Consider the following 56,470-nt stretch of genomic DNA (forward strand, 5'->3'; position numbering starts at 1 on the left):
GCGGATCGTGGTGAGCGTGAGCGCCCCGCTGGCGACCTCGGCCGGGTCGCCGAAGCCGCGGAAGCTGATGCCGGGGCCCGGGGCGTCGGGGTCCGGGTACATGGGGCCCGGCACCCGCTCGACCACGGGCGCGTGCAGTGGCGAGACGACCAGCAGCGGCGCCGTGGGGTGCCCCTCGCGCACGGTGTCCAGGAAGCCGTGCAGCGCCGGGCCGAGCGTGCGCAGCCGGAAGGCGTCGAGGGCGACGATGTTGATGCCCACCTTCACGCTGATCAGGTCGGCCGGCGTGTCCCGGATGGCGCGGGCCGTGAACGGGTCGAGCAGCGCGTTGCCGCTCAGCCCCAGGTTGACCAGGTCCGCGCCGGCGAGCCGGGCCGCCACCGCCGGCCAGGCCCCAGTCGGGCCGGCGGCGCCGGCGCCCTGGCTGATGGAGCTGCCGTGGTGCACCCAGCGCGGCGGCGGGGCGCCGGCCGCGCGCGGCGGGCGCAGCGGCGCGTCCGCGCGCAGCGCGACCAGCTCCACGATCGCCGCGTGCGGCAGCCAGATCTCGACGTCCTGCTCGCGCCCGGAGAGCCCGTCGAACCGCACGGCGACCACCCCGTCGGCCCCGCCGATGGGGGCGGCGAGCCGGGCCGTCAGGCGCCCGTCCACCACGAGGTCGTACACGCCCGCGCAGGGGCCGGCCGGGCCGAAGGCACCGGCCGCCGGGTCGGCGCCGGCGGGGTCAGCGAGGGCGGAGGCGTCGGCGTCGCCGGCGGGCGCCCCGGGAAAGGGCACCACGTCCAGCTCCACGACGGTCGCCTCGGTACGGAAGGCGAGCCGCACCCCGGACGGCTGGGCCTCGGCCAGCGCGCAGAAGCCGTCGGAGACCTGGGCCCGCGCCGCGGCGGGCAGCCGGTGCGGGAGCACACCGCGCGCCGTGGCCTCCACCTCCAGGGCCCCGCGCAGGGCGACGGGCCCCTCGCCGGCCAGCGCCTCCGTCGTCCACGTACGCACCGCCGCTCCCACCCCTCCCGGGTCCACGCCACCGTCGGCCCCCAGCCAAACCGCACACCGGCGCGGGAAGCAAGGAAACCGCCCCGGCTCAACCCCCATGCACCGGCTCGTCTACCCCGCCTGACCCGTCTACCCCCTCCCTTCCGGTTACCTCATCGGCGCCGCCGCCCCCGCGCTCAGGCGGGGAGCGTGGTGTCCACCACGAAGCTGATCTCCACGACCTGGCCACGGAAGGTGAGTTCGGTGACGCCGACGACGGTGCTGGCCGGGCGGTGGTCGCCGAAGTAGGCGAGGTTGCCCGCCGCCACCGCCGGGGCGTTGCGCAGCAGGTCCACGACGTACAGCGTCTGCGTGATGATCTGACGGCGGGTGGCGCCGTAGTGGTCCAGGACCCGGTCGATGTTGGCCTGGGTCCGCTGGAGCTGGGCGGCGAAGTCGCCCGCGTGCCGGAACTCGCCCGCCGCGTCGAACGAGAGCTGCCCCGACACGTGGATCAGCTCGCCGGACCTGATCGCCTGCGCGTAGCCGAACTCGCGCTCGGCCGGTACGTCGTACGTGAGGACATCGTTGGTGGCCACAGTCTGGGTCCCTTGCTCGTGTGCGCATGGTCGGTCACCGCCGGGGACGCCGCGCGCCCCCGTACTCTCTTGCGGTTACTCGGGAACTGTAGGAAAGTGGCCGCTGAACTGGAAGTACGCACTTATTCGTGACTGGGGAACCCGATGGTGACCAAGCACTTCACGGGCTCGCCCGAGGATGCCGACCTGCGACGCGTGGACTCCCTGGCGCGGGAGATCTTCTCGGACGTCGCCAACAAGTGGGCCCTGCTCATCATCGAGGCCCTCGGTGACGGCACCCTGCGCTTCAGCGCCCTGCGCGACGAGGTCGAGGGCATCAGCCACAAGATGCTCACCCAGAACCTGCGCATGCTGGAGCGGTACGGCCTCGTCGACCGCACGGTGCACCCCACCGTGCCGCCGCGCGTCGAGTACGCCCTCACCGAGCCGGGCCGGGCCCTGCGCGCCACGGTCGACGGCATGTGCGGCTGGACCCACCGCTACCTCGGCCACATCGAGGCGTCCCGCAACCGCTTCGACGCCTGACGCCCCACCACTCACCCCGTCCGGCCGACTTCCGGCCGGCCCGCCACGCGCTCGTACGCCCCCGGCACCCCGCCGCCGGCCGGCGCGTACGCCAACGGTCGTACGCGCCCCCGTACGCCTCCCCTCGCGCGCCGACACCCGCGCCCCCGCACCCCAACGGGCGCGTGCCGCCTCGTACGCCACCACACGTACGTCAACTCCCGCGCGCCGCGCGGCCCGGCCGGGTCAGTCCAGCGCGCGCTCGAAGCACCAGGAGCCCGGCAGGCCGGCGTACGCGCCGAAGTTCGGTATCCGCGCGTACCCGTGGCGGGCGTAGAAGCGCACGGCGGCCGGCTGGCGGTCGCCGGTCTCCAGGCGGAGCGCGCGCCACCCCCGTCGCCGCGCCCACTCCTCCAGCGCGCCGAGCAGTTCCCCGGCGATACCCGTACCGCGCCAGGCCGGTTCGACGTACATCCGCTTCACCTCGCCCAGCCCGCCGCCGAGTTCGCGCAGCCCGCCACAGCCGACCGGGACGCCGCCGCCCGGATGCCCACCGGCCGCCCGGTCCGCACCGCGCGCGCCCGGCCCGGCGTACGCCACCACGAACACGGCGCAGTCCGCCGCCGACGGCGCGGGGCCGGGCTCGCTGTCCGGGGTGCCGTAGACCTCGGCGATCTCGGCCCGCTGCCGCGCGCGCAGCGCCTCCGCGTCGGGGTGGGCCCAGGGAACCTGTGCCAGCCAGGTGCGGCCGGCCGGCGGCGCGTGACGCGCGTCGTGGACGGGAGGGGCGGGCTTCGGGGGGTGCTCGATGCTCATGGGGCGGATTGTGCCGAGCGCCTGTTTCCTCCGCGTGACGCCGTGTTACGCGGTCGGCCGGGGCGGGCGTGCGGCCGCTCCGCGTGCGGGACGGGTGGGGCAGGTGGTGCGGATGGGGCGCTGCGGCCGGGGCCGGCGGGGTCCGGTGACCCCCATTCAGATAAATTCCGGTTCCCGCGTGAGGATCGGGGCACTGGGGGGTCCAAGTCACCGTAGCCACCCACCGGTCGGCCCGCCGGGTCGCCGGACCGGCACCCGAAGCCGACACCCGGCGACGGTCAGACGAACACGGCACGAACACGGCAGGACGACGGACCGAAGAAGCCCCGGCACGCGCCACGGGCGGCAGACAAAGGAAGCACGACCGCGGCGGCCAGCGGACCCGAACCCCGCGGCGCGCCACCACCGCTCGGTCACGCCGCGGCGGCACCCGAGACACCGAGGAGAGGACCCGACCCCATGACGACACCGAAGACGGCCACCCCCGCGATCAACGAGCCCCGCACCGGCGGCACCAAGCCCGCCGCCGGCTCCACCTCCGGCACCACCACGCTCAAGGACTCCTCCGGCGCCGACAGCCAGCCCGCCACCCGCGGCAAGACCTCCATCGCCGACGGCGTCGTCGAGAAGATCGCCGGCATGGCCGCCCGCGAGGTCTCCGGCGTCCACGCCCTCGGCGGCGGCCTCGCCCGCACCCTCGGCGCCGTCCGCGAGCGCGTCCCGGGCGGGCGCCCCAACGTCACCAGCGGCGTCAAGGTCGAGGTCGGCGAGCGCCAGACCGCCATCGACCTCGACATCGTCGTCGAGTACGGCGTCCCCATCACCGACGTCGCCGCCGACATCCGCGAGAACGTCATCGCCGCCGTCGAACGCATGACGGGCCTTGAGGTCGTCGAGGTCAACATCGCCGTCATCGACGTCCACCTCCCCTTCGACGAGGAGGACAACGACGACGAGGCCCGCGTCCAGTAGCCCCCGCCGCTGCTGCCCCGCACCACCGGCCCGGCCCCCGGGCAGCCCCCGGGGGCCGGGCCCGCCACCCCGTCCCGACGCCGCACAAGGAGTAGGACATGAGCACAGCGATCGTGGGCCTCGCGGTCGGCATGGCACTCGGATTCGCCGGCTACTTCGGCGGGTTCACCGCGTTCCTGCTCGTCGCCGCGCTCGGCGCCATCGGGTTCATCGTCGGCAAGCTCGCCGACGGCGACCTGCACTGGAGCCAGTTCGCCCGCCCCGGCCAGGCCCGCACGCCCCAGGACCGCACCACCCACCGGACCCGAACCACCCGCAGCAGGCTCAAGTGACCATTCCCGCAGCCCAGCGCGGCGCCACCACCATCGCCGACCGCGTCATCGCCCGTACCGCCACCGCAGCGGCCCGCGAGGCCCTGCACGACCTGGCCCACCCGACGGCCACCGCCCGCGCCACCGGCACCACCCGGCGCGGCACGGCCCGGCTCACCCTCGCGCTCGACCTGCCGTACCCCATCGACATACCCGCCACCACGGACGCCGTGCACCAACACGTCAGCCACCGCACCGCGGCCCTCATCGGCCTGCCCGTCGGCACCCTCCGCATCCGCGTGGATCGCCTCCACCTGCCCGAGGCCGCCACCACGGACGGCAGGCAGGTGCGGTAGTGAGCACAGCACCCGAACCCGAGTCGCCCGAGAACCCGGCACGCGTCCGGACCCCCCACCGCGCCTGGTCGGCCCGGCGCGGCCCGGCCGCCGTACTCGCCCTGCTCGGCTCCGCCGCCTGCGGCATGCTCCTGTACGACCAGGTGGCCATGGGCTACGGGCACCCCGCCGCGCCCTGGCGCACGCACACCAAGGACTGGCTGGCGGACACCCCCGGCACCAGCGGCTGGGTGATCGGCGCCGCCGTCATACTGGCCGTCCTCGGCGTGTACCTCATGGTCATCGCCCTCACCCCCGGTGGCCGCCGCCGGCTCCCGATGGCGCCCCCGGCACCGTCCGTACGCGCCGTGCTCGACCGGGCGAGCGCCGCGGCCCTGCTCCGCGAGGCGGCCCTGCGCACGCCCGGGGTCACCGCGGCCCGGGTGCGGGTACGCGGCCGGCGCCGGGCCCGCGTGCGGGCGACGGTGGCCTACGGCGACGTCACGGCGGTGCGCGCCGCGCTCCACGAGGAACTGCTCGCCGCCACGGACCGCCTCGGCCTGGCCCACCCACCCCGCATCCGCCTCCGCCTCACCGCCGCCCCCGCCCTCGCCCTGCACGGGAACGAGCCGGACGCACCCGGCGCACCGACGGAACCCGAAGCGCGGTAAGCACCGGCCGTACGAAACGAAGAGAAGGACGCGGAGAACGCGGGGAACGCGACGAACGCGGAGAACGCGAAGAAGAGGAAGAAGAAGGAGGAGGAGCCGATGGAGGTCAGTCGTGGACGCCACTGGCTGAACAGGACCCTGCTGGCCCTGCTCGGGATCGCCGGCCTGGCGGCCGGCTGCTGGGTGGCCGTGGCGGGGCTCGACGCCCGCGGCCAACTGCCGTTCGCGCTCCCGTCGTGGTGGCCGAGCGGGCACCCGCGCGCCGCGTTCACCGACCGGCTGGAGGCGACGGGGCTGCGCGACCACGGTTGGTGGCCAGCCGCCGTCCTCGGCTGCCTGACGCTCGGTCTGCTCCTCCTCGCGGGCTGGCTCCTCGCCCAGACCGGCCCGCGCGAGCCGCGCCGCCTCCATCTCCCCGCCCCCGGCGCCCCGGCACGCGCCAAGCCCACCCCGCACGCCCCGACGCTGCGCACCTCCGCGCTGTCCGGGGTGATGGCCGCGCAGGTGACCGACCTGCCCGGGGTACGGCGGGCCCGGGTACGCCTCACCGGCGGCCCACGCCGCCCGCGCGCCCGCATGACGGTGGTGCTCGACGCGGGCGCCGACCCCCGCGCGGTACTGACCGCCCTGTACACCGGCCCCCTCACCCACGCCCGCCACAGCGCCGGCCTCTGCCACCTCCGCTCGGGCCTACGCCTGCGCGTCGCGACGCCGGGGACGCGTCGGACTCGCTGAGGGTCGGCCGTACGCGGGGACTGACCGCGAGGCCCGTATCCACCTCCGGTCTGCCCCGTCGGCCGCATGCGTTGCCGCGCCGCGCCGCCCGTTCGTTCGTTCGTCCGGGCGTCCGGACGCTCGGGCGCCCCCAGGAAACCCGCCCCGTGGGCCGCTTGTCAGTGGTCGCTGCGAGACTGCGGCGCCATGACCACCGACTTCCCGGCGGACCTCCCGGCTGCTGGTGGCCCTGGACGACGGGCGGCCCGCCGGATCGCCCGCGACGAGATGGGCCTGGAACAACTGCGTCTGGCCGTGCGCGGCGGAGCCGGCCTGGAGACCTTCTACGGACGGCTCGGCTGGCGGGAGGTCGGCCGCTGGCCCGCCGCCCTGCGGCTGTCCCCCACGGACGACCGCGACGAGGTCCTCATGCTGCTCAACCCCCTGTGACGGCCCGCCCCCGCGACCCCGCGCTGGCCGCGCTGGCCGCGCGGAAGACGCGAAAAACCCCGGCCAAGGATTACTTGACCGGGGTTCCGGGCGATCCGGCTGGTGGGCCATCAGGGGCTCGAACCCTGAACCAATGGATTAAAAGTCCACTGCTCTGCCAATTGAGCTAATGGCCCGCACCACGCAGCATAGCCCGGCCGTCTGCCGAGCCCCGAGCGCATAAGGAGTTCGGCGCCGCACGAGGCCGCGCGGGGTGCGTACGCGTACCGCCGCCGCGCCCGCGGCGCGAGCGACGGGGCCCGTACAGCACACCACCGTGCCATACGGGCCCCGTCACTCACTCACCGGTCAGCCGTTGCGCTTCCAGCGCGGCTTGTCGTCGCGGCGGCCGAAGGTGCCGGTGCCGGTGCCAGTGCCGGTGCCGCCACGGTGGTCGTCGCGGCGGCCGTGCGGGCGGTCGCCGTTGGCCGGGCGGTGGCCGCCGGCGGGGCGCTCGTCGCGGCGGTCACGGTTGTACGGGCGATCCGAGCGGAAGCCGCCGGAGGGACGCTCGTCGCGCCGGAAGCCACCCTGCGGGCGGTCGTCGCGGCGCTCGAAGGAACGGCCGCCACGGTCATCACGCCGGTCGTCACGCCGGAAACCGCCGGAGGGACGGTCGTCGCGGCGGAAGCCACCGGAGGGACGGTCGTCGCGACGGAAACCACCCTGCGGACGCTCATCCCGACGCTCGAAGGAACGACCACCACGGTCATCACGCCGGTCATCCCGACGGTCGTCACGCCGGAAACCACCCGACGGACGCTCATCCCGACGGAAGTTGCCCGAGGGGCGGTCGTCGCGGCGGAAGCCACCGGAGGGACGGTCATCCCGACGGAAACCACCCTGCGGACGCTCATCCCGACGCTCGAAGGAACGACCACCACGGTCATCACGCCGGTCGTCCCGCCGGTCGTCACGCCGGAAACCACCCGACGGACGCTCATCCCGACGGAAGTTGCCGGAGGAGCGGTCGTCGCGACGGAAGCCGCCCTGGGGGCGGTCGTCACGGCGGTCGCGGCGCTCGAAGTTGCCCCGGTCGTCGCGGCGCTCGTAACCGCCGCGCTCCTGCTCCGGGCGGCTCGGCGCGGCGTCCGCGGCCTGCTGCTCGGTGTGCTCCCGCGTCGCGGGGGCGGTGGTCGCGGGGGCGGTGGCGGACGCGTCCGCGCCGCCGTCCTGGGCATCGGCCGTGGCGGTCTCCGTCACCGTGGTGGCCTCGGCGGACGCGGCCGCCGCGACGGCCGCGGCCGGGTCCTCGCCGCGCTCGCGGGCCGCGCGGGCCAGCAGGCGGTCGGCCTCCTCGCGCAGCTCGGTCGCGCGCCGCTGCACCTGCTGCAACTGGCGGGTGAGGTCCTGCACGTCGCGCTCGGCCTGCTTGGCCGAGTTCGCCGCCGACTCGGCCTGCACCTCGGTGAGCGAACGGGCACCGGTGATGCGCGCCACGTCGTCGTCGAACGCGCCGGCGCCGCCGACGATGTGACGCGAGGCGTCGACGCCCGCGTCCTCCATCAGGCGGAAGATCTGCCGGCGCTGGTGCGGCAGGGCCAGCGAGACGACGGTGCCGCTCTTGCCCGCGCGGGCCGTACGGCCGGAGCGGTGCAGGTAGTCCTTGTGGTCACCGGCCGGGTCCACGTTCAGCACCAGGTCGATGCCGTCCACGTGGATGCCGCGCGCGGCGACGTCCGTGGCGACCAGGACGTTGACGTAACCGTCCTTGAAGTCGGCCAGCGTCCGGGTCCGCGCGCCCTGCGTCATGCCGCCGTGCAGCGCGTCCGCGCGTACGCCCGCGTCCACGAGCTGCTCGGCGACGCGGTCGGCGCCCATCTGGGTGCGGACGAAGATGATGGTGCGGCCCTTGCGCGCCGCGATGGCGGCGGTGACCGGCGCCTTGTCCTTCGGCTTCACGACCAGCACGTGGTGCGTCATGGTCGTGACCGCGCCCTGCGCCGCGTCCACCTCGTGCGTCATCGGGTTGGACAGGTAGCGCTTGACGAGGGTGTCGATCTCGTTCTCCAGCGTCGCGGAGAACAGCATCCGCTGGCCGCCGGACGGCACCAGGTCGAGGATCTCGGTGACCTCGGGCAGGAAGCCCATGTCGGCCATCTGGTCGGCCTCGTCGAGCACGGCGACCTGCACCCGGTCCAGCGTCGCGGCGCCACGGTTGATGATGTCGCGCAGTCGGCCCGGGGTGGCGACCAGGATGTCCACGCCCCGCTCCAGGGCGTAGATCTGATTGCCCATCGAGGTGCCGCCGCAGACGACCTTGAGCTTCAGGCCGAGCACGTCACCGTACGGCTGGAGCGCGTCGGAGACCTGCATGGCCAGCTCGCGGGTCGGGGTCAGGATCAGGCCACGGGGCCGCTTCTTCTCCGTGAAACCGCCGGCGAGTTGGGCCAGCAGCGGGAGGCCGAAGGAGAGGGTCTTGCCGGAGCCGGTACGGCCTCGGCCCAGGATGTCCTTGCCGGCCAGCGCGTCCGGAATGGTCGCGGCCTGGATCGGGAACGGCGTGGTGACGCCGTTCTGCTTCAGCTTGCGGACGACCTGCTCGGGCAGCCCGAGGGTGGCGAACGTGACGGACGTCTCAGCGTCCTCGTCGTCGTCGGCGGCGTCGGACGCGGTGGCTTCGTCGGCGGCCTCGTCGGACGCGGTGACCTCGCCCACACCCTCGTCCTCGCCCGCGGCGGCGGACTCGGCGGGCTCTGCGGACTCGGTAGCGGCGACGGGCTCGGCGGCCACGGCGGGCTCGGCGGCAGCCGCGACAGGCTCGGCGGGGGCCGCGACGGGGGCGTCAGCGGCGTCGACCTCGGCGACGAACGTCGCGGCGGCCTCGGGGATCATGCCGGTCTCCTCGACCTCGGGCATGACGGTGTGCTCAGCAGAAATGGACATGCGAAACGCGAAACCTTCCGGAGTTACGGCACGCGCCCAGACTCCGTGTGATTTCGCAAACGACCGCCTCGATGCGGTCAGCCACGGCAAGGAAAGGAACGCGCCACGCGGCGCGCTCCGGGAGGGTTCTCCGAAGTCGGCCGGGCAAATGGGATCAAACGATCTACCACCATACGCACCCCGCCCCCAGGAAGGCAAATCCCGCCTCCACACCCCTCCGCGCCCCGGGCCAGGCGCTCACCGCTCGCGCAGCGGTCTCGGCTGGGGAGCCGGATCGGTGCCCTCGGCCGGCGGCGGCGTACTCGGGGGCGGCGAGGTGGTCGGCGCGGTCGTCGGGGCGCGGAGGGGTGGGCTCCGGCGGCGGGCTGCTCGCCCGCGGCGTGGTCGGCCGCGGGCGGGGCACCGAGCCCGTGGGCGACGGGGCGGGCGCATCGGGCCGGGTCGGCGGGTCGGCGGCGGGCGGCGGCGCCTGCGAGGGCCGCCCGGCCTCCCCCGGCTCGTCCCCGCCCTCGCCGCCCTCGGGCCCGCGCTCCGCGTCCGCCCGCTCGGCGTCCGGCTCGGCGGACGCCGAGGCGCTCCCGGAGCCGTCCGGCCGCGGCTGCGCGGCCCCCCGGCGCGCCCCGTCGGGGAGCACGGCACCGCCGTCGGGGCCCGGCAGCGCGCCGTCCGGCTGCCCGCTCCTCCCCTCGCCGCCGGCCGGTTGTGAGCGGTCCGGCTCGGAAACGCTCATGCAGCCCGCCAACGCCATGACGGCGAGCATGACGGCCGCGGCACGCGCCGGAGTACGCGCCACGGCGCGGGACACGGTGCGCGGAGCGCGGGGAACACGAGGAGCACAGGCGGACATTCCGGGCATGAGTGGGTTACCTTCCGGCGCACGGTGCGGGCCACCTGCCCAACTGGCCCCGCCCCACCCAGGACACGCGCCGCACGAGCCACGGCACTCCCACACCCCGGAAACCCCCCGGACCGCGCACCCGCGCCGCGCCCGAGCCGCACGCGACCACCTCCGACCGCCCCCGACCGCCGGCGGGCCGGCCGGGGCCGGAGCCGGGCCGAACGGGGCGCTATCCCCAACCCAGTTCGTGCAGCCGCTCGTCCTCGATGCCGAAGTGGTGGGCGACTTCGTGGACGACGGTGATGGCCACCTCGTCGCGTACGGCGTCCCGCAGGGCGTCCGACGGCCCGCCGCGCCCCCCGACCGAAACGCCCCCCGGCTCGACTCCCGACCCTGCCCCCTGCCCCGCCGCGGGCCCGGCCGTGGCGCCGGCCTCGCCCACCACGGGCACCCGGGCCCCCTCCGGCGCCTCCCGCGCCCCCGGGGCCACCCCCTCGGGCGGCTCCCCGGCCCCGGTCGGATCCGGGGCCGTCACGTCCTCGCGGCCCGCGCACATCCGCAGCGTGGGCCCCCGGTAGATGGTGATCCGGTCCGGCAGCACGCCCGCGTACCACTCGCCCCGGTCGGTCAGCGGCGTCCCCTCGTAGAGCCCGAGCAACTCCGGATCCTCCGCGGGCGGCTCGTCCTCCACGAACACCGCCACGTTGTCCATGAGCCGTGTCAGCTCGGGCGGAATGCGGTCCAGGGCCTCGGCGACCAGTTCCTCGAACTCCTCACGCGTCATTTCCAGCACCCGGCCATTGTCGGGCAGGCGCCCCGTCCGCGCCCCACGCGTGCGTCGAACACCCCCCGCACACCCCAAACCACCCGTCGCCCGCGCACCGCCGCGACGCCCCAGGTCACCCCCGCCCGCACCGCGCGGGTAACCGTTTTGGCGATCCCCGTCGGCATCCCATATGCTTCTCACGTCCCCGACGGCGCCGGAAGGCGCCCAGGTGGGCCATCAGCCCTCATCGTCTAGTGGCCCAGGACGCCGCCCTTTCAAGGCGGTAGCACGGGTTCGAATCCCGTTGGGGGCACGCAACACCATGTGCGAGACTAGTGCTCGCACGTGTGCTTGGTCCTGTGGAGCAGTTTGGAGTGCTCGCCACCCTGTCAAGGTGGAGGCCGCGGGTTCAAATCCCGTCAGGACCGCTGCAACCGCGAGGTTGCGTGGCTGGGTAGCTCAGTTGGTACGAGCGATCGCCTGAAAAGCGATAGGTCGCCGGTTCGACCCCGGCCCCAGCCACCACCGCAGGAAGCGGGAAGGCCCCGACCGGGTTAACCGGCCGGGGCCCTCTCGCGTGCGTACCACAGGGCAGGGCGGAGCCCGGGTCTCACGACACGGTGACGACGACCTTGCCCCGGACGTGGCCCTCGGCGCTCAGGCGCTGGGCGTCGCCCGTGCGCTCCAGCGGGAAGGTGGCCGCGACCGGCACGGTGAGGCCGCAGGCGTCGACCATGGCGGACAGGGCCGCCAGGTCGGTCGCGTCCGGGCGGACCCACAGGTAGCGTCCGCCCAGCGGGGTGACCGCGGGGTCCACGATCGAGGCGATCCGGCGGGGGTTCTTCACCACGTCGGCGGAGACCGTGACCGCGTCCCCGCCCACCAGGTCGAAGGCCGCGTCCACGCCGTCCGGCGCCAGTCCGCGCACCCGGTCGGTGAGCCCGTCCCCGTAGGCGACCGGCTCCCCGCCCAGGGAGCGCACGAAGTCGTGGTTGCGGGGGCTGGCCGTGCCGATCACGCGGGCGCCCAGGTGTCGGCCGATCTGCACGGCCAGCGAGCCGACCCCGCCCGACGCCGCGTGGACCAGGAGGGTCTCCCCCTCCCGCACCCGCAGCGCCTTGGTCAGCGCCTGGTACGCGGTGAGCCCGGCCAGCGGCAGTCCGGCGGCCTGTTCGAAGGTGAGGCTGGCGGGCTTGTGGGCCAGGGTGCGCACCGGGGCGGCCACGTACTGCGCGAACGTCCCGCCCGACAGGGTGTCCTTGCGCACGTAGCCGATGACCTCGTCGCCCTCCTCGAACTCCGGGGTGTCCAGGCCGCCGCGGACCACGACGCCGGCGACGTCCCAGCCGGGGACCACCGGGAAGACGACGTCGAGCAGCGAGTTGAGGTGGCCGGCCTGCGCCTTCCAGTCGACCGGGTTCACGGAGGCGGCCCTGACCTCGACCAGTACCGAGTCGGGCCCCACCTTCGGGTCGGGCAGTTCGCCGTACTCCAGGACCTCGGGTCCGCCGTACGCGCGGTAGCTCACAGCCTTCACGATGCTCCTGCTCCTCGGGTTCGCGTGGCCGGGCCACTCTCGCGGCGGCCCGGCGGATGGGCGCGGGTGGGCGCGGATGGGATGCGTGCGGGGTGGGGTGCGGGTGGGTCGGATGCGGGTGGGCGGGCGGTGCGCCAGGTGGGCGCGTGGCGGGTGGGGTGCGGTGCGTGCCGGGTGGGGCGCGTGCCGGGTGGGCTTCTTCCACGCTAGGCCGCCGGCGCGTCCGAAGGCGCCGGCGCCGCACGGCCGCCCGGGTGGCGGTGGCGCCAGACCCAGAAGACCGTGCTGGCCACCACCGCCCAGCCGGCCAGCACGAGGAACGGGAAGGCGTGCTGGTGGCCGCCGAAGTAGACCGCCGTGTGCTGGGCGTTCACCGACGCGCCGGGCGGCAGCCAGCGGCCGATGTGGCCCAGTACGGAGGGGAGCAGCGGCCAGGAGACGGCGCCGCCCGACGACGGGTTGCCGAGCAGCACCATCAGCCCCCAGGTGGGCAGCATGGCCCAGCGGCCGAAGAGGGTGTTGAACATCGTGAAGACCATCCCGGACGCGAACAGCGTCAGCGCCAGGATCAGCCACGACTCCACGAACGGCAGGTGCAGCGCGTCCAGCAGCCAGTCCACCACCGCCGCGATGGCGAACCCGCCGAGCAGCGCGTACGCGGCGGTGAAGCCGATCCGCTCCGCCGGGTTCAGGGCGCGGGCGTGCACGCTGAGCTGGATCGCGCCGACGAAACCGATGATCACCGCGGCGAGCGAGATGTAGAAGATGGCCAGCCCGCGCGGGTCGCCCCGCTGGAGCGGGTTGAGGTCCCGCACCGTCACCGGCACCCCCACCCGCGCGCCGACCCGCAGCCCCGCCGTCGCGAAGATCTCCGCGACCGAGGCCCCGGAGGCGCCGGAGACGTCCAGCTCGACGCGGTCCCCGGCGCCGCCCGGCCGGCCGCCGACGGGCTGGTGGACGTACAGCACGGCGAACACCCGCTGCTCGTCCACGGCCCGCTTGGCCTGCGCGTACGTCGCGTACTCGCGTAGTTCGAGCGAGGCGTCCAGGGCCTCTTCCATGCCGCGCACGAACGCCTTGCCGCGCGGGCTGTCGCTCGCCCCGACCACCGCCGTCGGCACGTGGTGCGGGGTCGGGTTGGCCATCACGTACGTGTACGAGCCGGCGAACAGGCCGGCAGCCGCCGCCAGGATGACCACCAGCACCGCGGCCGGGAAGAACGGCGAGTCCTTGAACGCCGCCCACCGCGAACGCCCGCCGGGCGCCCCGCGCGCCTCGGGGTGCGCGCCGGCGGCCGGGGGCCGGGCCGTGGCCGGGGGCCGGGCCGCCGCCGAATGCCGGTCCGCTGCCGGCTGCCCGGTCGCCGACGGCTCGGCCGCCGCCGACCGCCGATCCGCCGCCGGGGGCACGGGCGGCTCCGGCCCGCCGCCCGGCGTGGTCGGGTCGGCGCGCGGCCCGGCCGGGGTGCCCGCGGGGCGGTCCGGGTCGGCCTCTTCGCCCGGGACGGGCCGTTCACGCGGGTCGTCCATGACGTCACGCTAAGCCACCCATCGCGGACATTCCTCCCGAGTCACCCGGACCGAGTCGCCCGGATCGAGCCACCCGGATGTTCGGGGGCGCGGCCCTCATCGCCAGGGGCGCGCCCGCGCCCGGGGCTGTGGCGCGCGTCCGGGGCCGTGGCGCGCTTCCGGCGGAGGTCAGGGCGCGGACCGGGCGCTGGCCCGGCCGGAGGGGCGTGATCCGGCCGCGAGCGGTCGTTCCTCGCCTCGGCGCGGGCGCCGGGGCACAAATGGTTCGCCAGCTCTTTCGGCGAGGTGAGATCCTTGGCCGCGTATGTCCACTCAGCCTGCCCCTGCCCTGCCCGCCCTGCTGGAGCGGCTTCCCGAGCTGATGCTGCGCGACGCGCAGCGGCTGGGGCGCCGACTCGACGGTGCGCGCCGGATTCGTCAGCCCGAGGCCCGCGCGGCCGTGCTCGCCGAGATCGCCGGCCAGATCGAGCAGGCCGAACGGCGGGTGGCCCACCGCCGCGCCGCCGTCCCGAAGATCACCTATCCCGAGTCGCTGCCGGTCAGCCAGAAGAAGGACGACATCCTGGCGGCCATCCGGGACCACCAGGTGGTGATCGTCGCGGGCGAGACCGGCTCCGGGAAGACCACCCAGATCCCCAAGATCTGCATGGAGCTGGGCCGCGGCGTGCGCGGGCTTATCGGGCATACGCAGCCGCGTCGGATCGCGGCCCGTACGGTGGCCGAGCGGATCGCCGACGAACTGGGCACCCAGCTCGGCGAGACGATCGGCTGGAAGGTGCGGTTCACCGACCAGGTCGGCCCGGACACGCTGGTCAAGCTGATGACGGACGGCATCCTGCTGGCCGAGATCCAAACCGACCGCGAGCTGCGCCAGTACGACACGATCATCATCGACGAGGCGCACGAACGCAGCCTCAACATCGACTTCATCCTCGGCTACCTGGCGCAGTTGCTGCCCCGCCGCCCCGACCTCAAGGTCGTCGTCACCTCGGCGACCATCGACCCGGAGCGGTTCGCCCGACACTTCGCGAGCTTCGCCACAGTCGGCGGCGGCGCGACGGGCGCGGCCGGCGGCCGGGAGGCGCGCGGCGGCGGCCGTCCCCAGCGCGGCGCGAGCCGGCGCACGCGGGACGACGCGCCCAGCGCCCCGGACGTGGCCAGTACGCCGGGTGCGCCCAGCGCCGAAGCGCCCACCGCCGACGCCTCCAGCTCTGGCGCGGCGCCCGCCGCCCCCGGGGCCGGTGCCGAGCCGGCCGGTGCGCCGATCATCGAGGTCAGCGGGCGTACGTACCCGGTCGAGGTGCGCTACCGGCCGCTTCTCGAAGAGGGCGGCCAGGACGGCGACCGCGACCAGGTGACCGCCATCTGCGACGCCGTGGACGAGCTACAGCGCGAGGGCGAGGGCGACATCCTCGTCTTCCTCTCCGGCGAGCGGGAGATCCGCGACACGGCCGACGCGCTGGAGAAGAAGAAGCTGCGTCACACCGAGATCCTGCCGCTGTACGCGCGCCTCTCGCACGCCGAGCAGCACCGGGTCTTCCAGCGCCACACCGGCCGCCGCGTCGTGCTCGCCACCAACGTGGCGGAGACCTCGCTCACCGTCCCCGGCATCCGGTACGTGATCGACCCCGGCACCGCCCGCATCTCGCGCTACAGCCACCGCACCAAGGTGCAGCGGCTGCCCATCGAGCCGATCTCGCAGGCCAGCGCCAACCAGCGCAAGGGCCGCTGCGGCCGTACCAGCGACGGCATCTGTATCCGGCTGTACTCCGAGGACGACTTCCTCACCCGCCCCGAGTTCACCGACGCGGAGATCCTGCGGACCAACCTGGCCTCGGTGATCCTGCAGATGACGGCGGCCGGGCTCGGCGACATCGAGCGCTTCCCCTTCATCGACCCGCCGGACCGGCGCAACATCAAGGACGGCATCGACCTGCTGCACGAGCTGGGCGCCATCGAGCCCCAGCGGCAGCCCGCCGACCAGAGCACCGCCGACCAAAGCACCGCCGACCAGAGCGCTGACCAGACCTCCGACCAGCCCGCCGAGCAGGGCGAGCCGGGCGACGGCGAGGAGCCGGCCGCCGCGCGACCGCCCGCCGACGACCGCGGCGACGACCGTGCGGACCGGCGCGGCGGCAGGGGGCGCGGCGGCGGGCGCGGCCCGGGCCGCAAGGGCCGTGGCCAGCAACTGACCCCGCTGGGCCGCAAGCTGGCGCAGTTCCCGGTCGACCCGCGCCTGGCCCGCATGATCCTGGCCGCCGACAGCAACGGCTGCGCGCGCGAGGTGATCGTCATCGCCGCCGCGCTGTCCATCCAGGACCCGCGCGAGCGCCCCGCCGACAAGCAGGCGCAGGCCGACCAGCAGCACGCCCGTTTCAAGGACGAGACCAGCGACTTCCTGGCCCTGCTCAACCTGTGGCGGTACGTCCGCGAGCAGCAGAAGGCGCTGTCGTCCTCCGCCTTCCGCCGGATGTGCCGCTCGGAGTTCCTGAACTACCTGCGGATACGCGAGTGGCAGGACATCTACAGCCAGTTGCGTACGGTGGCCAAGTCCATGGGCATCGAGGTGTCCGCCGCGGACACCGAGATCCCCGCCGACCAGGTGCACCAGTCGCTGCTGGCGGGGCTGCTCTCGCACATCGGGCTCAAGGAGATCGCCGAGGACCCGGCCAAGGCCGGCGCCAAGACGTCGGCCAAGGGCTCCGACAAGCCCCGCGGCAAGGGTGACTACCTGGGGGCGCGCAACGCCAAGTTCGCGGTCTTCCCCGGCTCCGCGCTGTTCAAGAAACCGCCGCGGTGGATCATGTCGGCCGAGCTGGTGGAGACCTCGCGGCTGTGGGCGCGGGTCAACGCCAGGATCGAGCCGGAGTGGGTCGAACCGCTCGCCCAGCACCTGGTCAAGCGCACCTACAGCGAACCGCACTGGGAACAGAAGCAGGCGGCGGTCATGGCGTACGAGCGGGTCACGCTCTACGGCGTGCCGATCGTCGCCCAGCGCAAGGTCAACTACGGCAGGATCGACCCGATCACCAGCCGTGACCTCTTCATCCGCAACGCCCTGGTCGAGGGCGACTGGCGCACCCACCACCAGTTCTTCCACGACAACCGCAAGCTGCTCGGCGAGGTCGAGGAGCTGGAGCACCGGGCCCGGCGCCGCGACATCCTGGTCGACGACGAGACCCTTTTCGACTTCTACGACCAGCGCGTGCCCGAACACGTCGTGTCCGGCGCGCACTTCGACTCCTGGTGGAAGCACAAACGCCGGGACGAGCCGGAGTTGCTCAGCTTCGAGAAGTCGATGCTCATCAACGAGCGGGCGCAGGGCATCTCCAAGGACGCCTACCCCGACACCTGGTGGCAGGGCCGGCTGAAGTTCCGGGTGACCTACCAGTTCGAGCCGGGCGCGGACGCGGACGGCGTGACCGTGCACATCCCGCTCCAGGTGCTCAACCAGGTCGAGGACCACGGCTTCGACTGGCAGATCCCGGGCCTGCGGCAGGACCTGGTGACGGAGCTGATCCGCTCGCTGCCCAAGCCGATCCGCCGCAACTACGTGCCGGCGCCCGACTACGCCCGGCGCTTCCTGGAGCGGGTCAGGCCGACGGCGGGGCTCAGCGGCGCCGAGCCGCAGGGCCCGCTCACGGCGGCGCTCGGCCGGGAGCTGCAACGCATGGTGGGCGTGACGATCACGCCCGACGACTGGGACACCACCAAGATCCCCGACCACCTGAAGATCACCTTCCGGGTGGTGGACGAGCGGCGCCGCAAGCTCGCCGAGGACAAGGACCTGGTCGCCCTCAAGGCGTCCCTCCAGCCCAAGACGCAGGCCGCGATCACCAGGGTGTTCGCCACCTCGAAGGAGAGCGCGGGCATCGAGCAGCGCTCGGGGCTCACCTCCTGGACGATCGGCTCCCTGCCGCGCACCTTCGAGACCCGGCGCGGCGGCCAGCCCGTCAAGGCGTACCCGGCGCTGGTGGACGAGGGCGCCTCGGTGGCGGTCCGCCTCTTCGACACCGAGGCGGAGCAGGAGCGCGCGATGTGGGCGGGCACCCGTCGGCTGATCCTGCTCAACCTGCCGTCAAATCCGGCCAAGTTCGCGCAGGGCAAGCTCGACAACGGGGCCAAGTTGGCGCTGTCCCGCTCCCCGCACGGCAGCGTGCAGGCCCTGTTCGACGACTGCGTCGCGGCGGCCACCGACCGGCTGATCGCGGCCCGCGGCGGTCCGGCGTGGGACGAGGAGTCCTTCCGCAAGCTCTTCGACGCCGTCCGCGCGGACGTGACCGACGTGACGATGGACACCATCCGCAAGGTCCGCGAGGTGCTGGCCGCCTGGCAGGCGTGCGAGCGGCGGCTGAAGGCCACCACGAGCGTGGTCCTCGCGCCGTCGTTGGCCGACATCAGGGAGCAGCTCGCCGCGCTGGTCAAGCCGGGCTTCGTCACCGAGCACGGCGTACGGCGGCTGCCCGACCTGATGCGCTACCTGGTGGCCGTCGACCGCCGTCTCCAGCAACTGCCGCACAACGCCGAGCGGGACCGCGCCCGGATGGCGAAGGTGCACGACATGCGCGACGAGTACCTGTGGCTGCTGGAACAGCTTGAGCTCAAGCACCCGGGCCGGCCCGTGCCCCGGGAGGCGCTGGAGATCCGCTGGATGATCGAGGAGCTGCGGGTCAGCTACTTCGCCCACGCCCTGGGCACGGCGTACCCGATCTCCGACAAGCGGATCGTGAAGGCCGTGACCGCCGCCGCTCCCTGACCCCGCTGCCCGGACAGCCGCCTCCCTGGGCCTCCGGACCCCGGCGGGGGCGGCCCGGGAGCGCGGTTCGACCCCACCCCCTGACCTGCTGTAGAGTCTCTTCTCGCGGCCGGACAAGCACAACACGGCGCGAAAGCTTGGTCCTGTGGAGCAGTTTGGAGTGCTCGCCACCCTGTCAAGGTGGAGGCCGCGGGTTCAAATCCCGTCAGGACCGCAGTAGGCGATGAGGCTCGCACCCCAAGGGTGCGGGCCTCATCGCCGTTTCCGCACCCTCTCCCGTACGCCCCCGCCCGCTCCCACTTCGCATGCCGCCGCCCGGCCACCGTGCCCCGCCCGGTCACCCCGCCCGGCTGGCCCCGTCCCGTACGCACCGGCCTGCGGCCCGGCGCCCCACGGGCCTGCGCCCGGCCGGGCGGCGGGGCCCGTGGGGCGCCCCCAGGCAGCGGCGGGACCGTGGCCAGTCGGGCGGGTGGCGCGGAACACGCCGTGGCGGGCCCCGTCAGCGCCCGCGAGCGGGCCGAGGCGCCCGTGGCGGCCAGCCGTCCCCGGCCGCCGACCGCGTGGCGGCGGGGGCGGGGGCGGGGCAACAACCTGACAGGCGTCCCGGCGGGCGCCCCGCACGGCGTTCCCGGGCCTTTCTCAAACGTTCCTACCTGCCTTTCGGCAGTTCCGACGAGGCGCCAACGCCGTGCCCCGGCCGACCGGAACGGGTCGGCCAGCATGTGTTACCCGCCGGTGCGCCTTGACTGGGGCACGCGCCGGCGGTACCCAGTCAGGGAGGCCGTGGGGGCCGGGAGGTACGCATATGGCGACGTCGGCGAAGCACGAGACGAGGGCGTTGCTGCGCGCCCATCTATCCGCAGCATCCGGTTACCGACATCTGACCCGGCACTGCCCGGTCTGCCACCGCCTGCTGCGGCTGGCCCTGGAGCAGCCGGGGCAGCCCGAGGCGGCATCGGCGCGACACGGCGTGGGTCTCGCCCGTGGCGCCGAGCCGGCCAGCGGGGCCGGCCGGGCGGCGCGGCAGACCCCGAAGGGGGACGAAAGTCCTCCGGAGCGGTGACCAACGGCGCTGTGTACGCGCCGTGTCCGGTGACAGGGTGGAGGCGTCCGGATACGGGGACCGCATATCGCACTTGAGGCATAGCAGACAAGTGCGGCGTGCTGTGATGGGAGTCACCGAAGGAGTTTCCGCGGCGGGGGAACTCACGCCCCGCTTACGCCCTCTCAATTTAATATGTGCAATTGCACCCGGGACTGGTCGCGACCGGGCCGTCGGCGCGAGCCCCCGATACCGGGCCGGTTCGGTCGGTTTCCCACCCCCTCGGGGAGGGTTCCGCACCCCCGGGTCCTCGCGATCGGACACCCCACTGCCCGGTGTTGGCCGCCGCGCGGGCGGCCGGGGCAGGCTGTTCCGGAGGCCCAGGGCGAAGGTGTCCGGGCATAAAAAAAGACCGCGCTGGACCCGGCGGAGTCCAGCGCGATCGACGACGCACCCAAGTCAGGCGGGCGTGGCGCCTGTTGGGGCAGACGCCGGTCGTGTGGAGCGAAACGGGCGAGGACCGGATTGGGGGACCCGGAAATGCCCGGTTATGCGGTTGTTTCAGGCTTCGCTGCGCTGCTGCGGAATGCCCGCCAGAAGTGCACGGACCTCCGCTTCGCGGTAGCGCCGGTGCCCTCCGAGCGTGCGGATGGACGTGAGCTTGCCTGCCTTGGCCCACCGTGTGACCGTCTTCGGGTCCACGCGGAACATCGTGGCAACCTCAGCCGGGGTCAGCAGCGGCTCGGCATCAGGGGTGCGAGCGGTCATGAGCGGCCTCCTCGGGAGAACCGAACCATCACGGTTCTTTCCTCTAAATTCTGCACCTTGACCCGCGTTGCCCGAAATGGCGGACGCGGGCCGAGTCGGTTATAGGACGAACGGCTTGTCCTCGGCACTACAACTACACCATCTGTCCAGCCACGTCGGCCAAACCGATGGAATTGCCCTCTCAGGTGTTCAACCTCGACGGAAGCCGATGGACTATGCCATAGCGGACAGTCACGCCGCCGTGACGATCAGTCACAGAAGGACCACGCGTCACCAGACCCACCAAGGAGCGCAATACCGATACATCCGCCCTTAGTTGGACGGAAGGAGCCCTGCGTGGACTCCTTGTCCTATTTTGACACGAGGATGGGGGATGGCCGCAAGGCCCGAACTCAGTGCTTTAGATCACGGTTGAGGCAATCGCCCGGATCGGGACCTACGTCCCGATCCGACCGCGCCCACGCCCGTCCCCTCGTGGCAGCGCTCCCAGCTTGACCCCGCGGCGCCGCGCGCAACACCCCGTAACGGCTCTAAACCGCTGTCTGTGACGTTACTTCAGCTAGATCGTTGCCGATCCCGTACAGAGCTCCAACGGTCCGTCAGACGCTCGTACGCGACCCCGGCCCGCGCCCCGTCGCCCGCGCGCAGCGCCGCCAGGCCCTCCGCGACGTCCGCCGCCGAATGGTCGTCGGCCAACTCTCCCTCGGGCAGCGCGTGCACCAGGCCGCCGTAGTCCAACTCCACGAGCGAGCGCGGGTGGAACTCCTCCAGCCAACGGCCGACGTCCACCAGGCCGTCGATCAGGGGGCCCTCCTCCAGCGCCTCCTTGAGCGCCTTGAGGCCGCGCGCGACGCGGCGCCTGGCCTCGACCATCGGCGTGCGGTACCGCAGCACGAGGCCGTCCTCGCCCTTGGTGTACTCCCGCTCCGCGTCGGCGAACAGGACGAACCAGCGCACCGGCACGTGCCAGGTCGCGCTGCGGATCCACGGCCGGGCGTCCGGATTGCGCTCCGACCAGCGCTCGAAATCGGCCACCGCCTGCCGGCGCACCACCGGCGGCAGCGCGGCGTCCAGGAGCGGCCCCGGCAACCGCTGGGAGATCTCCTCCAGCGCCAGCCAGCCGCGCAGTCGGGTGCGCCAGGGGCAGACGCAGGTGACGCCGTCCACCGAGGCCACGAACGCGTCGTCGCTCTCGTGCACCGGGACCGGGACCGGCGGCACCGGGAGCAGGTTCGCCAGCGACCGCCGCAGCTCGTCCTGCGCGCTGGGCGTGTGCTCGCGGCGCGCGTACTCCGCCCAGTGGCTGCGCTCCGGCTCCGGAAAGGCGGCCAACGGCTCATAGACCCGCAGATAGGCCGCATACGGGACAACCACCGAAGACGCCAAGGTCACGCCCGCTCCCTCATGGCCGGAGTTGGTCGCCGGGGAGCGCCGTACCGCGCCTCCCGGTCGCTCGCATCGTCCCACGCCCACCGTCCCCGAGTGAGTGATCCTCCGCACTGTGCCCAACCTCCGGCGCCCCAGGTCTTACGCTCTTGCCGACCGGCCCTCCCCCACCCCCCGGAGGGCATCCACCGCGACATATGGGAGTCACCACCGTGACTGACGTACGTCATACCGTCAGCGTCGACGGCCCGACCGTGCGTGCGAGCGATCCGCTCTCCGTGCTCTTCCAGTCGGAACAGGGCGGCCACGAGCAAGTCGTGCTCTGCCAGGACCGCGAGTCCGGCCTCAAGGCCGTGATCGCCATCCACTCCACCGCCCTGGGCCCCGCCCTCGGCGGCACCCGCTTCCACGCCTACGCCTCCGATGAGGAAGCCGTCCTGGACGCGCTCAACCTCGCCCGCGGCATGTCGTACAAGAACGCCCTCGCCGGGCTCGAGCACGGTGGCGGCAAGGCCGTGATCATCGGCGACCCGGCCAGCGTCGAGCAGGGCGGTGTCAAGAGCGAGGAACTGCTGCTCGCCTACGGTCGTTTCGTGGCCTCGCTCGGCGGTCGCTACGTCACCGCCTGCGACGTCGGCACGTACGTGACCGACATGGACGTGGTGGCCCGCGAGAACCGCTGGACCACCGGCCGCTCCCCGGAGAACGGCGGCGCCGGCGACTCCTCGGTGCTCACCTCCTTCGGCGTCTTCCAGGGCATGCGCGCCTCGGCCCAGCACCTGTGGGGCGAGCCCACGCTGCGCGGTCGCCGGGTCGGCGTCGCCGGCGTCGGCAAGGTGGGGCACCACCTGGTGGCGCACCTGATCGAGGACGGCGCCGACGTGGTGGTCACCGATGTCCTGGACGCCTCCATCGACCGCGTCCGGGCACGGTTCCCGCAGGTCACGGTCGTGGACAGCACCAGCGACCTGATCACGGGCGAACTCGACGTGTACGCCCCGTGCGCGCTCGGCGGCGCCCTCGACGATGTCAGCGTGCCGGCCCTGACCGCCAAGGTGGTCTGCGGCGCGGCCAACAACCAGCTCGCCCACCCCGGCGTGGAGAAGGACCTCGCCGACCGCGGCATCCTGTACGCGCCCGACTACGTGGTGAACGCCGGTGGCGTGATCCAGGTCGCCGACGAGCTGCACGGTTTCGACTTCGACCGGGCCAAGGCCAAGGCGACCAAGATCTACGACACGACGCTGGCCATATTCGAGCGGGCCAGCTCCGAGGGCATCCCGCCGGCCGAGGCGGCCGACCGGATCGCCGAGCAGCGGATGGCCGAGGCCCGCCGCAGCTGACCCCCGCGGGGCCCACGCCCTGCCGGACGCGCCCGCGCGGAAGCGGCCTCTCCGAGGCAGCCGCGCGGCAGCGACCTCGCGGAAGCGGGGGCGCAAGCCGCGGCGACACCCCTGCCGCGGCTTCCGTCGCCGCTTCCGCCCGCCCCGGCGCCCGGGCGCGCGGCAGCCGTACGCCACCCCTGTCACGGCACCGCACGCGCCCGAGCGCCGCGGGCCCGCCCTTCCCGGTCCATCGCGGCGGCCGAAATTCGACGGCCCGCGCACCAGGACCCCGCCCCACCGACCGGGCCCCGAACCGCCCAGCCCGCTCCCGGCCGCACTCCCCCGCCGCCCCTGGTCTGCCCCCGGTCCGCGCCCGCGCACGCCGCGCCGCCGCACTCCCGACCGCGCTCGCGCACGCCACCGCTGGCCCGAACGGTCGCCCCGGTGACCCAGTCAGGTGGCCCACCCCAGGTGGGCGCGGCCAGCCGGGCGAATCGCGCCACCCGCCGCAGACCCGGCCGAGGCCGCTCCACGGGGCGGGGCCACCGGCCGGACACCGCCCCCGTTGGGCCGAACGTCGCACCCCCGTCACCCGGCCGCCCCCGCCCGGCCACCGGCCGGCAGCCGGAGGCCGCCGGGGGGCGGGCGGGGGCCCCCCGCGCCGTGTCGCGGGGGGCGATAAGGGAGAGATCGCTCACGGCCCGCCGGCGGGTCGGCGCCTCATACGCGTTAAAATCGCTGCTGACCAGCGAGGACGGGGCGCCTCGTAGGTTCTGCCAGGTGGCACGTGCCGTGGGCGACGTACCGTATGGCCAGAGAAACAGGTACCGTTGAAGCCCTACGGACCGGTCTCTCCGTCGAGAGTCCGCTCCGACTCATGAACGCGTGTCAAGACTCTGGGGCCGTCGAGCCCCGTCACCGAGGGGGTCGAGCCATGGGGCGCGGCCGGGCCAAGGCCAAGCAGACAAAGGTCGCCCGCCAGCTGAAGTACAACAGCGGTGGGACGGATCTCTCACGCCTGGCCAACGAGCTAGGCGCATCGACGACGAAGCAGCCGCCGAACAGCGAGCCGCTCGACGATGAGCTGGAGGACGACGATCCGTACGCGGAGTACGCGGATCGTTACAACGACGAGGGTGATGATGAGCCCTCGGACTCTCCGGCGCATCGTCGTCGCGCTTGACGTCTCGCGTCCACGGCACGTCTACGGCGTTCACAGCACCAACATCAACCCGGTCCAGGGCCCCGCGCCCCGGACCGGGTTCTGTGCTGCCCACGTAGGACTCAGCTCGCGTAGTCACCGGTCAGGGTCACGGCCTCGGCGCGGTCGCCGCGCTCGGTGATCTCGCCGGCGACCCAGGCGTCCACGCCTCGGTCGGCCAGGGTGGTGAGCGCCACGTCCACGGACTCCTGCGGCACGATGGCGATCATGCCGACGCCCATGTTCAGGGTCTTCTCCAGCTCGGCACGCTCGACCGAACCGGCCCGGCCGACGACGTCGAACACCGGGTCCGGCGTCCACGTCGACCGGTCGATGGTCGCGTGCAGCGCGTCGGGGATGACCCGGGCCAGGTTGTTCGCGAGCCCGCCGCCGGTGATGTGCGAGTACGCGTGCACCTCGGCGGTACGGGTGAGCGCCAGGCAGTCCAGGGCGTAGATCTTGGTGGGCTCCAGGAGTTCCTCGCCCAGCGTGCGACCGAACTCGGCCACCTCGCGGTCCAGGCTCCAGCCGGCCCGGTCGAACAGCACGTGCCGCACGAGCGAGTACCCGTTGGAGTGAAGTCCGGAGGACTCCATCGCGATGGCCACGTCGCCGGGGCGGATCCGCTCGGCGCCCAGCAGTCGGTCGGCCTCGACCACGCCGGTGCCGGCGCCGGCTACGTCGAAGTCGTCGGCGCCGAGGAGGCCCGGGTGCTCGGCGGTCTCGCCGCCGACCAGGGCGCAGCCGGCGAGGACGCAGCCCTCGGCGATGCCCTTGACGATGGCGGCGACCCGCTCCGGGTAGACCTTGCCGACGCAGATGTAGTCGGTCATGAACAACGGCTCGGCGCCGCACACCACCAGGTCGTCCACGACCATGCCGACCAGGTCGTGGCCGATCGTGTCGTAGACCCCGAGACGGCGGGCGATGTCCACCTTCGTACCGACGCCGTCGGTGGCCGAGGCGAGCAGCGGGCGGTCGTAGCGCTTGAGCACGGAGGCGTCGAAGAGCCCGGCGAAGCCGCCGAGGCCGCCGACGACCTCGGGCCGGGTGGCCTTCTTCACCCACTCCTTCATCAGCTCGACGGCGCGGTCGCCCGCTTCGATGTCGACACCCGCGGCGGCATAGCTGGCGCCGCCGCCGACGGGAGATGTCTCAGGCATGGCTGGAACCTTCAGGTTGTGATGAGGAGGTGCGTGCGGGTCACGGGCGACGGAGCGCGTCGGCCCCGCCCACACCGGCGGTCAGCGTCGCGACGCCGTCCGCGTCGGGCTTGGCCACCCCGGCCGTCTCCGACTCCAGGAGGTGCTTGCCCAGCAGCTCCGGGTCGGGCAGGTCCATCGGGTACTCGCCGTCGAAGCAGGCGCGGCACAGCTTCGGCTTGTCGATCGTGGTCGCCTCGATCATCCCGTCGATGGAGATGTACGAGAGCGAGTCGGCCCCCAGCGACTTGCCGATCTCCTCGACGGAGAGCCCGTTGGCGATCAGCTCGGCGCGGGTGGCGAAGTCGATACCGAAGAAGCACGGCCACTTGATGGGCGGCGAGGAGATGCGGATGTGCACCTCGGCGGCCCCGGCCTCGCGCAGCATCCGGACCAGCGCGCGCTGGGTGTTCCCGCGGACGATCGAGTCGTCCACGACCACCAGGCGCTTGCCCCGGATGACCTCCTTGAGCGGGTTGAGCTTGAGCCGGATACCGAGCTGCCGGATGGTCTGGCTCGGCTGGATGAACGTACGGCCCACGTAGCTGTTCTTGACCAGCCCCGACCCGTACGGGATGCCGCTGGCCTCGGCGTACCCGACGGCCGCCGGCGTGCCGGACTCCGGCGTCGCTATCACCAGGTCGGCGTCGGCCGGCGCCTCGGCGGCCAGCCTGCGGCCCATCTCCACGCGGGAGAGGTAGACATTGCGGCCGGCGATGTCGGTGTCGGGGCGGGCCAGGTAGACGTACTCGAAGACGCAGCCCTTGGGCCGGGCCTCGGCGAACCGGGAGGCGCGCAGACCGTCCTCGTCGATGGCGACCATCTCGCCCGGCTCGATCTCGCGGATGAAGCTGGCGCCGCAGATGTCGAGCGCGGCGGTCTCGGACGCGACGACCCAGCCGCGCTCCAGCCGGCCGAGGACCAGCGGCCGGATGCCCTGCGGGTCACGGGCGGCGTACAGCGTCTGCTCGTCCATGAAGACGAGGCTGAACGCGCCCTGCACCTTCGGCAGCACGCGCTGCGCGGCGGCCTCGACGGTCAGCGGCTTGCCGTCCTCGTCGACCTGGCCCGCGAGCAGCGCGGTGACCAGGTCGGTGTCGTTGGTCGCGGCGACCTGGGTGGCCCGACCGCCCTCGCGGGGCAGCTCGGCGACCATCTCGGCCAGCTCGGCGGTGTTGACGAGGTTCCCGTTGTGGCCCAGCGCGATCGAGCCGTTCGCGGTCGCGCGGAAGGTGGGCTGCGCGTTCTCCCACACCGACGCACCGGTGGTGGAGTAGCGGGCGTGCCCCACGGCGATGTGGCCGCGGAGGGAGCCGAGGGAGGTTTCGTCGAAGACCTGAGAGACCAGGCCCATGTCCTTGAAGACGAGAATCTGGGAGCCGTTGCTCACTGCGATGCCCGCAGACTCCTGTCCACGGTGCTGCAGCGCGTACAGCCCGAAATAGGTGAGTTTGGCGACCTCTTCGCCCGGAGCCCAGACACCGAAGACGCCGCAGGCGTCTTGGGGGCCCTTCTCGCCGGGAAGGAGATCGTGGCTGAGTAGTCCGTCACCACGCACAACACACACTGTACCCGCGGTCGGGGGTCAGGCGTTCGGTCGACCTTGGGAGTGGACGGTTACATTCCGTTACGGGCGAGATTTCAGGCCCCGGGCGGAGATGGCCCTGAGGCGGGCTGGATGGGGCGTGCGGTGCGGCGTGAAGGCCGTGAGGTCGCGCCTCGGCCGCGACACGGTGACCTCACGGTGACGCTGCGCGGTGGCCGAGTTCGGGGGCCGAGCGGGCTCAGATGAGATGAGGGACACATCGGGGAGGGGGGTGTTGTAGCGGGGAGTGGTGGGGGTGGGTGGGTGCGGGGGTGGGGTTGGCCGCCTGGCGGCGGCACTGACGGTGACGATGCCTGCGCCTTGGCGGCGGGCATCACGTGTCCCCGCCGGGTGCGAGGGTGGTCCGCAGCGGCGCGGAGAATTCGGGTGGGTGGTGGCGTGGTCCCCGCGCGGGTGCGGGGGTGCTCCCCTCGAGCGGCTCACCCTCATCCTCGGAGAGGGGCGGTCCCCGCGTGCGGGGGTGGTCCCTGGGAGGTCGACGTTCTCTCGGTGGAGGCGGCCTGGGCCCCGCGTGTGCGGGGGTGGCCCGCAGTGGCGGGGGGTGTCTGGGTTGGTGGTGGCGGGGTCCCCGCGCGTGCGGGGGTGGCCCGTGAAGGACTTCGTGGGGGCTGATCCCGGCGTGGTCCCCGCGATGGCGGGGATGGCCCCTCTTCGTGCTGGCGGACGGCTTACGGGGAGCCCTGGTCCCCACGTGCTGGGTGTGCCTGCCGATCAGCCAAGCCGTAGCCGATGCAGCATGAGCAGGGCGGCGACCGCGTTCGCCGACCTGATGTCGCCGCAGGCGATGAGGTCGGGCACCGTCTTCAACGGCACCCACTCACGGCGTGAAGACTCGAACGCGTCCTCCGGAGGGCCGACCCGGGTGGCGCCCTCCGCCCAGTACGCCTGGTGTCGCGAGGTGGAGATCCCTGGCTGCGGGTCCACGGACAACAGGTGCCGCATCGGCCCGGGCCGCCACCCCGTCTCCTCTTCGAGTTCACGCGCCGCAGCCCGGGCCGGGTCCTCGCCTTCGGCGATGCCGCCGGATGGGAGTTCCCATCCCCAGGCGCCCGTGATGAAGCGATGCCGCCACAACAGCAGAACCTCATTCGCTTCGTTGACTACTGCGGCGACGGCCACCGGGCGTAGGCGAATGACGGTGTGGTCCAGGCGGCGGCCGTCGGGCAGTTCGACGTCAGCCATGTTGACCGTGACCCAGCGGTTCTCGTACACAGTGCGTTCGCCGTGAGATGTCCACTCCATGGCTTCATCCCACCACGCACGGTCATACCCGGAGCCGGCTTCGTTGCAACCCGGCCGGCCGCTCATACGGGCACGACCAAGCGCGGCTTCCCCAGTTCCGTGGCGTAGTTGAGTGTCTGCCACGTGCCCGAGCCTTCGGCACTCTCCGTAAGCGGAAAGCCGATCACCATGTCGGCCCGGTCGACCATCCAACGGTTACGGGCGTGGAACGCCGCAGTACGAAGTTCCGGGGCCCGTAGTGCGACGATTTCGGCGATGCGGCCCCGCCTTCGGCATTGTTCGATGGTGTGCTGCGCCTCGGCCGGCTGCTGCTCGACCGTACCGGGAACGACCACCGTGATACGCGAGCGGGATTCCTCGGCGAGATGGCATAGGGCCAGGTTGTCGATGCCTTTTGCGCCACCGATGTAGAACTGTGCGTCCTGGGTCGCCCACGGAGCGAGATATACGCGGAACAAGGCGGAATACCAGGCGCCCTCGCGATGCCTCGTGTCCCTGGTGCCTGTGATCGCCACAGCTAGCGGTCTTGGCGCGCAATGGATCACTGGCGACCCGTCATGGGGTGGACTTCCGCAATTCAAGAATCATGACGTCATGCAAGGCCGCGCCGTCCCACGGGTACGCCTCGCCGATCTTCTCGTAGCCCCACGAGCGATAGGCGGCCTGCGCTGCGGGGACGTCTGGGCGGGCGTTGAGGAGAACGCGCTCTTCTGCGACGTCATCGAGGATCGCGTCGTGGAGGCGCCTGGCCACTCCCTGCTTCCGCCAAGGAGCGCGAACCGCCAGTTCCATGAGGCCGAATGTACGGTGTCCGTCCTCGCGGCGTTGTTCGTCAGTTACGGGGGTAGTGAGGCGACCCCACCAGCCGGTCGACGCGCTGAGCGGATAGCCGTAGGCGATGCCTACCGGCTCCCCCTCGACGCTGCGAGCCAGGGCCGCCCGGAACGTGGCCTTGCGTACCTGCGACCGGAAGCGGCGGAAGTTCGCCTCGACGTCCCGCACGGTCTTCTCGTAGGGAGGCTCCGCGAACGCCTCCGCGTAGACCAGCGCGAATGCCTCTTCGGCGCGGGCTGCGGCGGCGCCGTTCATGCGTTCCACGTGGACGGCACTCTGCGGGGTCATTGGGCCCCGCCGCCTGTCGCTTCGCGGATACGAGCGGCACAGGCCAAACCCTCTGCACCCAGAAACGACCTTTCCCGGGCTCCTATCGGTCTGATACGAGACGGGTTAGCCGCGTGGGCCGTCGCTTCGGTCACAAGCTCACCTCCACGCCGGGCACGTCCTTCGATTCTAGGGTGCACTCGGGTTAGCGTAGATAGGTACGCTGCCAGTCAACCGAAGACATGTTTTGGGCTGCATTGGCCAGTTCGATCGCCGAAGCTGTCTTGAGCTTCGCCCGTGTGCTGTCGACCCACTCACGGGCATTGCTGTAACCCTGTTCCAGGTATTCGAGGCCCTGGATCATGCACTCCAACTTGTCCGCGTCATGCGCGACGAGCACTTCGAGGGAATCACCGTGCTCGTACTCCTCGACCACGGCTTGGATGCCTGCGGCCACCGCGGGGTGAGCATCGGCGAGCTGGTCCTTCGTGACGTCCTCGTTCTTGGCTGCCGTGAGGTACCGCCGCCCGATCCAGGGGATGTCACCGACCCGCGTCTCCTGAGTGTCGTGGAAGGTACACAGCAGAGCCACCTTGGCGGGGTCCGCGCCCTCCATCATCGCCAGGACGGCCCCAACGACCGCGACACGGAAGCTGTGCTCAGCGATGGTTTCGGGGTCCTTGACGCCCGCAATCCACCATCCGGACCGCTTTCCGCGCTTCAGCGCGCCCATCTCCATCAGATAGCTAACGGAACCCTTGGCGTGCTGATCGTCGTCAGGCATGCGAGCTGTCCTCTCGGTAGGTCACGGCGCGTTCAGCTTCAGACCGTAATGCACGGCATCCAACTCGCGCCTGGACCGTGTAGACACAACACCGCCATCCAGTAGGCGCGTTACACGCCGCTTGAGGTCGCAGGACAGTTCGTGGTCCGCTGCTAGCGCACCCGGGCGTGCGGCGAGCAACGACCACACGGAGTGGACGTTCAGGTCGATGCAGCCGAGTTCTGGTGACATGCGACCTACCAGGCTACGGAGTAGTGCCTTCGCGTCCCACTCCGCACGGCCAGCCATAAACGCGTCGTCGGACCGAGGTAAATTATCGAGCCCCAGCCAGTAGGCCCAGTAATTCAGGTTGGCCAGTTCACCCGCGTCATCACTCATGCCCCGCTCGATGAACGCGTGCAGTGCGTCGCGCTCTCCGTGCCGCGTGAGCGATGTTGCCAACGATCGAGCGTCAGCCCAGTTCCATGCGCTGCGTTGAGATGCTCGCGCCTGCCTACCCCGCATCTCGGTCATCCACGCGTGCGTATCCGGTGCCACGTCGTAACTGCATAGGTAGAGCGCTTGCCGCCGCAGTAAGCCGCACTCTGCGCCCGTCCAGTCCGCCACTTCGGCACTCCGCCGCAGGCCGTCGAAGAACGCCCGACGTTCGGGCTCTCCCAGCAAAGGACCATCCGGCGTGGGGCCACGTCGACGAGGCATCCCGGCGGGAGGGCGGGGGAGCGCTGCGGGAGGAGTTCCCGTCAGCGCCCAAGCGATCATGTGCGTGGCCGAGCGAGTGAAGACCCAGTTCGCCAAGGGGTGGCCGTGTGCGTCGCCCGATCGGCGATCGCTCAGGCCATGACTCAGGACGGCGTCGGCATCCATCGCGGCGTCGAAGAGGACCAGGAGAGCGGGGTCGGCCCCGCTGCGTAGCAAATGGCGTCGCATCTGCCGGAACTGAGCGGACGGGATCGCCGTGAGGGCACGGCGCCCCGATTCCCACCCCTGCACGGTGGTGACGTCGACGGCGATCGCCTCGGCCAAGGCTTGCTGGGTCAGCCCTGCCCGTTCTCTCGTGACCTTGAAAAGATGCCCTGTGACGACCCCTTCACGGGCCCGCCCAGGTGAACCCGGACCTGTGGTCAGGGTTCCGCACTTCGACACCTTTTGCCGTGACGCCATGCCATGGGCTCCTGCTGGCTAGGCCCGCTCAACTCGTACTGGGCGTCAGTTTTTTCGAGGTTTCGCTCACCGTACGTTACTGCCACGAGCGACATCGCCCTACGGATTTCGACCATAGAGGCGACGTGCGCTGAATCCCAGACGCATAGGTCAGCTGAACGCTCACGAGTGACACGCGGCATCGATGAGACGGGAACTCTCGACATGAGCAGCAGTAAGCACGTTGCGGCACGTCCGCATGCCAGCGGAGACGCGGGGGCCCGAGAGGCAGCACCAGATGGAGCGGCCACTCCCCACGACTGGATTCCGCCCGGCGGCGGCGTGCGCTGGACGCGGATTGGGGAGCTGGGCTGGCACGCCCTGACGGTGCCCACGTATCTCGGTGACCGGGTACTCGCCGCGCTCGGCGGCGCGTCCGGGGCCGTGATTGAGGAGAACGTCGAGCGCCGTCAGACCTGGCTCATCGAGCCCAACGCGGCGGCCGTGCAACGTTTTCACGGCCACCCGGTGGTCAGCGTCCGGGGGGACGATGACTCCTTCCTCTTCGTCCCCGGCATGACCCGCGACCACACCGTGTGGTGGCGGGTGGCTCCGACGGGCGACCGCCTGCTCACCGACGCGGAGCTGCTGGCCACGGCGGTCGTCGACGCGCGCGGCCGGGGGCGGGTGTCGTGATCGACACAAGCTGGGCTCCCCCGATCCACGACGAGGTGCTACTCCTCCCGGCGGGGCGCCAATGGGACGCCGTGCGCACTTCTTCGGCCGTGGCAAAGTGGGCCTTCCAGATCCTCGACGCTACGGAGAGCTGCGCCGCGATCATCGATGAACGGATGGCCTGCGCCTACTGGTTGATGGCGGTTGGCGATCAGTCGGCGTACGTCCATTGGGAGCGGTTGCGCGGGCACGTTGCCGTGTTGGGTGCCGGGCCTGGCACCCACTACGTCGGCGTGCCGCCCACGCACCACCGTGCCGGGCCCGGACTGCACTGGCGGTTCCCTGGCGACTGGTCGGGGCGGTACCTGGCTCATGCGTACTACCTCGGGGCGGTCCTCGCCTCCGCCGTACGAATCGCGCATGGGCCGGATGCCGCTGCCGCTCAGTGTCCCCTGTGCGAACGGGAGTTGGAACGTGCAGACGCGGTGACCGTGAGTGGACGTTCCGGCCCCGCCGACTCCACACCTCGCACCCTGGAGGTTCACCCCGCATGCGCCCGCACCGCCCGCCTCCGCGCCCACCAGCCACCGCTGACATGACCCACCGCCGCCGTTACCGGTACGTCGAGATGTCCCTCGCCCCTGATCCGGAGGCCACGCCGTACACCGTCCGGGCCAGGTGTCTCGCGTGCGACGAACTGTCTCCGGAGCCCGAGCCGTCGGAGTCCATCACGGCCCAGCACGAGCGCGCGCAGCGCTGGTGTACACGCCACGCGGCCCGCGACCATGCGGACGGGCGCCACTTCCGCTTCGCCGCGACGGTCACCTTGCGGTGGCGCGTGACGCCGGCTGAGGACATTGGGCCGGCGGCGTTGTGAGGGGTTGTGGGAATGTGGGGGTGCCTGGTCGGCGAGTTGCGGGTGGCCTGCTGTGGGTGGCTTGCGCTCGCTGGCCTTCGCTTCGCGATTGTCGGAACGCGTCGTATCGGCGGGGTTGGGCGATAGCCTGGTGGGCCTGGTTAGGGGGCGGGGCGCCTTGGGTGAGATGTCGTGGCCATCGCCTTCGGGCGAAAGGTCGGAGTTCGCGGAAGTTGCAGAAATCCGGGGCTCGGCCTGACGAACCCGCAGGTCAATTGCTCTGGTCCCCGCGCGTGCGGGGATGGCCCCAGGGTGTGGACCTCGTGCGCCCACCCGCCCAACTGGTCCCCGCGCGTGCGGGGATAGCCCCAGGGTGTGGACCTCGTGCGCCCACCCGCCCAACTGGTCCCCGCGCGTGCGGGGATGGCCCCCGTGGGCGCCCCGGAGGAAGGTGGAGGAGCAGCTGGTCCCCGCGCGTGCGGGAACTCCCTTGCGAGGCCCGATAGCTGCGCGTGGCTGAGATCAATCCAGCCCGCACACAGACACCACTCCCTTGATAGCTCAGGCAGGCAGAGCACCCGGTGGCGACTTCACCGGAAGGTCCCGGTTCGAGTCCGGGTAAGGGAACTGCTCGCTCTGGCTCTGTGCACCAGCACGGTGCATGACCGGGGCCGGTCGCGAGTGCACGACGGGAAGCGACATCAAGGAGGAAACAAGTGACTGCGATTGTGCCCCCGGTTCCCTTCGGTCTTGAGCACCTGGTCTCTCCGCCCCCGAACACTTCGGAAGCCCCGGTCATCACCTACAGCGACGCGCTTCAACTGAACGTCTCGGCTGCGGGGAATCCGTGGCACGCCGAGGCCGCGAACAAGCCGGAGACGCAGACGGAGACGAGCAACGGCGACGGCTCGTCCCCGGGCTCCGACAGCGGCACGGACCTCTACTGACCCCATGCGGACAATCCTCATCCTGACCGGTCGTGACGACCTGACGGCCGACGCTGTGGTTGAGGAGTTGGGAAAGCGCGGTGAGAACGTCGTCCGGTATGACACGGCCGACTTTCCCTCCGCGTCCCGCCTGGCCGTCTCCCTCACCGGGGACGGCTGGGCGGGAACCCTCTCCGCCTCCCGAAAGCTGGACATTCAGTCAGTCACGTCAGTCTGGTGGCGTCGCCCGAACGAATTCGTCACGCCGGATGAATGGCCGGACCACGCGCGAGCGTTCGCCGTGTCCGAAGCGCGGTCCGGACTTCTCGGCGTACTCGGCTCACTGCCCGTCCGTTGGATCAACCATCCGGCGAACGACGCAGCCGCGAACTACAAGCCTCGACAACTGGCCATGGCCGCTCGCGTCGGGCTGGACGTACCGAGGACCGTCATCACTTCCGACCCCGACCACGCTCGCGACTTCATCGGATCAGAGCGCGTCATCTACAAGGGCCTCGGCGGGGGAATTCTCGGGCCGAACGGCGAGCGGAGGTTCCTTCCGGTCAAGCTCATCACGGCCGATCAGATCGATGATCGGGTAACCGGCACCGCACACCTTTTCCAGGAGAACGTGGCCAAGGCGTTCGAGGTCCGTCTTACCGTCATCGGCGACCACATGTTCCCCGTGGCCATCCATGCGGGGAGCGAGGCGGCCAGGCTCGATTGGCGCAACGATTACCGGTCGCTCACCTACAGGCCCATCGGCCTTCCCCAGCAAGTCGGCAGGGGAGTGCGGCGCCTGATGGACGAACTCGGCCTGTTCTTCGGGGCGCTGGACTTCGCTGTGACACCGGGCGGTCTGTGGAAGTTCCTGGAGGTCAACCCCAATGGCCAATGGCATTGGATCGCCGTAAAGGCAGGTATCCCGATGGTTGAGGCCATGGCCGACGCACTACAAGGAGGGACCGAATGACCGTATCGGGATCATGGGGCGACGCGGCGAGGGCGCTGGCCGACAAGGTGGCCGCGAACGCTCTGGAGTGGCACGAAGCAGTCAGCAAGACCCCCCGCCACCTGCTCGTACCCCGCTGGTGGGAACGCGTGCCGAACAGTCCGACCGAGGAGTGGGAGTTGGCAGCCCACGCCGAAGACTCCAGGGCGCGGATCGCAGCGGCCTACAGTGACGAAACCCTTGTCACGCGCGTCGGCCCCGTGCACGCCGACCACGCGAAGCCGCAAGAGAAGGCGTCCGGGAGCCCCACCTCGTCCTCGACGCTTCCGAGTCTGATCGTTTCCATGATGCACCGGTTGAATGCGGAACCCGGACATCGGGTCCTGGACGTGGGCACCGGCTCCGGCTACGCGCTTTCCCTCTTAGCGCGACGTCTCGGAGACGAGCGCGTGACGAGTGTGGACGTGGACCCGTACCTCGTTGAGGCCGCTCGCGCCCGCCTCGCTGCATTAGGCCGCATCCCTCGGATCGAAGCAATCGACGCGACGGGGGAACTCCCTGAGCCCGCCTATGACCGCATCATGGCCACAGTGTCCGTCCGCCCTGTTCCGCATACGTGGCTCCGCGCGCTGCGTCCCGGTGGCAGGCTCGTGACCACCATCGCCCACACGGCACTACTGATCACGGCCGACATGGGAGACGAGGGCATTGCGCGGGGAAGCGTCCAACCCGACCCGGCAACGTTCATGGAAACCCGCCAGAGCCCCGACTACCCGCCCAAGCTCAACGAGGTATTCACAACCGCCCGGGACGCTGACGGGGCGGATGTGCGTTCCCCTGACGGCCCTATTCCGAACCTCTGGCAGGAATGGCCGCTTCGCTGGTTGTACGAGCTGGATACCCCCGGTGTAGAGACCCGTATGGCCACCATGCCGGACGGTCGGCGCGTGGTCTGGCTCCTCGCGGCGGACGGTTCGTGGGCACGCGCAGAGGAGAGCGGTGACGCGTCGCGGCGCACCGTGCACCAGGACGGAGCGCGCCGGCTCTGGGACGACCTGGAGCGCGTCCGGCGTAAGTGGGAGGAGCGAGATCAGTTCCCTCTGCACTCGATGAGCGTCGAACTCGGTTCGGACAGCGGCAGGCTGATCGCCCCAGATGGCGCGTGGACGTTTTCCATCTGAGCCGGTTCGACGCGAGGGACGGGGGCACTGGGAGAGGCTGTGTCAGGAGTGGTCGACGGGTTGCAGGTTGTCTTCTGCGGGGTGGCGGGTGCCCACTGGCCGCCGCCGGTGCGGGACTGTCGGGGCGCCCCGTGCCGGCGGGGTAGAGCTAGTCTGTTGCGCCTGCTTGAGGGGAGGGGCGCCTTGGGTGAGATGTCGCGGCCATCACAATCCGGCGAAAGGTCGGAGTTCGTGGAAGTTGCAGAAAACCAGGGACGAGCCTGACAAACCCGCAGGTCAATTGCTCTGGTCCCCGCGCGTGCGGGGATGGTCCCGGGATCATGTCCGTGATGCTGTTGAGCACGCCCTGGTCCCCGCGCGTGCGGGGATGGTCCCTGCCCGTAGGGCTTCTTTGTGGCGGTGATGGGCTGGTCCCCGCGCCTGCGGGGCTCCCCACCGGCCGCCGCCCCCTTCACAGCCCAGCCCTCATCCCCCACAGCCCGCCAGGGCCTCCTCACCCCCGCACCACCACCGCATCGAACTCCACCACCACCGTCGGGCTGACCATCGCCGAGGTGAAGGCGTTCCAGTTCACGTTCCAGTCCTTGCGGTTGATGGTCGTCGTGCCCTTGAGGTGGGCCCAGAGGTTGCCCTGGGAGTCGGGCTCGGTGTCGGTGAGTTCGACGATCAGGGTGACGGATCTGGTGGTGCCGCGGATCGTCAGGTCGCCGGTGAGTTCGTAGTGGGTGGCGTCGGACTGGAGGACGTCGGTTGAGGTGAAGGTGATGGTCGGGTGGTTCTTCGCGTCCAGGAACTTGTCGCGTACCAGGGTGTCGCGCTGGCGGTTCTTGGTCTGGACGTCCTTCGCCTGGATGACGAGTCGTACGGTGGACTTCCAGGGGTGTTCGCCGTCGAGGCGCACGGTGCCCTCGAACGCGTCGACGTGCCCGCGCACCCGCGTGGACATGGTGTGTCGGGCCACGAAGCCGATGCGGGTGCGGGTGGCGTCGATGACGTAGTCGCCGGTCAGTTCGCTGGGGCGGGTCGTTGACATGGTGGTTGCTCCAGGGTGGGCGCGGGGATGGCGGGCGGGATGGCGGAGCGGCGCCTGGCGCGCGACGGCCGGGCCGTGGGCGCGTACCGCGGGCGCGGGGCCCGTACGTCGGGCCCGGCCGTCGTCGTCATGAGGTGGTGCCAGGCGCCGGAGAGGTGCGGGACTCGGGGGTTGTCGGTCAGCCGAACTGGCCGGGCTGGTAGTCGCCCGCGGGCCGCTGGGTGATGACGTTCAACCGGTTGAGGGCGTTCATGACCGCGATGGTCGATATCAGGGCGCCGAGCTGGTCCTCGTCGAAGTGCTTGGCGGCGTTCGCCCAGACCTCGTCGCTAACGCCGCCGGCCGCGTCGGCGAGGCGGGTACCTTCCTCCGCCAGTTCCAGGGCCGCGCGCTCGGAGTCGGTGAACACCGTGGCCTCCCGCCAGACGGCGACCAGGTGCAGGCGCTGTTGCGTCTCGCCGGCCGCGACGGCGTCCTTGGTGTGCATGTCGACGCAGAATCCGCAGCCGTTGATCTGGCTGACGCGGAGTGCCACGAGTTCCCGCGTCGACGCCGGCAGCGACGATTCCACGAGCGGCCTGGCCGACGAGACGAGTTGCTTGAGGAATTTGCCGGAGACCGGGTTGGCGAAGAAGTCGTAACGCGCGTCCATGACGTTTTCCCTTTTCTGCTGGGCCGTTCCGCCGCGGCGGCGGAACGGCTGCGGTACGCGGGACCGTGTTCGTTCCCAGCAGTACGACGAGACAGCCCCGCAGAATGTGAGGCGACGCGTCGTGACCTCACATGTCGATGGGCTGTCTCGTCGTAAGGGAGAAGCAGAGAAGACGCGGACGCCGGAACGGACGACGAGGGAGCGGCGACACCATGGGGACCCAGACGGAGCCAGGAGAGGGCGGCCCGGTCGACCCGGGCCTGGGCGCGATCATGAGCGAGCGACGGCAGTTGATCAACCTCGCGTACCGGCTTCTCGGCTCCCTCGCCGACGCCGAGGACGTCGTACAGGAGACGTACGCCCGTTGGTACGCCATGACGCCGAAGCAGCAGGCGGCCATCGAAGCACCCGGTGGCTGGCTGATGAAGGTCGCCAGCCGGATCTGTCTGGACCAGTTGGGCTCGGCGCGCGCCCGGCGCGAACGTTACGTCGGGGAGTGGATTCCGGAGCCGGTGCCCGATCCCGCGGAGTGGGCCGACGGGCGGCCGGGGGGCAGCGCCGCCGACCCGGCGGACCGGGTCACGCTCGACGAGTCGATCAACATGGCGTTCCTCGTCGTCCTCGAGTCGATGACGCCGGCCGAGCGCGTGGCGTTCGTGCTGCACGACGTCTTCCGGTACTCGTTCGCCGAGGTGGCCGAGATTGTCGGGCGTACGCCGGCGGCCTGCCGCCAGCTCGCCTCGTCGGCCCGCCGCCGGTTGCGCGGCGCGCAGGCCCCCGCGGCCTCGGTCGAGCAGCGCACGAACGTCGTCCGCGACTTCAAGCAGGCGTGGGACGCCAAGGACATCGTCGCCCTCATCGGCATCCTCGACCCCGACGTCACGGCGGTCAGCGACGGCGGCGGTCGCGCCAGGGCCGCGCTCCACCCGATCTCGGGCCGGGAGGACGTCGCCCACCACCTCATGACCATCGCCACCCAGGCTCCCGACCTGACGATGGTGGAGCGCACGGTCAACGGCCAGCCTGGCGTGGTCCTCCAACTGGACGGCGTCACGGTGTCGGTGATGTCCCTCGACGTCAGCGGCGACCGCATCACCCACATCTGGGGCATCCGCAACCCGGACAAGCTGCGACCGTGGACGGCGGGGTGAGTTGATGGGGGTGTGGGCGCTGTGCGGGTCGGGGGTGCCGTCCGGGGCGTGGGTCGCTGTCCTGGGCGGGGTGCCTTTCTGGGGCGGCGTGAGTGTGGGCGGGCGAGCGGGTGGGGTGGCTGCGGGCGTACGTCGTGTGGGTGCGGGGCGGGCCCGATAGCCTGGGCGTACGGCTTTGCGGGGAGGGCGCCGTAAGTGGATTGTCGGGTTTGGGTGCTAGGTCGGAGTCTGCGGAAGTTGCAGAAGCCCGGGGCCCGGCGCGGTAAAGCCGCAGGTCAATTGCTCTGGTCCCCGCGCGCGCGGGGATGGCCCCACCGAGCACCCCACCTCCAAGCCCGTCGACCTCCGGTCCCCGCCCCGCGGGGCCCCGCACAGCCAGCCCCTCACCCGTCCCCGAACGCCGCCCCCGTCACGTCCCCCACGAACTCCGCCCGGTGGTAGTCGTACGTCGTGATGCCGGACACCTTGATCAGGACGCAGTAGCGCTCCACCGTGGCCAGTCGCGCGGCCACCTGCGCGTACTCGCGGCGGAGGAAGTGGATCGCCGCCTGGTTCGCGACCGCGCTCTGGCCGCAGACCAGGATGATCGGGCGGCGGAACTCCTGCGGGGTGAACTTGGCGACGAGGGCGTACGACTGGTTGCCGGGGTCGAAGCGGTAGCGCTGGCCGGCGACCTCGATGGCTACCGAGTCGTCGCCCTCGGGGCCGTACGGGTGGAAGGTCACGCCCGGGAGGTGAGCGGAGAGGTGGCCGGCCGTGCGGGCGTTGGCGCCGCCGAGGGGGCCGCCGACGCAGAACTCCGTGTGGTCGCCGTTGCTGCCACGGAAGTCGTCGGACTCGACCGTCACCGTGCAGCCGAGTTCGCCGGCCAGCATGGCCAGCTCCACGGTGGCCCGTACGTCGCGGTGGTGGGCGGCGCCGGGGGCGTCGTGCTTGTTGCCCAGGACGATCAGGCAGGTGCCGCCGGGGCGTACGCCGAAGAAGGCGCCCTTCCTGTTCAGCGTACGGGTGTGCTTGCCGCGCTCCCACAGCCAGACCAGGCAGCCACCGAGCACGCTCGTCAGCAGGCCGATCGAGACGTTGGCCAGCACCGAGAGGACCACGTCCCGCTCCCCCGTCCCCGTACGCCCGGGCGCCCCACCGGCCCGGCCACCCCCGTCAGTCTTCCGCACCCGGGCGACCCGGCGGCATGCGGATGCCCACCGGCTCCCAGGGGCCGGGCCCGCCCACCCGGCGCGGACCCCACCCCACAGCGAGCCCCAACCCACCGCCCGCGCGCTCCGCGCGGCAGCGTGGTGCGTCAGCGCACCACGTCGTAGATGACCTTCTGGATGCCGTTCGCGTACGCCTTGTGCTCGACCAGCTTCAGCTTCTGCGTGTCCTTGTCCGTGTCGCTGAACAGGCGCTCGCCCGCGCCGAGGAGGAGAGGGAAGACCATCAGGTGGTAGCGGTCGATCAGGCCGGCGTCGGAGAGGCTGTGGTGGAGCCTGACGCTGCCGTGCATGATGATCGGGCCGCCCTCGGTCTCCTTCAGCGCGGCCACGTCGTCCAGCGAGCGCAGGATCGTGGTCCGGCCCCAGCCGTCGACCAGGGACGACTCGGGGAGGGTGGTGGAGACGACGTACTTGGGCATGTCCTTGTACTCCGCGAACTCCTCCATCGCCGGCCAGACCGGGGCGAAGCCCTCGTAGCTGACCCGGCCGAAGATCATCGCCGTGGCCTCCGACTGTTCCTGGCCCTTGATCTCGTACGCCTCCGGCAGGAACTCCACGTCCTTGAAGGTCCAGCCGGCGTTGCGGTAGTCGGACTCGCCGCCCGGGGCCTCGACGACGCCGTCGAGCGAGACGAAGGCGGTGCTGATCAACGTACGCATGTCAGGTTCTCCTGGAGAGTGTGTGCTGTGTGGTCGCGGTGTGCGGTCGCCGGCGTGGTCGCGGGCGCGTCCCGTACTCCCGGGGGGAGCGGCGGGCGGGAGGTCGTACGAACGGTGCGCTACGGGCCGTCAGTCGGGGCGGTAGCGGAGGTGGAGGACGCCCGTCGGGGAGGCGGATGCCGCCACGAGGGTGAGGGGGATGCGGGAGCCGGTGTCGGGGAAGAGGTGTGGGCCGTGGCCGGCCACCAGGGGGTGGACCCGCAGGTGTAAGTCGTCCACGAGGCCGGCCTGGAGCAGGGCCCGGATCGCCGTGTCGCCGCCGGTCACCACGATGTCCCGGCCGGGCTGCCGCTTGAGCGCGGCGAGTTGGGCCATGGTGTCGTCGGTGCGGGCGGTTGTGGGGACGGCGCCGCCGGCCGCCAAGGGCGGGTCGGCGGGCCCGTCGTCGTCCCGTAGGAGGGTCAACCGCTCGCCGTCCGGCTCGCGTTGCCGCTCCTCGGGCGCCACGAGGACGCCGTCCAACGTCATGAAGGCGTGGGCGACGATCCGGCGGGCCGTGGGTCGCGGCCCGGTGCGCTTCGGAGCGGGTTCTGGTGGCTGCATTCCGACGGTCCCCCTTCCTGGCGTACCCGGTGGCTCACGTTCGTCCGGCCGCTCCGCCGCAGGTGGCGGCGTTCGCGGGCCGGGCCGGTTCCGGGGCGTCTCCCCCGGTGATCCCTACGATGCTCTGCCGGAGCCGCGTCATCAAGCCACGATCACGCTACGATCGTTGCCTCACAGGAAACGACGCCGAGGACAGGCACGCCAGGCCGCCGCGCGCGCAGCCGCGCCGCGCCGCGCGCACGCCGAGCCGCCGGCGCGGGGCACGGCGCACGGGGGGCGGACATGTGGGAACGGCACGAGGTGGAGACCTTCCTGCTGCTCGCCGACGAGCTGCACTTCGGGCGCACCGCCGCCCGACTCCACCTCACCACCGGCCACGTCAGCAAGACCGTCAAGAGGTTGGAGAGCCGCATCGGCGCCGCCCTCTTCGAACGGACCAGCCGCCAGGTGCGGCTGACGCCGCTCGGTCAGCGACTCGTCGACGAGCTGGGCCCGGCGGTGGCGGCGGTCGAGGCGTCGTTGCGCAGGGCCGTCGACGCCGGCAAGGGCGTGACCGGCGAACTCTCCATCCACTTCCTGGGCCCGGCCACGGAACAACTCGTGCTCAGGGCCACCACCCACTTCGCCGCCCGCCACCCCGACTGCGCGGTCCACCTCCAGGCGGGCGAGCTGGGCACGAGCGCCACCCGGCTCCGCAAGGGCGAGATCGACATCCTCGTCGCCTCGTTCCCGTTCCCGGGCGCCCGCAACGGGCCCGTACTGCTGGCCGAGCCGCGCGTGTTGGCCATCGCCGCCGCGCATCCGCTGGCCAGCCGCGCGTCGCTCTCCCTCGACGTGTTGGCCGAGGTACCGCTGATCCAACTGCCGGACGAGGTCTCGCGGGAGTTCCGCGACGACCGTACGCCCGGCTTCACGCCGAGCGGCCAGCCGACGCTCAAGGGGCCCGCGTGCGACGGGCTCAGCAACATCCTCACCACGGTCGCGCTGGGCCGGGGCGTGTACCCGGTCGGCGCGCACTTCGCCCAGTACCACGCCCGCCCCGACATCGCGTACGTCCCGCTGCACGACGCCCCGCCCGTGACCTGGGGGCCGGTCTGGCTGCCCGGCCACGAGACGGCCCGCGTCCGCGCGTTCGTCCAGAGCGCGGTCGAGGCCAACCCTCCGGGCGCCTGAGCCCCCCCCGCCCCCACCCTCGCGCCCGAGCCCCACCCTGCGCCTGCGTCACCCCCGCTCGCCGTGGCGTGTCGCGCGACTCCGCGCGAGCGCGAGGCGCGCGCTCGGCCGCGCCCGTCGGGCTCCAACACCGGCCGCCGCGCGCCCTGTTCGCCGAGTGAGGGGAGCCTCGTCGGCGGGACGCGCGGCGGCTGGGGCGAGGGGGGAGGTGGCGGCGAAGTGGCGGTGGGAGACGCCGTGTTGGCCGCCGTGCGGGGACGCGTCGGCTCAGCCGGCCGCGTTCGGGAACGCCTTCTTCACATTCTCCTCGGTGGCCATCTCGTCCGCGGCGCGGCCCGGCCGCTGCTGGGCCTCCTGGCGGGTGGACTGGGACTTCTCCACGGTGTTGAAGTCCTTGTCCAGGCCGAGGGCGGCGCGTACGTCCTGCTCCTCGTCCAGGTTGAACTGGCTGGTGACCCGCGCCAGGACCTCGCCGCGCTCGAACGCGTCCGTGCCTGTCGTGCGGTTGAGCCGCTCGGCCGCACGCCCGGAGAGCCGGACCGGGGCGGTCAAGCGCACCTGTCGGGCGGCGACGTCGAGCGTTTCGCGGCTGATCCGCTGGCTGGGAGCGCGGCCGATCGCGATGGTGTCCGACTGGTTGACGGTGGCCAGCACCGCGTTGCGCGTGAGGTCACTCTCGAACTCGGCGAGCCGGGCGACCTGCCCGGTCTTGGTGTTGACCACCGCGAGACCCCGGTCCTCGTACAGCACCCGGCCGCCGATGCGGCCGTCCACGTTGGTGACGACGCCGCTGGTGACGTCGAGCCGCAGGGGTACGCCGGCGGGCACGGCCTCCCGGGTCTGACCCTTGGCGTCGAGGCGGACCAGGCGCAGGTCGTGCTGCCGGAGCCGCTCCAGGGCCTGCGGCGTCACGGCGAACTGGGTGGCGCCCTCGACGACCGCGATGGCCCCACGGGGTGCGGCGACGGGCGCGGCGGCCTCGGACGGCCCGGGGCCGGCGGCGGCGACGCCGGGGACGACCGCGAGACCGAGGGCGACGGCGGCGGTGGCCACCGCCGCGCCGGCGCGGCGGGCGACGGAATGGGCTCGGGCGGCGGAGGTGGAGGGGAGAGAAGACATCGCGTGACGTTCCTTTCTGAAACGGTCGGATCGCAATGCCCACACAAGGCGACTTCTCGTGATCGCGCGACTTCAGTGGGTGATTCGGGTGGCGGCTGTCACCCGGTTGGCCAGGCACCGCAGTACGGGCCGCGCATCCCGGGCGTGGCTACCTGGCATTGACAGGCGGGCATGCCGTCCGACAGGCTCCTGGACCATGCCGCTCGTCCTTGATCCTTCGATCTTGTTGGTAGCGCGCCGCCACGTTGACCTGGTCCGTGTCGCGAGCGCGATCTGTCGCCACGCCTGACCCGCCCGAGCGGCCCCGCGGCTTCGCCCCGCTGCCTGCCTTGCTGATCGGCTCGACGCTGGTTCGTTCCGGCGCGTATTCCGTACGACGCGTGAGCGCATCGCGTCGATACGTCGTGCCTTCGTGACCGTTCTCGTTCGCTTGGCCTGCACGGCCGTACGCCGTCCGCTCCGCTTCCGCTCTGGCTCGCGCCCCGACGTCCGCCCGGCTTCCGCTGCGAGCGCCGCCCGGTTTCCGTCCCCGGAATCTGGTCCGGTCCACCAGTTGCCTGGTCGACGGACCAACTGGCCCGGCGCGGGGCACTTCTGAGGCTTTTCTCCCCCCTTTTGACTTTCCGGTGCCCGACGGGTGCCGCCCCGCCACCGAGCCCCGACAGGCTCCGCCGTGCGCCGGGCGGCGGCCGTCGCGCGCCCCCACCCCAGCGAAGGACCCGCCATGCCCACCTCGCCCCCGCCCCAGCCCCAACCCGCCGAGCAACCCACCCGCGGCGCCGAGCAACCCCACCCCGCCCAGCACCCCGACCCCCCCGGCCAATCCCAGCCCGAGCAGCCCACCGCCAGCGAGCAACCCAACCCACCGCTCTCCGGCGAGCAGTTCGACGCGCGGCACCGCGCGTCCGCCGACGCCCCGCCGCCCAGCCAGTTGAGCCGGCGCGCCTTCGGCGGCGTCGTCGGGGCCACCGCGGCGACCGCCGCCGCCGTGGCCGCCGCCGGTCCCGCCGCTGCCGCCACCAGCCGCGCCGCCCGCGACACGGGCGCGGCGGCAGCCGGCACCCGCGCGGGGCGGCCGGGCCACGAGGGCGAGGCCGAAGCCGAGTTCGAGGCCGCCACCGACCGCCGGTCGCGGCGGCCCAACATCCTGTTCATCCTGGCCGACGACCTCGGCTGGGCCGACCTGTCCTCGTACGGCTCGCCCGACATCCACACCCCGCACCTGGACCGGCTCGCGCGCCAGGGCGTGCGGTTCACACAGGCGTACGCCGGCTCGGCGACCTGCTCCCCCACCCGGTTCAGCCTCTACACCGGCCGCTACCCGGGGCGTACCAGGGGCGGGCTCGCCGAGCCGATCGCCGACAGGAGCGTCGGGCTCGACCCGAACCACCCCACGCTCGCCTCGCTGCTGCGCGACGCCGGCTACGCCACCGCGCTGATCGGCAAGTGGCACTGCGGCTACCTGCCCGACTACAGCCCCACCCGCTCCGGTTGGGACGAGTTCTTCGGCAACTTCGGCGGCGCCCTGGAGTACTACTCGAAGCTCGGGCTCAGCGGCGAGTACGACCTGTACGAGGGCGACGCCGAGTACAAGGACCTGCGGTACTACACCCGGATTCTGACCGAGCGGGCCAGCGACTACGTACGGCGCGGGCACGGCGGGAAGCCCTGGTTGCTCAACCTCAACTTCACCACCCCGCACTGGCCGTGGATAGCCGAGGGCGACGAGGAGGAGAGCGCGCGGCTCACCGCCCGCATCAGGGCGGGCGAGAAGGGCGTGCTCAACCACCGCGAGGGCGGCTCGCTCGCCACGTACCGGGAGATGGTGCGGGACCTCGACGCGTCGGTCGGCAGGGTGCTGGCCGCGCTGCGCGACTCCGGCGAGGAGCACAACACGCTGGTGATCTTCTCCAGCGACAACGGCGGCGAGCGCTGGTCGTACCAGTGGCCGCTGTCCGGCAACAAGTTCACCCTCGAAGAGGGCGGCATCCGCGTCCCCAACCTCGTACGCTGGCCCGCCCGGCTGCGCCGCAACCAGGTCAGCCACGAGCCGGTGGCCTCGTACGACTGGACGGCGACGCTGCTTGAGGTCGCCGGCGCCCGGCCGCACCCGGCCTATCCGCTGGACGGCGTCAGCCTCGCCGGCTACCTGCTGCGTGGCGAACGGCTCGCGGAGCGCGACCTGTTCTGGCGGGTGCGCGGCGAGCGCGCGCTGCGGCGCGGCGACTGGAAGTACTACCGGGGCGCGGACGGCCGGGACAAGCTGTTCCACCTCACCAACGACCCGCGCGAACAGGCCAACCACGCCACTACGGACAAGCCACGGCTGGCCCGGTTGCGCGCCGCGTGGGAGAAGGTGGACGCGGGGCTGCTGCCGTACGAGGACTGAGCCCCGTACGGCACACCGGCCGGGCCCCGGCTCACCCCACGACCGGCAGGTACCCCGACAGATCGGCGCGCTCGCCGCTGGCGCTGACCGTGCCCGCGTCCACCTCGTGTTCCCACGCGGTGCGGCCGGCGGCGAGGCGGAGCCAGGTGAGCGCGTCGGTCTCCACCACGTTGGGCGGGGTGCCGCGGGTGTGCCGAGGGCCCCGCACGCACTGCACCACCGCGAACGGCGGCACCCGCAACTCGACCGAGCCGCCGGGCGCCTTGGCCGCGAGCGCGTCGGCCAGCAGCCGCGCGACCGAGGCCAGGGCCTGCCGGTCGTGGCTGATCGCGGTGCCGGTGGCGGCGGTCAGGTCGTCGCCGTGCACGACCAGTTCGAGCAGTCGGGTGACGAGGAAGTCGTCCACCGTCATCCGGCCGAACCGGGTGCTGACCAACTCGGTGCCGGCCGCGCCGGCCACCGCCTCGGCCAGTCGCGCGGCGGCGGCGTCGTAGCGGTCGAGGAGTTCGGTGGGCTCGCCCGCCCCGGACAGGTCGTCCGCCTCGGCGATGGTGGCCTGGGCGATCTCGTCGGCCTGCGCGCCCAGCGCGTTGACGTAGTCGCGCAGGTCGAGGTCGGCGGTCGCGCCCCGGGGCGCCGGGTCGGCGGCGAGGCGGCGGGGCAGGGTCTCCATGCAGACGGCGATGTGCACGATCAACTGCCGCACCGTCCACGCTCGCAGCCGCGAGGGCGCGGCGAGCAGCGGGGTGGCGTCGGAGGCCGCACACAGCACCGCGACCGCGTCCCGCACGGCCCGGACCTGCCCATCGAGCGCGGCCCGCACCTTCACGGGGTCATAGCTACGAGCTCGGGGTTTACGCGAAGCGGAAGCCATGATCCACAGGGTAGAGCGTGCGCCCCCGCGCGGCCCGCGCCCGTACGCGACCCGGCCCGTACGCATCCCGGCCGGTACGCGCTCCGGCCCGGGCGTGCGCGCGGGCGGCGGCCGGGAGGACGGCGAAGGGCCCGTACGGAGCGTTCCGTACGGGCCCTCGCCGGCTCGTCCCGCGCGCGGTGCGGGCGCGGCTCAGGTGCTCACGCCCTGATCAGGCCACCAGCGCCGGGATGGTCGCCTCACGCACCTCGCGCAGCTCCGTCAGCGGGATGCTGAACTGGCCCTGCACCTCCAGCGCGTCCCCGTCCACGACGCCGATGCGCGTGGCGGGCAGCCCGCGCGCGCCGCACATGTCGGTGAAGCGCAGCTCCTCGCTGCGCGGCACCGCCACCACCGCGCGGCCGGCGGACTCCGAGAACAGCGCGACGAACGCGTCGTCGGTCGCGTCGCCGGAGGTGGCCAGGCCCTCGGGCAGCACGATCCGGGCGCCCTTGCCGCCCCGCAGGCACGACTCGACCAGCGCCTGCACCAGGCCGCCGTCGGAGAGGTCGTGCGCCGCGTCGATCATGCCGTCGCGGGAGCCGGAGATCAGGATCTCGGCCAGCAGCCGCTCCCGCTCCAGGTCCACCTTGGGCGGCAGCCCGCCCAGGTGGTCGTGGACGACCTGGGACCAGGCCGAGCCGCCGAACTCCTCGCGGGTGTCGCCGAGCAGGTAGAGCAACTGGCCCTCGGTGCCGAAGCCGATCGGCGTGCGGCGGGCGACGTCGTCGATGACGCCGAGCACGGCGACCACCGGCGTCGGGTGGATGGCCGCCTCGCCGGTCTGGTTGTACAGCGAGACGTTGCCGCCGGTCACCGGCGTGCCGAGCTGCTGGCAGCCGTCGGCCAGGCCACGGATGGCCTCCACGAACTGCCACATGACGGCCGGGTCCTCGGGCGAGCCGAAGTTCAGGCAGTCGGAGATCGCGAGCGGCCTGGCGCCGGCCGCGGCCACGTTGCGGTACGACTCGGCCAGCGCGAGCTGCGCGCCGGTGTACGGGTCGAGCTTGGTGTACCGGCCGTTGCCGTCCGTGGCGATGGCCACGCCGAGGCCGGTCTCCTCGCTGACCCGGATCATGCCGGAGTCCTCGGGCTGCGCCAGGACCGTGTTGCCCTGCACGAAGCGGTCGTACTGGTCGGTGACCCAGGACTTGGACGCCTGGTTCGCCGACCCGACCAGCTTCACGACCTGCTCGCGCAGCTCGTCGGCGGAGCCGGGGCGGGGCAGCTTGCCCGCGTCGTCGGCCTGGAGCGCGTCCTGCCAGTCGGGGCGCGCGTACGGGCGCTCGTAGACCGGGCCCTCGTGCGCGACCGTGCGCGGGTCCACGTCCACGATCTTCTCGCCGTGCCAGAAGATTTCCAGCCGGTCGCCGTCGGTGACCTCGCCGATGACGGTGGCGAGGACGTCCCACTTCTCGCAGATCGCCAGGAAGCGGTCCACCTTGTCCGGCTCCACGACCGCGCACATGCGCTCCTGCGACTCGCTCATGAGGATCTCCTCGGGCGAGAGCGTGGAGTCGCGCAGCGGCACGTCGTCCAGCGAGACGCGCATGCCGCCGGAGCCGTTGGAGGCCAGCTCGGAGGTGGCGCAGGACAGGCCGGCCGCGCCCAGGTCCTGGATGCCGACGACCAGCTTCTCGGCGTACGCCTCCAGGGTGCACTCGATGAGCAGCTTCTCCTGGAACGGGTCGCCGACCTGGACGGCGGGACGCTTCGACGGCTTGGAGTCGTCGAAGGTCTCGGAGGCCAGGATGGAGGCGCCGCCGATGCCGTCGCCGCCGGTGCGGGCGCCGTACAGGACGATCTTGTTGCCGGTGCCGCTGGCCTTGGCCAGGTGGATGTCCTCGTGCCGCATCACGCCGATCGCCCCGGCGTTGACCAGCGGGTTGCCCTGGTAGCAGGCGTCGAAGACCAGCTCGCCGCCGATGTTCGGCAGGCCGAGGCAGTTGCCGTAGCCGCCGATGCCCGCGACGACGCCCGGCAGCACGCGCTTGGTGTCGGGGTGGTCGGGGGCGCCCATCCGCAGCGGGTCCACGACGGCGACCGGGCGGGCGCCCATCGCGATGATGTCGCGCACGATGCCACCGACGCCGGTGGCCGCGCCCTGGTACGGCTCGACGTACGAGGGGTGGTTGTGCGACTCGACCTTGAAGGTGACCGCGTACCCCTCGCCGATGTCCACGACGCCGGCGTTCTCACCGATGCCCACCAGGAGCGCGTCGGTGGCGGGGGCCTTCTCGCCGAACTGGCGCAGGTGCACCTTGCTGCTCTTGTACGAGCAGTGCTCGGACCACATGACGGAGTACATGGCCAGCTCGGCGCCGGTCGGCCGGCGCCCGAGGATGTCCCGGACCCGCGCGTACTCGTCTTCCTTCAGGCCGAGTTCGGCCCAGGGCAGTTCTACGTCGGGCGTCTCGCCCGCGTGCTTCACGGTGTCGAGCGTCATGCGGAGACCAACTTCTTCAAGATCGAGGTGAAGAATCCCAGCCCGTCGGTGCCGCCGGTGCCCACCTGCGGGTCCACCGCGTGCTCCGGGTGCGGCATCAGGCCGACGACGTTGCCGGCGGCGTTGGTGATGCCGGCGATGTCGCGCAGCGAGCCGTTGGGGTTGACGTCCAGGTAGCGGAAGACGACCCGGCCCTCCGCCTCCAACTCGTCGACCGTGCGCGCGTCCGCGACGAACTGGCCGTCGATGTTCTTCAGCGGGATCTGGATCTCCTGGCCGGCCGTGAAGTCGGTCGTCCAGGCGGTGTTCACGTTCTCGACCCGCAACTTCTGGTCGCGGCAGACGAAGTGCAGATGGTTGTTCCGCAGCATCGCGCCGGGCAGCAGATGCGTCTCGGTAAGAACCTGAAATCCGTTGCAGATACCCAGGACCGGCATGCCGGCCTTGGCCTGTTCGATGATCGATTCCATCACCGGCGAGAAGCGGGAGATCGCTCCGGCCCTGAGATAGTCGCCATACGAGAAGCCGCCGGGCAACACCACGGCGTCGACCTGATGAAGATCCTTGTCCCGGTGCCACAGCGGCACGGCCTCAAGACCCGCGATACGGACCGCGCGCTGGGTGTCGCGATCGTCGAGGGTGCCCGGGAAGGTGACAACTCCCACGCGTGCGGTCACGACTCGACCTTTACGACGAAGTCCTCAATGACGGTGTTCGCGAGGAACGTTTCCGCCATCTCGCGGATACGGGCGAGGGCGTCGTCGTCGACCGGTCCCTCCACCTCAAGTTCAAAGCGCTTGCCCTGACGTACGTCGGAGATCCCCTGGAAGCCCAGGCGGGGCAGCGCGCGCTGCACGGCCTGGCCCTGCGGGTCAAGGATCTCGGGCTTGAGCATGACGTCGACTACGACGCGTGCCACTGGCACTCCCGGTGGTGTGGTGCGGCTGTGAGTTCTGGGGAGCGACCCCCAGGGACCCGAAGGCAGATGACATAACCCTACATCCCTGCAAAATCTACGCGCATAGATAAGGTGAACCCTCGGTCACGTTTATGCATCGGGGGTGTCGAGCCCTGGGGGAAATCGAGGGGAAAACGTATCGTCCGGATTGCGCGGGGACACGCGGACAGAATTACCGGGGCTTCACAATGCAATGCCCACCGCTGTACAAATGAAAAAGCATTGATCCCTGACCTCCGGAACCCATGCACCGCGGCACGTCAACTGGCGACAGCTGGTGACAGCCAGGCGATGCAGCCCGAAAGGACCGATATCCGTGGCACAGCGTGTAGTGGTCACAGTCTCTGACGACATCGATGGCGGAGAAGCCTCGGAAACGGTCACGTTCGGTCTCGACGGCAGGTCGTACGAGATCGATCTCAACTCTGCCAATGCGAAGAAACTGCGCGGCACTCTCGCCCCGTACGTCGAGGCGGGCCGCAAGCGGTCCCGCTCCGGCAAGACCTACCGGCGCACCGCCGTCGCCCCCGACCCGGCCACCGTGCGGGCCTGGGCCCAGTCGCACGGCATGGAGGTGCCGCCCCGGGGCCGCATCCCCAAGAAGGTCTACGAAGCCTTCAACGAGGCGAGCTGATCGAAGCCACCCGCTCCGGGGCGGCCGGCTGCGCCGACCCCGGAGCGGAAAGGCCGATCGCTTCCCGCTTCCCACCCGCCCTCCCGCCGGGTCGCGGAAGCGCCCGCGGGTCGGTCGGGGAGAGCAACCCGAGGCGCCCGCGCGCACCGAGTTGCATCGCACCCCCGTTGATCCGCTAGAGTCTGGAGCACGCCGAAGGGCACGGGCCGAAAAGCCCAGAACTTCGATCATGCGGGTGTAGCTCAGTAGTAGAGCGCCCCCTTTCCAAGGGGGAGGCGCAGTGTGCGATCCCTGTCACCCGCTCCACTGCTCAACCGGCCCATTCGGGTCAGGTAGAGTGGTTCCCGCGCCGATGAGTGAAAGCTGATCGGTAGCAAACGCGGACGTGGCTCAGTTGGTAGAGCATCACCTTGCCAAGGTGAGGGTCGCGAGTTCGAATCTCGTCGTCCGCTCAGTGAATATGGCGAAGGCCCCGATCATTACGGTCGGGGCCTTCGCCATATGTCCACCCACGTTGCCCGCGACCACTCCCGGACTTCCCGGCCCCGCGTGCGAAGCGCGGCGCGACGGGCCCTCCGGCCAGCCGCTCGGCCAGCCCCTCGGGCCCCACTCGCCCCATCCCCGCCGCGACCCCCGCCGTCGTCCGCTGTCGTCCACTGGTCGTCCGGCGTCTTCCGCGCGGGCTCGCTACGCCACCCGGGGGGCCGATCGCCGTCAGGGCTCCCCAGCTCCCGCCCGGCCCGGAGGGTGTGGCGATGGCCACAACGTCGCGGTCTCCGGCCAGCCATGCCGGGCCGGCGGGCGGTCGGGGCGCACTCGGGTGCTTCGCTCGCCCGAAACGTTGGCTATAGTAGGACCCGCACCACGCGGAAACGCGCGGCGCATGCGGACGTAGCTCAGTTGGTAGAGCGCAACCTTGCCAAGGTTGAGGTCGCGAGTTCGAGCCTCGTCGTCCGCTCAGGGAAAAGGCCCCCGGTCATCGACCGGGGGCCTTTCGCGTGCCCGGGCGTTCGGCCAGCGTGCCAGCCCGGCGTCGGGCCGGCACGCTGGCCGGGGCGGGTCAGGACCAGGTCAGGCCCGTGAGCCGCTCGTACGCCTCGACGTACTTCGCGCGGGTCTGCTCGACGACCTCGGCCGGCAGCGGCGGCGGGGGCAGTTCGCCGGTGCGGTCCCAGGCGGAGGCCGGCGAGGTGAGCCAGTCGCGGATGAACTGCTTGTCGAAGGAGGGTTGGTCGCGGCCGGGCTCCCACTGGTCGGCGGGCCAGAACCGGGAGGAGTCCGGGGTCAGCGCCTCGTCGGCGAGGACCAGCCGCTCGCCGTCGTAGCCGAACTCGAACTTGGTGTCGGCCAGGATGATGCCGCGCTCGCGGGCGATGTCGCGGCCCCGGCTGTACAGGGCGAGGGTGGCCTGCCGCAGCTCGGCGGCGCTCTCGGCGCCGACCTGGCGGGCGACCTCCTCGTAGCTGACGTTCTCGTCGTGGTCGCCGACGGCGGCCTTGGTCGCCGGGGTGAAGATCGCGGCGGGCAGTTCGGAGCCGTTGTCCAGCCCCTCGGGCAGGGCGAGGCCGCAGACGGTGCGGTTCTCCGCGTACTCCCGCAGGCCCGAGCCGGCCAGGTAGCCGCGCGCGACGCACTCCACCGGGGCCATCCGCAGCGCCGTGCACACCACGGTGCGGCCGGCCCAGTGCGCGGGGGCCCCGGCGGGGAGGTCCTCCGGGGTGTCGCAGGCCCGCACCACGTGGTTGGGCATGAGGTCGGCGAGCTGGTCGAACCACCACAGGGAGAGCTGGGTGAGGACCCGGCCCTTGTCCGGGATCTCGCTGGGCAGCACCCAGTCGTACGCGGAGATCCGGTCGCTGGCGACCATCACCAGCTCGCCGGCCGCGTTCTGGTACAGCTCGCGGACCTTTCCGGTGTGCAGATGCTCAAGACCGGGCACCTGCACGGGCTCGGGCTTCTCGACGAATCCGGACACGGTTCCTCCCGGTGGGTTGGTCCAAGAGCCTCGATTCTCGCGTATCGGGACGCGCGGGGCCGACGTGGGCCCGGCCCCCGGTCCCACGTGGCGGACGCGCCGGCGTGACGGGCGCCGCTGCTCGGGGTACGCGAGCGCCGCTGGTCAGGGCGGTGGGCGTCGGACTGGGGGCGGGAGGGCGGCGGGGCCGGCCGCGGCGAGTGAGGCGGTGGGCCGCGCTGCTCCGCTCGTGCCGGCCGCGCGGTCAGTCGCGCTTGCAGATGCGGTCGAGCAGGTTGGCCGTGGCGCGCTGGATGCGGGCGTCCACGTGGCCCGGGCGGTCCAGCGCCGGCGACCAGGCGAAGGTGCCGGAGGCGAAGACCAGGGCCCCGCTCGGCGCGCGGTAGAGCGAGGTCTCCTGGTGGCGGGGGACGCCGTCGCTGTCCTCGTACGGGGAGTGCGCGAGCAGGATCCGGCGGATGTGCTGCGGCAGGCTGGTGCGCGGGAAGTACCGGTCGGCCTCGCCGGCGACCAGCCCCGGCAGCTCGTCGCCCTCGCCCGCGCCCGTCGCCTCCCACAGCCAGTGGTCGGCGTTGCGGACGACCAGCGGGGCCGGCTCGGGGACCCGGCCCGCGTACTGGATGCCCATCAACTGCTGCTCCGGACTGCCCAACTCGCGCCACAGCGTCGGCCGCCCTGGGCCGCGGCGCTTGCGGCAGGACAGCAGCCGGTCGGGGCCCATCGGCGAGGGCACCAACTCCACCTGCCAGTACATGGTGTTGGCCGACAGGAAGACCAACGAGGTGCCGGCGTCGCGGGCTTGCTCGACGGTGCGGCGCATGGGAACGGACCAGTACTCGTCGTGCCCGGGGAAGACCAGGCCCCGGTAGCGCGTCGGATCGACCCGACCGGCGTGCAGGTCACGGGTGTTGGCGTACGCGACGTCGTACCCGTAGCGCTCGGCCCAGCGGATGAAGTCGTAGGCGTGCCCCACGTGCAGCGGCAGCCCGGCGCTCGCGTACGGGCGGTCGAAGGACAGCGTGGTGGCCGCGTCCTCCTCGCCGAGCAGCCGGCCGTCCGCGTCCCACGCGTGGTAGAGGCTGGCGCCGGAGCGGCCGTCCTCGGGGTAGAGGTTGTACGCCTGCCAGGTGACGTCGGGTAGTACGAGCAGCAGGTCGGCCGGGTCCTGGTCGCGGACCGTGAACGGGATGTGGCTGCGGAAGCCGTCGCGGATGGTGGTGAGGACGGCGACGTACGCGCCGACCTGCCAGTACGTGGGGACCTGGAGCCGCCAGGAGAGCCACCAGTGGTGGCAGGAGACGGTGCGGTCGGCGGCGAGCGGGGCGGGCTGGACGATGCCGGCCAACCGGGGGCTGGTGGTGATCTTCGAGGCGCCCTCGCCGGCGTAGTGGCCGATGCGGTAGATGTCCACGCTGAATTCCTGCGGCGGATTGACCGTCACCCGGAAGTCGATGGCGTCGCCGGGGGCCACGGCGCCGGCGCTGGCGAATCCCTTGATCTGCCGGTGCACGTCGTCGGCCATCCGTGGGCCGCCACGGTGGCCGGAGCGGCGCGCGGCGGCGTACGCGCCCCAGCGGGCGTGCAGCCGGTCGTCCGCGTCCCCCGGGCCCGCGTCGTGCGCGCGGGGCAGCGGGAAGGTGCTCGCGCCGGGCGCGTCCACGTGGTCGACGTACCAGGGCACGACGTGCCCGGTGTCGTCGAAGTAGTGCTCGCTCCCCCGCAGCCAGGGCAACGGGCCCATGCCGAACGGGTCCGACACGGCGTGTGCGAGGGCGCCGGATTCCCAGCGCCGGATGTGCTCCGTCCCCACGTGCGCTCCCTCCCTGCGTGCCGCATCCGCGTCCGCACGACCGAGTGCGCCGTACTGTCGGGTCGATGCGGACCAGGCCCCCCGTACGGGAACTCGTCACTCCCCGTCGTCCGGTGTGAGTCACCCCGTCCACCGGCCGGCCCCCGGTAAGCCCCTGCGCTTATCCCTCGAATGACAACGACTGATCCCAGCACATCACATTTAGCGCCCACACCGTCACTGTTCGTCGCGGAATGAAGCAGGGAACTGGCCGACCGACGTCCCCGGGACCGCGCGTACGGAATGCCCGGGGGCGCACGTCACCACGGCAAAAGCGCCCCGAGCGCCTCAGCCCCGGGCACGAGCCGCACGCCCCAACGGGCCACCAACCGGCCAGAGGCACAGGGGCGCGCGCGGGGGGCGTCCATGTCGGTGAGTGGGTGGTCAGCGGGACGGGGGTGGTTGGGGTGGTGTGAGGGCTGGGTGGGCTGCGGGTGATGTGGGTGTCGGGTGGGTGTGGTGGGGCGGGCTGGCGTGTTCGGGGCCATGTGGGCGGGGGTGGGTGGGAGTGAGGCAGGTGCGGGGGTGCGGGGATGGTGGCCGGGTGCGCGGGGCGGTGAGGGTGTGGGTTGGCTTGTGAGGTGGCGGGGGGGCGGTGGCGAGGGTGTGTGGTGCGGTGAGCCGGGGTGGGCGCGTGGGTGGGAGGTGGGGCGAGCGTCGTACGGGGGCGTGGGGGCGTGGGCCCGGTGCCGTACGTAGAGATGGTGGCGCGGGGCGGGGCGGCGCGGGGTGTGGGGCGCGCCGTGGGTGGGAGCCCGCCGTTGGTGGCGGCGCCGCGCGGGGTCGCAGGGGCGTGGGCGGCCTGCGGGTGTGACGCGGGTGTGAGTGTGTACGCGCGTGTGGGTGTGTGAGTGGGTGGGGCGGATGCGGTGGGGCGGGTTAGACCAGACGGATGGGCTTGTCCGGGCGAACGCCCACGCCGCCGAGCCAGGCGCGGAGCGGGTCGGGGTCGCCGTCCTCGGTGAGGCTGAGCACCGGGGCGGTCAGGTCCGTCTTGCGGCTGCCGTCCACCAGGAGGGCCGGCCCGTCGAGCCAGTCGAGGCCGGGCGCGGCGCCCGCGGTGTCCATGGCCGCGCAACAGACCATCGCCGTGACGTGGTCGGCCAGGAGTTCACGGCCGGTCCGGGGCGGCTGGAGCGGGAAGAGCGGGGTCAGGCCGTCCAACCACGGTTCACCGGCCACGCCCTGGCCGCTCGCCGCGAGGCCGGGCGCGCCGCCCGCGGCGGCGGACCGGCGCTGGGCGGCCTCCTCGCGGGCCAGCTCGGAGGAGAGCCGGGCGGCCAGCCGCTCGGCTATCGCCTCCGGGTCGTGCTCGGCGCCGCCCGGGGCGCTCAGCCGGTCGAGGACCCGGTCGAGGGTGGGTTCCGCGCCGAGGTCGGGCTCGAAGCCCGGGCCGTAGCCCCCGCCGGGCGCGCTGGGGACCGGCTCGCCGGCCGGGCGCGGCAGGGTGTCCAGGGCGGCGTGCAGCCGGGCCGCTTCCAGGCGCCACTTGCGGTCGACGACCTCCTCCGGGTACGCGCCCCAGTCCACCGGCGACCAGTCGGGCCCCGGGGTGGCCGGGCCGCCGTGGAAGAGTCGGGCCGCCAGCAGCGAGATCGCCTCGTCCACCGCGCCGGG

Annotated in this window: 49 protein-coding genes, 8 tRNA genes and 3 pseudogenes (2 of these 60 running past the window's edge); 29 read left to right on the plus strand and 31 right to left on the minus strand. The window is 72.1% G+C overall.

The genetic code is table 11. The annotated features are described in order from the left end of the window. Both H7H31_RS14425 and H7H31_RS14430 read right to left on the minus strand, forming a co-directional pair. On the minus strand, window positions 1-996 hold the 5' portion of the coding sequence (locus H7H31_RS14425; protein WP_232109847.1) for an SGNH/GDSL hydrolase family protein. It extends 258 nt beyond the left edge of the window; the window shows 996 of its 1,254 coding nt (coding positions 1-996); the start codon lies at window positions 994-996; its stop codon lies off the left edge, out of view. Window positions 997-1,172: 176 nt separating this feature from the next. Beyond that, window positions 1,173-1,574, minus strand: coding sequence for a RidA family protein (locus H7H31_RS14430; RefSeq protein ID WP_187060096.1), 402 nt, complete (start codon window positions 1,572-1,574; stop codon window positions 1,173-1,175). A gap of 144 nt (window positions 1,575-1,718) precedes the next feature. Here H7H31_RS14430 and H7H31_RS14435 point away from each other — a divergent pair, with 144 nt between their 5' ends. Then, complete coding sequence (locus tag H7H31_RS14435) at window positions 1,719-2,099, plus strand: winged helix-turn-helix transcriptional regulator (RefSeq protein WP_187060097.1); 381 nt, start codon at window positions 1,719-1,721, stop codon at window positions 2,097-2,099. A gap of 225 nt (window positions 2,100-2,324) precedes the next feature. Here the strand turns inward: H7H31_RS14435 and H7H31_RS14440 are convergent, their stop codons facing one another. Next, window positions 2,325-2,894 (minus strand): GNAT family N-acetyltransferase, encoded by a 570-nt coding sequence (locus H7H31_RS14440; protein ID WP_187060098.1) that lies wholly within the window; start codon window positions 2,892-2,894, stop codon window positions 2,325-2,327. Between the two features lie 459 nt (window positions 2,895-3,353). On the opposite strand from H7H31_RS14440, the gene H7H31_RS14445 reads away from it, so the two are divergent. The 6 genes and pseudogenes from H7H31_RS14445 to H7H31_RS14470 form a co-directional block, all read left to right on the plus strand. Then, window positions 3,354-3,866: an Asp23/Gls24 family envelope stress response protein gene (locus H7H31_RS14445; RefSeq protein ID WP_176163259.1), complete on the plus strand. Its 513-nt coding sequence runs from the start codon at window positions 3,354-3,356 to the stop codon at window positions 3,864-3,866. 98 nt (window positions 3,867-3,964) lie between these two features. Continuing rightward, on the plus strand, window positions 3,965-4,198 hold the full coding sequence (locus tag H7H31_RS14450) for a hypothetical protein (protein WP_187059692.1): 234 nt from the start codon (window positions 3,965-3,967) through the stop codon (window positions 4,196-4,198). Beyond that, a complete protein-coding gene (locus tag H7H31_RS14455) occupies window positions 4,195-4,533 on the plus strand; it encodes a hypothetical protein (RefSeq protein ID WP_187059690.1) in 339 nt (112 codons plus the stop codon). The genes H7H31_RS14450 and H7H31_RS14455 overlap by 4 nt, the downstream gene beginning before the upstream one ends. Beyond that, complete coding sequence (locus H7H31_RS14460; protein WP_187117924.1) at window positions 4,533-5,183, plus strand: DUF6286 domain-containing protein; 651 nt, start codon at window positions 4,533-4,535, stop codon at window positions 5,181-5,183. Before H7H31_RS14455 ends, H7H31_RS14460 begins: the two co-directional genes overlap by 1 nt. A 99-nt stretch (window positions 5,184-5,282) precedes the next feature. After that, window positions 5,283-5,918, plus strand: coding sequence for a hypothetical protein (locus tag H7H31_RS14465; RefSeq protein WP_187060199.1), 636 nt, complete (start codon window positions 5,283-5,285; stop codon window positions 5,916-5,918). Between the two features lie 243 nt (window positions 5,919-6,161). Further along, window positions 6,162-6,347, plus strand: a pseudogene (locus tag H7H31_RS14470) (GNAT family N-acetyltransferase); the annotation flags it as partial. Between the two features lie 100 nt (window positions 6,348-6,447). On the opposite strand, the gene H7H31_RS14475 reads toward H7H31_RS14470, so the two are convergent. From H7H31_RS14475 to H7H31_RS14490, 4 genes and pseudogenes are all read right to left on the minus strand, one after another. Continuing rightward, window positions 6,448-6,523, minus strand: a tRNA-Lys gene (locus H7H31_RS14475). A 172-nt stretch (window positions 6,524-6,695) separates the two neighbouring features. Next, window positions 6,696-9,272 carry a DEAD/DEAH box helicase gene (locus tag H7H31_RS14480; RefSeq protein WP_222624833.1) on the minus strand — a complete coding sequence of 859 codons (2,577 nt, stop codon included), beginning with the start codon at window positions 9,270-9,272 and terminating at the stop codon, window positions 6,696-6,698. Between the two features lie 1,067 nt (window positions 9,273-10,339). Further along, complete coding sequence (locus H7H31_RS34995) at window positions 10,340-10,645, minus strand: metallopeptidase family protein (protein WP_372456036.1); 306 nt, start codon at window positions 10,643-10,645, stop codon at window positions 10,340-10,342. After that, a pseudogene (locus H7H31_RS14490) lies at window positions 10,637-10,903 on the minus strand (metallopeptidase family protein); the annotation flags it as partial. The gene H7H31_RS34995 and the pseudogene H7H31_RS14490, both read right to left, overlap by 9 nt. A gap of 213 nt (window positions 10,904-11,116) precedes the next feature. On the opposite strand from H7H31_RS14490, the gene H7H31_RS14495 reads away from it, so the two are divergent. From H7H31_RS14495 to H7H31_RS14505, 3 genes are all read left to right on the plus strand, one after another. Further along, window positions 11,117-11,189 (plus strand) — tRNA-Glu (locus tag H7H31_RS14495). A gap of 40 nt (window positions 11,190-11,229) precedes the next feature. Beyond that, window positions 11,230-11,304, plus strand: a tRNA-Asp gene (locus H7H31_RS14500). 20 nt (window positions 11,305-11,324) lie between these two features. Then, window positions 11,325-11,401 (plus strand) — tRNA-Phe (locus H7H31_RS14505). Window positions 11,402-11,486: 85 nt separating this feature from the next. On the opposite strand, the gene H7H31_RS14510 is transcribed toward H7H31_RS14505, so the two are convergent. Both H7H31_RS14510 and H7H31_RS14515 read right to left on the minus strand, forming a co-directional pair. After that, on the minus strand, window positions 11,487-12,413 hold the full coding sequence (locus H7H31_RS14510) for an NADP-dependent oxidoreductase (protein WP_187059669.1): 927 nt from the start codon (window positions 12,411-12,413) through the stop codon (window positions 11,487-11,489). 206 nt (window positions 12,414-12,619) lie between these two features. Beyond that, window positions 12,620-13,942: an ABC-2 transporter permease gene (locus H7H31_RS14515; RefSeq protein WP_232109848.1), complete on the minus strand. Its 1,323-nt coding sequence runs from the start codon at window positions 13,940-13,942 to the stop codon at window positions 12,620-12,622. A 304-nt stretch (window positions 13,943-14,246) separates the two neighbouring features. Here H7H31_RS14515 and hrpA point away from each other — a divergent pair, with 304 nt between their 5' ends. From hrpA to H7H31_RS14540, 3 genes are all read left to right on the plus strand, one after another. Then, complete coding sequence (gene hrpA, locus H7H31_RS33915) at window positions 14,247-18,698, plus strand: ATP-dependent RNA helicase HrpA (RefSeq protein ID WP_232109850.1); 4,452 nt, start codon at window positions 14,247-14,249, stop codon at window positions 18,696-18,698. A gap of 139 nt (window positions 18,699-18,837) precedes the next feature. Continuing rightward, a tRNA-Asp gene (locus tag H7H31_RS14535) sits at window positions 18,838-18,912 on the plus strand. Window positions 18,913-19,503: 591 nt separating this feature from the next. Continuing rightward, the gene (locus tag H7H31_RS14540) at window positions 19,504-19,761 is read left to right on the plus strand and encodes a DUF6274 family protein (RefSeq protein ID WP_187118306.1); all 258 of its coding nucleotides are present in this window, start codon (window positions 19,504-19,506) and stop codon (window positions 19,759-19,761) included. A 540-nt stretch (window positions 19,762-20,301) separates the two neighbouring features. Here H7H31_RS14540 and bldC read toward each other — a convergent pair. Then, window positions 20,302-20,508, minus strand: coding sequence for a developmental transcriptional regulator BldC (gene bldC, locus H7H31_RS14545; protein ID WP_003949541.1), 207 nt, complete (start codon window positions 20,506-20,508; stop codon window positions 20,302-20,304). 555 nt (window positions 20,509-21,063) lie between these two features. Next, window positions 21,064-21,900, minus strand: coding sequence for a hypothetical protein (locus H7H31_RS14550; protein ID WP_176163186.1), 837 nt, complete (start codon window positions 21,898-21,900; stop codon window positions 21,064-21,066). Between the two features lie 191 nt (window positions 21,901-22,091). Here H7H31_RS14550 and H7H31_RS14555 point away from each other — a divergent pair, with 191 nt between their 5' ends. After that, window positions 22,092-23,237, plus strand: a complete 1,146-nt coding sequence (locus H7H31_RS14555; protein WP_187060181.1) for a Leu/Phe/Val dehydrogenase — start codon at window positions 22,092-22,094, stop codon at window positions 23,235-23,237. A 916-nt stretch (window positions 23,238-24,153) separates the two neighbouring features. Further along, entirely contained in the window at window positions 24,154-24,402 is a 249-nt protein-coding gene (locus H7H31_RS14560; protein ID WP_176163184.1) for a DUF3073 domain-containing protein, read from the plus strand. 101 nt (window positions 24,403-24,503) lie between these two features. Here the strand turns inward: H7H31_RS14560 and purM are convergent, their stop codons facing one another. The 7 genes from purM to H7H31_RS14595 all read right to left on the minus strand — a co-directional run bounded on the left by purM (window position 24,504) and on the right by H7H31_RS14595 (window position 31,516). After that, window positions 24,504-25,583: a phosphoribosylformylglycinamidine cyclo-ligase gene (gene purM / locus H7H31_RS14565; RefSeq protein ID WP_187059990.1), complete on the minus strand. Its 1,080-nt coding sequence runs from the start codon at window positions 25,581-25,583 to the stop codon at window positions 24,504-24,506. Window positions 25,584-25,623: 40 nt separating this feature from the next. After that, window positions 25,624-27,180 (minus strand): amidophosphoribosyltransferase, encoded by a 1,557-nt coding sequence (gene purF / locus H7H31_RS14570; protein WP_372456053.1) that lies wholly within the window; start codon window positions 27,178-27,180, stop codon window positions 25,624-25,626. Between the two features lie 759 nt (window positions 27,181-27,939). Beyond that, on the minus strand, window positions 27,940-28,470 hold the full coding sequence (locus tag H7H31_RS14575) for an NUDIX hydrolase (RefSeq protein WP_187061711.1): 531 nt from the start codon (window positions 28,468-28,470) through the stop codon (window positions 27,940-27,942). Between the two features lie 62 nt (window positions 28,471-28,532). After that, a complete protein-coding gene (locus tag H7H31_RS14580; protein ID WP_187061712.1) occupies window positions 28,533-28,985 on the minus strand; it encodes a DNA-processing protein DprA in 453 nt (150 codons plus the stop codon). Window positions 28,986-29,025: 40 nt separating this feature from the next. After that, entirely contained in the window at window positions 29,026-29,559 is a 534-nt protein-coding gene (locus H7H31_RS14585) for a GNAT family N-acetyltransferase (RefSeq protein WP_232110302.1), read from the minus strand. A 217-nt stretch (window positions 29,560-29,776) separates the two neighbouring features. Continuing rightward, entirely contained in the window at window positions 29,777-30,355 is a 579-nt protein-coding gene (locus H7H31_RS14590) for an HD domain-containing protein (protein ID WP_187061714.1), read from the minus strand. Window positions 30,356-30,376: 21 nt separating this feature from the next. Continuing rightward, window positions 30,377-31,516 carry a helix-turn-helix domain-containing protein gene (locus H7H31_RS14595; RefSeq protein ID WP_187061715.1) on the minus strand — a complete coding sequence of 380 codons (1,140 nt, stop codon included), beginning with the start codon at window positions 31,514-31,516 and terminating at the stop codon, window positions 30,377-30,379. Window positions 31,517-31,720: 204 nt separating this feature from the next. On the opposite strand from H7H31_RS14595, the gene H7H31_RS14600 reads away from it, so the two are divergent. The 6 genes and pseudogenes from H7H31_RS14600 (at window position 31,721) to H7H31_RS14620 (ending at window position 36,085) form a co-directional block, all read left to right on the plus strand. Then, window positions 31,721-32,191 carry a hypothetical protein gene (locus tag H7H31_RS14600; protein ID WP_187061716.1) on the plus strand — a complete coding sequence of 157 codons (471 nt, stop codon included), beginning with the start codon at window positions 31,721-31,723 and terminating at the stop codon, window positions 32,189-32,191. 574 nt (window positions 32,192-32,765) lie between these two features. After that, the gene (locus H7H31_RS35150) at window positions 32,766-33,047 is read left to right on the plus strand and encodes a DUF7848 domain-containing protein (protein WP_455567249.1); all 282 of its coding nucleotides are present in this window, start codon (window positions 32,766-32,768) and stop codon (window positions 33,045-33,047) included. A 528-nt stretch (window positions 33,048-33,575) separates the two neighbouring features. Further along, a pseudogene (locus H7H31_RS14605) lies at window positions 33,576-33,653 on the plus strand. An 89-nt stretch (window positions 33,654-33,742) separates the two neighbouring features. Further along, window positions 33,743-33,973 (plus strand): putative ATP-grasp-modified RiPP, encoded by a 231-nt coding sequence (tgmA, locus tag H7H31_RS14610; RefSeq protein ID WP_187061717.1) that lies wholly within the window; start codon window positions 33,743-33,745, stop codon window positions 33,971-33,973. A gap of 4 nt (window positions 33,974-33,977) precedes the next feature. After that, a complete protein-coding gene (gene tgmB, locus H7H31_RS14615; protein WP_187061718.1) occupies window positions 33,978-34,925 on the plus strand; it encodes an ATP-grasp ribosomal peptide maturase in 948 nt (315 codons plus the stop codon). Then, window positions 34,922-36,085 (plus strand): methyltransferase domain-containing protein, encoded by a 1,164-nt coding sequence (locus tag H7H31_RS14620; RefSeq protein WP_187061719.1) that lies wholly within the window; start codon window positions 34,922-34,924, stop codon window positions 36,083-36,085. Before tgmB ends, H7H31_RS14620 begins: the two co-directional genes overlap by 4 nt. Before the next feature lie 493 nt (window positions 36,086-36,578). Here the strand turns inward: H7H31_RS14620 and H7H31_RS14625 are convergent, their stop codons facing one another. Beyond that, the gene (locus H7H31_RS14625) at window positions 36,579-37,118 is read right to left on the minus strand and encodes a YceI family protein (protein WP_187061720.1); all 540 of its coding nucleotides are present in this window, start codon (window positions 37,116-37,118) and stop codon (window positions 36,579-36,581) included. A 178-nt stretch (window positions 37,119-37,296) separates the two neighbouring features. After that, window positions 37,297-37,770: a carboxymuconolactone decarboxylase family protein gene (locus tag H7H31_RS14630; RefSeq protein ID WP_187061721.1), complete on the minus strand. Its 474-nt coding sequence runs from the start codon at window positions 37,768-37,770 to the stop codon at window positions 37,297-37,299. 212 nt (window positions 37,771-37,982) lie between these two features. Between H7H31_RS14630 and sigJ the strand changes: the two genes are divergently transcribed. Then, complete coding sequence (gene sigJ, locus H7H31_RS14635; RefSeq protein WP_187061722.1) at window positions 37,983-38,921, plus strand: RNA polymerase sigma factor SigJ; 939 nt, start codon at window positions 37,983-37,985, stop codon at window positions 38,919-38,921. A 383-nt stretch (window positions 38,922-39,304) separates the two neighbouring features. Here sigJ and H7H31_RS14640 read toward each other — a convergent pair whose 3' ends face one another. From H7H31_RS14640 to H7H31_RS14650, 3 genes are all read right to left on the minus strand, one after another. Continuing rightward, the gene (locus H7H31_RS14640; protein WP_232109853.1) at window positions 39,305-40,024 is read right to left on the minus strand and encodes a hypothetical protein; all 720 of its coding nucleotides are present in this window, start codon (window positions 40,022-40,024) and stop codon (window positions 39,305-39,307) included. 197 nt (window positions 40,025-40,221) lie between these two features. Beyond that, window positions 40,222-40,794, minus strand: a complete 573-nt coding sequence (locus H7H31_RS14645; protein WP_187059751.1) for a dihydrofolate reductase family protein — start codon at window positions 40,792-40,794, stop codon at window positions 40,222-40,224. Window positions 40,795-40,923: 129 nt separating this feature from the next. Beyond that, window positions 40,924-41,397: a dihydrofolate reductase family protein gene (locus H7H31_RS14650; protein WP_187059752.1), complete on the minus strand. Its 474-nt coding sequence runs from the start codon at window positions 41,395-41,397 to the stop codon at window positions 40,924-40,926. A 282-nt stretch (window positions 41,398-41,679) separates the two neighbouring features. Between H7H31_RS14650 and H7H31_RS14655 the strand changes: the two genes are divergently transcribed. Next, complete coding sequence (locus H7H31_RS14655) at window positions 41,680-42,570, plus strand: LysR family transcriptional regulator (RefSeq protein ID WP_187059753.1); 891 nt, start codon at window positions 41,680-41,682, stop codon at window positions 42,568-42,570. Window positions 42,571-42,837: 267 nt separating this feature from the next. Here H7H31_RS14655 and H7H31_RS14660 read toward each other — a convergent pair whose 3' ends face one another. Further along, window positions 42,838-43,689 (minus strand): hypothetical protein, encoded by an 852-nt coding sequence (locus H7H31_RS14660; RefSeq protein ID WP_187059659.1) that lies wholly within the window; start codon window positions 43,687-43,689, stop codon window positions 42,838-42,840. 196 nt (window positions 43,690-43,885) lie between these two features. Between H7H31_RS14660 and H7H31_RS35000 the strand changes: the two genes are divergently transcribed. Together H7H31_RS35000 and H7H31_RS14665 are read left to right on the plus strand one after the other, a co-directional pair. Next, window positions 43,886-43,978 carry a putative leader peptide gene (locus H7H31_RS35000; RefSeq protein ID WP_315971006.1) on the plus strand — a complete coding sequence of 31 codons (93 nt, stop codon included), beginning with the start codon at window positions 43,886-43,888 and terminating at the stop codon, window positions 43,976-43,978. A gap of 435 nt (window positions 43,979-44,413) precedes the next feature. Further along, on the plus strand, window positions 44,414-46,078 hold the full coding sequence (locus tag H7H31_RS14665; protein ID WP_187117925.1) for a sulfatase-like hydrolase/transferase: 1,665 nt from the start codon (window positions 44,414-44,416) through the stop codon (window positions 46,076-46,078). Between the two features lie 31 nt (window positions 46,079-46,109). On the opposite strand, the gene H7H31_RS14670 is transcribed toward H7H31_RS14665, so the two are convergent. From H7H31_RS14670 to purS, 4 genes are all read right to left on the minus strand, one after another. Continuing rightward, window positions 46,110-46,952 carry a sterol carrier family protein gene (locus H7H31_RS14670; RefSeq protein ID WP_187060778.1) on the minus strand — a complete coding sequence of 281 codons (843 nt, stop codon included), beginning with the start codon at window positions 46,950-46,952 and terminating at the stop codon, window positions 46,110-46,112. Window positions 46,953-47,163: 211 nt separating this feature from the next. After that, window positions 47,164-49,437, minus strand: a complete 2,274-nt coding sequence (gene purL, locus H7H31_RS14675; protein ID WP_187060779.1) for a phosphoribosylformylglycinamidine synthase subunit PurL — start codon at window positions 49,435-49,437, stop codon at window positions 47,164-47,166. Beyond that, complete coding sequence (purQ, locus tag H7H31_RS14680; RefSeq protein WP_187060780.1) at window positions 49,434-50,114, minus strand: phosphoribosylformylglycinamidine synthase subunit PurQ; 681 nt, start codon at window positions 50,112-50,114, stop codon at window positions 49,434-49,436. The genes purL and purQ overlap by 4 nt, the downstream gene beginning before the upstream one ends. Further along, a complete protein-coding gene (gene purS / locus H7H31_RS14685; protein ID WP_187060781.1) occupies window positions 50,111-50,356 on the minus strand; it encodes a phosphoribosylformylglycinamidine synthase subunit PurS in 246 nt (81 codons plus the stop codon). The genes purQ and purS overlap by 4 nt, the downstream gene beginning before the upstream one ends. A gap of 355 nt (window positions 50,357-50,711) precedes the next feature. Between purS and H7H31_RS14690 the strand changes: the two genes are divergently transcribed. The 4 genes from H7H31_RS14690 to H7H31_RS14705 all read left to right on the plus strand — a co-directional run bounded on the left by H7H31_RS14690 (window position 50,712) and on the right by H7H31_RS14705 (window position 51,987). After that, on the plus strand, window positions 50,712-51,029 hold the full coding sequence (locus H7H31_RS14690) for a histone-like nucleoid-structuring protein Lsr2 (RefSeq protein ID WP_176163164.1): 318 nt from the start codon (window positions 50,712-50,714) through the stop codon (window positions 51,027-51,029). Window positions 51,030-51,260: 231 nt separating this feature from the next. Further along, window positions 51,261-51,335: transfer RNA gene (locus H7H31_RS14695), tRNA-Gly, on the plus strand. Window positions 51,336-51,408: 73 nt separating this feature from the next. Then, window positions 51,409-51,481, plus strand: a tRNA-Gly gene (locus H7H31_RS14700). A 433-nt stretch (window positions 51,482-51,914) separates the two neighbouring features. Then, a tRNA-Gly gene (locus H7H31_RS14705) sits at window positions 51,915-51,987 on the plus strand. A gap of 102 nt (window positions 51,988-52,089) precedes the next feature. Here H7H31_RS14705 and H7H31_RS14710 read toward each other — a convergent pair. The 3 genes from H7H31_RS14710 to H7H31_RS14720 form a co-directional block, all read right to left on the minus strand. Next, window positions 52,090-53,004 (minus strand): phosphoribosylaminoimidazolesuccinocarboxamide synthase, encoded by a 915-nt coding sequence (locus H7H31_RS14710; RefSeq protein ID WP_187059994.1) that lies wholly within the window; start codon window positions 53,002-53,004, stop codon window positions 52,090-52,092. 244 nt (window positions 53,005-53,248) lie between these two features. After that, a complete protein-coding gene (locus H7H31_RS14715; protein ID WP_187059995.1) occupies window positions 53,249-54,814 on the minus strand; it encodes a N,N-dimethylformamidase beta subunit family domain-containing protein in 1,566 nt (521 codons plus the stop codon). Window positions 54,815-55,732: 918 nt separating this feature from the next. After that, on the minus strand, window positions 55,733-56,470 hold the final stretch of the coding sequence (locus H7H31_RS14720; protein WP_187117926.1) for a M48 family metalloprotease. 1,203 nt of this gene lie beyond the right edge of the window; only the last 738 of its 1,941 coding nucleotides appear in the window; the start codon falls outside the window, past its right edge; the stop codon is at window positions 55,733-55,735.

Source organism: Streptomyces buecherae, from assembly GCF_014295035.1.
Classification (GTDB): domain Bacteria; phylum Actinomycetota; class Actinomycetes; order Streptomycetales; family Streptomycetaceae; genus Streptomyces; species Streptomyces youssoufiensis.

Coding starts and splice junctions, on each gene's coding strand:
- H7H31_RS14575 (WP_187061711.1), bottom strand. CDS start 28,470: ATGGAGTGGACATCTCACGGCGAACGCACTGTGTACGAGAACCGCTGG.
- H7H31_RS14645 (WP_187059751.1), bottom strand. CDS start 40,794: ATGCGTACGTTGATCAGCACCGCCTTCGTCTCGCTCGACGGCGTCGTC.
- H7H31_RS14440 (WP_187060098.1), bottom strand. CDS start 2,894: ATGAGCATCGAGCACCCCCCGAAGCCCGCCCCTCCCGTCCACGACGCG.
- purM (WP_187059990.1), bottom strand. CDS start 25,583: ATGCCTGAGACATCTCCCGTCGGCGGCGGCGCCAGCTATGCCGCCGCG.
- H7H31_RS14595 (WP_187061715.1), bottom strand. CDS start 31,516: ATGGCGTCACGGCAAAAGGTGTCGAAGTGCGGAACCCTGACCACAGGT.
- H7H31_RS14465 (WP_187060199.1), top strand. CDS start 5,283: ATGGAGGTCAGTCGTGGACGCCACTGGCTGAACAGGACCCTGCTGGCC.
- H7H31_RS14650 (WP_187059752.1), bottom strand. CDS start 41,397: ATGCAGCCACCAGAACCCGCTCCGAAGCGCACCGGGCCGCGACCCACG.
- H7H31_RS35000 (WP_315971006.1), top strand. CDS start 43,886: ATGCCGCTCGTCCTTGATCCTTCGATCTTGTTGGTAGCGCGCCGCCAC.
- H7H31_RS14560 (WP_176163184.1), top strand. CDS start 24,154: ATGGGGCGCGGCCGGGCCAAGGCCAAGCAGACAAAGGTCGCCCGCCAG.
- H7H31_RS14590 (WP_187061714.1), bottom strand. CDS start 30,355: ATGCCTGACGACGATCAGCACGCCAAGGGTTCCGTTAGCTATCTGATG.
- H7H31_RS14555 (WP_187060181.1), top strand. CDS start 22,092: ATGGGAGTCACCACCGTGACTGACGTACGTCATACCGTCAGCGTCGAC.
- H7H31_RS14660 (WP_187059659.1), bottom strand. CDS start 43,689: ATGTCTTCTCTCCCCTCCACCTCCGCCGCCCGAGCCCATTCCGTCGCC.
- tgmB (WP_187061718.1), top strand. CDS start 33,978: ATGCGGACAATCCTCATCCTGACCGGTCGTGACGACCTGACGGCCGAC.
- purL (WP_187060779.1), bottom strand. CDS start 49,437: ATGACGCTCGACACCGTGAAGCACGCGGGCGAGACGCCCGACGTAGAA.
- H7H31_RS14480 (WP_222624833.1), bottom strand. CDS start 9,272: ATGTCCATTTCTGCTGAGCACACCGTCATGCCCGAGGTCGAGGAGACC.
- H7H31_RS14625 (WP_187061720.1), bottom strand. CDS start 37,118: ATGTCAACGACCCGCCCCAGCGAACTGACCGGCGACTACGTCATCGAC.
- H7H31_RS14620 (WP_187061719.1), top strand. CDS start 34,922: ATGACCGTATCGGGATCATGGGGCGACGCGGCGAGGGCGCTGGCCGAC.
- sigJ (WP_187061722.1), top strand. CDS start 37,983: ATGGGGACCCAGACGGAGCCAGGAGAGGGCGGCCCGGTCGACCCGGGC.
- H7H31_RS14450 (WP_187059692.1), top strand. CDS start 3,965: ATGAGCACAGCGATCGTGGGCCTCGCGGTCGGCATGGCACTCGGATTC.
- H7H31_RS14435 (WP_187060097.1), top strand. CDS start 1,719: ATGGTGACCAAGCACTTCACGGGCTCGCCCGAGGATGCCGACCTGCGA.
- hrpA (WP_232109850.1), top strand. CDS start 14,247: ATGTCCACTCAGCCTGCCCCTGCCCTGCCCGCCCTGCTGGAGCGGCTT.
- H7H31_RS14585 (WP_232110302.1), bottom strand. CDS start 29,559: ATGAACGGCGCCGCCGCAGCCCGCGCCGAAGAGGCATTCGCGCTGGTC.
- H7H31_RS14540 (WP_187118306.1), top strand. CDS start 19,504: ATGGCGACGTCGGCGAAGCACGAGACGAGGGCGTTGCTGCGCGCCCAT.
- H7H31_RS14655 (WP_187059753.1), top strand. CDS start 41,680: ATGTGGGAACGGCACGAGGTGGAGACCTTCCTGCTGCTCGCCGACGAG.
- H7H31_RS14670 (WP_187060778.1), bottom strand. CDS start 46,952: ATGGCTTCCGCTTCGCGTAAACCCCGAGCTCGTAGCTATGACCCCGTG.
- H7H31_RS14600 (WP_187061716.1), top strand. CDS start 31,721: ATGAGCAGCAGTAAGCACGTTGCGGCACGTCCGCATGCCAGCGGAGAC.
- H7H31_RS14665 (WP_187117925.1), top strand. CDS start 44,414: ATGCCCACCTCGCCCCCGCCCCAGCCCCAACCCGCCGAGCAACCCACC.
- H7H31_RS35150 (WP_455567249.1), top strand. CDS start 32,766: ATGACCCACCGCCGCCGTTACCGGTACGTCGAGATGTCCCTCGCCCCT.
- H7H31_RS14515 (WP_232109848.1), bottom strand. CDS start 13,942: ATGGACGACCCGCGTGAACGGCCCGTCCCGGGCGAAGAGGCCGACCCG.
- H7H31_RS14630 (WP_187061721.1), bottom strand. CDS start 37,770: ATGGACGCGCGTTACGACTTCTTCGCCAACCCGGTCTCCGGCAAATTC.
- bldC (WP_003949541.1), bottom strand. CDS start 20,508: ATGACCGCTCGCACCCCTGATGCCGAGCCGCTGCTGACCCCGGCTGAG.
- H7H31_RS14445 (WP_176163259.1), top strand. CDS start 3,354: ATGACGACACCGAAGACGGCCACCCCCGCGATCAACGAGCCCCGCACC.